41 protein-coding genes and 1 riboswitch (1 of these 42 cut by a window edge) are annotated in these 44,760 nt (G+C 57.5%); of the genes, 19 read left to right on the plus strand and 22 right to left on the minus strand.

All coding sequences use genetic code 11. The annotated features are described in order from the left end of the window. A protein-coding gene (gene rhaT, locus ABLU50_RS17095; RefSeq protein ID WP_004203667.1) for an L-rhamnose/proton symporter RhaT crosses the window boundary here: on the minus strand, positions 1-571 show its 5' portion. The gene continues 464 nt to the left of window position 1, outside the view; 571 of the gene's 1,035 nt are visible here — the first part of the coding sequence; its start codon is at positions 569-571; the stop codon falls past the left edge of the window. A 289-nt stretch (positions 572-860) separates the two neighbouring features. Between rhaT and sodA the strand changes: the two genes are divergently transcribed. Next, positions 861-1,481, plus strand: a complete 621-nt coding sequence (gene sodA, locus ABLU50_RS17100) for a superoxide dismutase [Mn] (protein WP_004203668.1) — start codon at positions 861-863, stop codon at positions 1,479-1,481. A 72-nt stretch (positions 1,482-1,553) separates the two neighbouring features. Next, positions 1,554-2,228 (plus strand): 6-hydroxyaminopurine reductase, encoded by a 675-nt coding sequence (gene yiiM / locus ABLU50_RS17105; protein ID WP_087832515.1) that lies wholly within the window; start codon positions 1,554-1,556, stop codon positions 2,226-2,228. A 63-nt stretch (positions 2,229-2,291) separates the two neighbouring features. On the opposite strand, the gene cpxA is transcribed toward yiiM, so the two are convergent. Beyond that, the gene (gene cpxA / locus ABLU50_RS17110) at positions 2,292-3,665 is read right to left on the minus strand and encodes an envelope stress sensor histidine kinase CpxA (RefSeq protein ID WP_087832514.1); all 1,374 of its coding nucleotides are present in this window, start codon (positions 3,663-3,665) and stop codon (positions 2,292-2,294) included. Continuing rightward, on the minus strand, positions 3,662-4,360 hold the full coding sequence (gene cpxR / locus ABLU50_RS17115) for an envelope stress response regulator transcription factor CpxR (RefSeq protein ID WP_004203671.1): 699 nt from the start codon (positions 4,358-4,360) through the stop codon (positions 3,662-3,664). The genes cpxA and cpxR overlap by 4 nt, the downstream gene beginning before the upstream one ends. Before the next feature lie 149 nt (positions 4,361-4,509). Between cpxR and cpxP the strand changes: the two genes are divergently transcribed. The 3 genes from cpxP to pfkA all read left to right on the plus strand — a co-directional run bounded on the left by cpxP (position 4,510) and on the right by pfkA (position 7,234). Then, positions 4,510-5,013, plus strand: a complete 504-nt coding sequence (gene cpxP / locus ABLU50_RS17120; protein WP_004203672.1) for a cell-envelope stress modulator CpxP — start codon at positions 4,510-4,512, stop codon at positions 5,011-5,013. Between the two features lie 159 nt (positions 5,014-5,172). Continuing rightward, positions 5,173-6,075, plus strand: coding sequence for a CDF family cation-efflux transporter FieF (gene fieF, locus ABLU50_RS17125; RefSeq protein ID WP_002882907.1), 903 nt, complete (start codon positions 5,173-5,175; stop codon positions 6,073-6,075). Positions 6,076-6,271: 196 nt separating this feature from the next. After that, entirely contained in the window at positions 6,272-7,234 is a 963-nt protein-coding gene (gene pfkA / locus ABLU50_RS17130; protein WP_002882911.1) for a 6-phosphofructokinase, read from the plus strand. Between the two features lie 61 nt (positions 7,235-7,295). On the opposite strand, the gene rraA is transcribed toward pfkA, so the two are convergent. From rraA to priA, 7 genes are all read right to left on the minus strand, one after another. Beyond that, positions 7,296-7,781: a ribonuclease E activity regulator RraA gene (gene rraA, locus ABLU50_RS17135; protein WP_002882913.1), complete on the minus strand. Its 486-nt coding sequence runs from the start codon at positions 7,779-7,781 to the stop codon at positions 7,296-7,298. A gap of 92 nt (positions 7,782-7,873) precedes the next feature. Beyond that, positions 7,874-8,794, minus strand: a complete 921-nt coding sequence (menA, locus tag ABLU50_RS17140; protein ID WP_004203673.1) for a 1,4-dihydroxy-2-naphthoate polyprenyltransferase — start codon at positions 8,792-8,794, stop codon at positions 7,874-7,876. Between the two features lie 69 nt (positions 8,795-8,863). Beyond that, entirely contained in the window at positions 8,864-10,198 is a 1,335-nt protein-coding gene (hslU, locus tag ABLU50_RS17145; protein ID WP_004203674.1) for an HslU--HslV peptidase ATPase subunit, read from the minus strand. 9 nt (positions 10,199-10,207) lie between these two features. Next, on the minus strand, positions 10,208-10,738 hold the full coding sequence (gene hslV, locus ABLU50_RS17150; RefSeq protein WP_002882918.1) for an ATP-dependent protease subunit HslV: 531 nt from the start codon (positions 10,736-10,738) through the stop codon (positions 10,208-10,210). Between the two features lie 91 nt (positions 10,739-10,829). Next, the gene (gene ftsN, locus ABLU50_RS17155) at positions 10,830-11,795 is read right to left on the minus strand and encodes a cell division protein FtsN (RefSeq protein WP_004203675.1); all 966 of its coding nucleotides are present in this window, start codon (positions 11,793-11,795) and stop codon (positions 10,830-10,832) included. Positions 11,796-11,888: 93 nt separating this feature from the next. Then, positions 11,889-12,917, minus strand: coding sequence for a DNA-binding transcriptional regulator CytR (gene cytR / locus ABLU50_RS17160; RefSeq protein ID WP_004203676.1), 1,029 nt, complete (start codon positions 12,915-12,917; stop codon positions 11,889-11,891). A 150-nt stretch (positions 12,918-13,067) separates the two neighbouring features. Next, complete coding sequence (gene priA, locus ABLU50_RS17165) at positions 13,068-15,263, minus strand: primosomal protein N' (RefSeq protein WP_087832513.1); 2,196 nt, start codon at positions 15,261-15,263, stop codon at positions 13,068-13,070. A 252-nt stretch (positions 15,264-15,515) separates the two neighbouring features. On the opposite strand from priA, the gene rpmE reads away from it, so the two are divergent. Beyond that, entirely contained in the window at positions 15,516-15,728 is a 213-nt protein-coding gene (rpmE, locus tag ABLU50_RS17170) for a 50S ribosomal protein L31 (RefSeq protein ID WP_002882922.1), read from the plus strand. A 101-nt stretch (positions 15,729-15,829) separates the two neighbouring features. On the opposite strand, the gene metJ is transcribed toward rpmE, so the two are convergent. Then, complete coding sequence (gene metJ, locus ABLU50_RS17175; protein WP_002882924.1) at positions 15,830-16,147, minus strand: met regulon transcriptional regulator MetJ; 318 nt, start codon at positions 16,145-16,147, stop codon at positions 15,830-15,832. A 267-nt stretch (positions 16,148-16,414) separates the two neighbouring features. On the opposite strand from metJ, the gene metB reads away from it, so the two are divergent. Further along, entirely contained in the window at positions 16,415-17,575 is a 1,161-nt protein-coding gene (metB, locus tag ABLU50_RS17180; protein WP_004203678.1) for a cystathionine gamma-synthase, read from the plus strand. Between the two features lie 2 nt (positions 17,576-17,577). After that, the gene (locus ABLU50_RS17185; protein ID WP_023291529.1) at positions 17,578-20,010 is read left to right on the plus strand and encodes a bifunctional aspartate kinase/homoserine dehydrogenase II; all 2,433 of its coding nucleotides are present in this window, start codon (positions 17,578-17,580) and stop codon (positions 20,008-20,010) included. 38 nt (positions 20,011-20,048) lie between these two features. On the opposite strand, the gene ABLU50_RS17190 is transcribed toward ABLU50_RS17185, so the two are convergent. Then, complete coding sequence (locus ABLU50_RS17190; protein ID WP_004203680.1) at positions 20,049-20,420, minus strand: carboxymuconolactone decarboxylase family protein; 372 nt, start codon at positions 20,418-20,420, stop codon at positions 20,049-20,051. 91 nt (positions 20,421-20,511) lie between these two features. Between ABLU50_RS17190 and ABLU50_RS17195 the strand changes: the two genes are divergently transcribed. Beyond that, the gene (locus ABLU50_RS17195) at positions 20,512-21,420 is read left to right on the plus strand and encodes a LysR family transcriptional regulator (RefSeq protein WP_087832512.1); all 909 of its coding nucleotides are present in this window, start codon (positions 20,512-20,514) and stop codon (positions 21,418-21,420) included. A gap of 2 nt (positions 21,421-21,422) precedes the next feature. Here the strand turns inward: ABLU50_RS17195 and ABLU50_RS17200 are convergent, their stop codons facing one another. The 3 genes from ABLU50_RS17200 to ABLU50_RS17210 form a co-directional block, all read right to left on the minus strand. Further along, positions 21,423-22,439 carry a substrate-binding domain-containing protein gene (locus tag ABLU50_RS17200; protein ID WP_023319431.1) on the minus strand — a complete coding sequence of 339 codons (1,017 nt, stop codon included), beginning with the start codon at positions 22,437-22,439 and terminating at the stop codon, positions 21,423-21,425. Positions 22,440-22,530: 91 nt separating this feature from the next. Then, positions 22,531-24,030, minus strand: a complete 1,500-nt coding sequence (locus ABLU50_RS17205) for a PTS transporter subunit EIIC (RefSeq protein WP_023319432.1) — start codon at positions 24,028-24,030, stop codon at positions 22,531-22,533. A gap of 108 nt (positions 24,031-24,138) precedes the next feature. Next, positions 24,139-24,312: a hypothetical protein gene (locus ABLU50_RS17210; RefSeq protein WP_017899816.1), complete on the minus strand. Its 174-nt coding sequence runs from the start codon at positions 24,310-24,312 to the stop codon at positions 24,139-24,141. Between the two features lie 74 nt (positions 24,313-24,386). On the opposite strand from ABLU50_RS17210, the gene metF reads away from it, so the two are divergent. Further along, positions 24,387-25,274 (plus strand): methylenetetrahydrofolate reductase, encoded by an 888-nt coding sequence (gene metF, locus ABLU50_RS17215; RefSeq protein WP_004203682.1) that lies wholly within the window; start codon positions 24,387-24,389, stop codon positions 25,272-25,274. Between the two features lie 93 nt (positions 25,275-25,367). Here metF and ABLU50_RS17220 read toward each other — a convergent pair whose 3' ends face one another. The 3 genes from ABLU50_RS17220 to ABLU50_RS17230 all read right to left on the minus strand — a co-directional run bounded on the left by ABLU50_RS17220 (position 25,368) and on the right by ABLU50_RS17230 (position 28,335). Then, positions 25,368-26,471 (minus strand): glycerol dehydrogenase, encoded by a 1,104-nt coding sequence (locus tag ABLU50_RS17220; RefSeq protein WP_004203683.1) that lies wholly within the window; start codon positions 26,469-26,471, stop codon positions 25,368-25,370. Positions 26,472-26,525: 54 nt separating this feature from the next. Next, positions 26,526-27,188: a fructose-6-phosphate aldolase gene (gene fsa / locus ABLU50_RS17225; RefSeq protein ID WP_004203684.1), complete on the minus strand. Its 663-nt coding sequence runs from the start codon at positions 27,186-27,188 to the stop codon at positions 26,526-26,528. Positions 27,189-27,393: 205 nt separating this feature from the next. After that, positions 27,394-28,335 carry an AraC family transcriptional regulator gene (locus tag ABLU50_RS17230; RefSeq protein WP_227523440.1) on the minus strand — a complete coding sequence of 314 codons (942 nt, stop codon included), beginning with the start codon at positions 28,333-28,335 and terminating at the stop codon, positions 27,394-27,396. Positions 28,336-28,404: 69 nt separating this feature from the next. Between ABLU50_RS17230 and zinT the strand changes: the two genes are divergently transcribed. Next, positions 28,405-29,055, plus strand: a complete 651-nt coding sequence (gene zinT, locus ABLU50_RS17235; protein WP_004203686.1) for a metal-binding protein ZinT — start codon at positions 28,405-28,407, stop codon at positions 29,053-29,055. 47 nt (positions 29,056-29,102) lie between these two features. On the opposite strand, the gene ppc is transcribed toward zinT, so the two are convergent. Together ppc and argE are read right to left on the minus strand one after the other, a co-directional pair. Beyond that, a complete protein-coding gene (gene ppc, locus ABLU50_RS17240; RefSeq protein WP_004203687.1) occupies positions 29,103-31,754 on the minus strand; it encodes a phosphoenolpyruvate carboxylase in 2,652 nt (883 codons plus the stop codon). A gap of 258 nt (positions 31,755-32,012) precedes the next feature. Beyond that, the gene (gene argE, locus ABLU50_RS17245; protein ID WP_004203688.1) at positions 32,013-33,164 is read right to left on the minus strand and encodes an acetylornithine deacetylase; all 1,152 of its coding nucleotides are present in this window, start codon (positions 33,162-33,164) and stop codon (positions 32,013-32,015) included. A 113-nt stretch (positions 33,165-33,277) separates the two neighbouring features. On the opposite strand from argE, the gene argC reads away from it, so the two are divergent. The 4 genes from argC (at position 33,278) to oxyR (ending at position 37,716) form a co-directional block, all read left to right on the plus strand. Further along, positions 33,278-34,282, plus strand: a complete 1,005-nt coding sequence (gene argC, locus ABLU50_RS17250; protein WP_004203689.1) for an N-acetyl-gamma-glutamyl-phosphate reductase — start codon at positions 33,278-33,280, stop codon at positions 34,280-34,282. 6 nt (positions 34,283-34,288) lie between these two features. Next, complete coding sequence (argB, locus tag ABLU50_RS17255) at positions 34,289-35,065, plus strand: acetylglutamate kinase (protein WP_085955164.1); 777 nt, start codon at positions 34,289-34,291, stop codon at positions 35,063-35,065. A 100-nt stretch (positions 35,066-35,165) separates the two neighbouring features. Next, positions 35,166-36,539 carry an argininosuccinate lyase gene (argH, locus tag ABLU50_RS17260; protein ID WP_004203690.1) on the plus strand — a complete coding sequence of 458 codons (1,374 nt, stop codon included), beginning with the start codon at positions 35,166-35,168 and terminating at the stop codon, positions 36,537-36,539. A gap of 259 nt (positions 36,540-36,798) precedes the next feature. After that, positions 36,799-37,716: a DNA-binding transcriptional regulator OxyR gene (gene oxyR, locus ABLU50_RS17265; protein WP_002883015.1), complete on the plus strand. Its 918-nt coding sequence runs from the start codon at positions 36,799-36,801 to the stop codon at positions 37,714-37,716. On the opposite strand, the gene sthA is transcribed toward oxyR, so the two are convergent. Continuing rightward, positions 37,699-39,099 (minus strand): Si-specific NAD(P)(+) transhydrogenase, encoded by a 1,401-nt coding sequence (sthA, locus tag ABLU50_RS17270; RefSeq protein WP_002883016.1) that lies wholly within the window; start codon positions 39,097-39,099, stop codon positions 37,699-37,701. The genes oxyR and sthA overlap by 18 nt on opposite strands. A gap of 196 nt (positions 39,100-39,295) precedes the next feature. Between sthA and fabR the strand changes: the two genes are divergently transcribed. Together fabR and ABLU50_RS17280 are read left to right on the plus strand one after the other, a co-directional pair. Then, the gene (fabR, locus tag ABLU50_RS17275; RefSeq protein ID WP_004151856.1) at positions 39,296-39,931 is read left to right on the plus strand and encodes an HTH-type transcriptional repressor FabR; all 636 of its coding nucleotides are present in this window, start codon (positions 39,296-39,298) and stop codon (positions 39,929-39,931) included. Between the two features lie 15 nt (positions 39,932-39,946). Continuing rightward, positions 39,947-40,306, plus strand: coding sequence for a YijD family membrane protein (locus ABLU50_RS17280; RefSeq protein ID WP_004203691.1), 360 nt, complete (start codon positions 39,947-39,949; stop codon positions 40,304-40,306). Positions 40,307-40,356: 50 nt separating this feature from the next. On the opposite strand, the gene trmA is transcribed toward ABLU50_RS17280, so the two are convergent. Continuing rightward, a complete protein-coding gene (trmA, locus tag ABLU50_RS17285) occupies positions 40,357-41,457 on the minus strand; it encodes a tRNA (uridine(54)-C5)-methyltransferase TrmA (RefSeq protein WP_004203692.1) in 1,101 nt (366 codons plus the stop codon). A gap of 114 nt (positions 41,458-41,571) precedes the next feature. Next, positions 41,572-41,759, plus strand: a riboswitch (cobalamin riboswitch). Positions 41,760-41,823: 64 nt separating this feature from the next. Between trmA and btuB the strand changes: the two genes are divergently transcribed. Next, a complete protein-coding gene (btuB, locus tag ABLU50_RS17290) occupies positions 41,824-43,662 on the plus strand; it encodes a TonB-dependent vitamin B12 receptor BtuB (RefSeq protein ID WP_023319435.1) in 1,839 nt (612 codons plus the stop codon). Continuing rightward, positions 43,607-44,458 carry a glutamate racemase gene (gene murI, locus ABLU50_RS17295; protein WP_004203695.1) on the plus strand — a complete coding sequence of 284 codons (852 nt, stop codon included), beginning with the start codon at positions 43,607-43,609 and terminating at the stop codon, positions 44,456-44,458. Before btuB ends, murI begins: the two co-directional genes overlap by 56 nt. Positions 44,459-44,760 lie beyond the last annotated feature (302 nt).

Genomic DNA, 44,760 nt, shown 5'->3' on the forward strand with positions numbered 1-44,760 from the left:
CGAACGACATCCCTGCCGAGAAGATACCGCACATCACCGCCAGCAGAAGCCCTCTCTTCAGATTGAACTCTTCGGCTTTGATGCCCATTTTGCGCTCTTTCAGCTGGCCCGCGCGGGTGACGATGCCAACGCCAACCACCGCCACCAGCACGCCGAGCAGCGTCATTTGACCGCCCTGGGTGTGCATCAGCACCGAAAACTGACCGTTAATAATCGGCGTCATCAGCGTACCGACAATCAGCGTGATGCCAATGGCGATGCCAATCCCCATCGACATGCCGAGATAGCGCATGGTCAGGCCATAGTTGATATTACCGATACCCCACATGGCGCCGAACAGAAAGACCGGCAGCAGCGTGGAGGCGTTAAAGGAGCGGTAGTAGGCCCAGAAATCGGGTAACAGCGTGGCGCTGATGGCCCAGGGCAGGATCAGCCAGGAGACGATCCCCCCGACCGACCACATGGTTTCCCACGACCAGTGTTTAACTTTCTTGAACGGGGCATAGAAACAGGCGGCACTGGCGGCCCCTATCAAATGCCAAAAAATACCCATCGTAATCGCGTGGTTCATTGATTTTATCCTCATCTTTTTTTATCGGAGACGGCGGCTTCCGATGCGATGAGTGTAAAAATTAGCCGCTTTGGCCGCCTTCAGGACGTTGCCACAGGATGGCGAACTCTGGCAACCATGGGCTTAATTAGTTGTTCTACATCACAAAACGGCGGGTATTTCTTCTGGTTATATCCATATGAAAAATACGGCATTGATAAGCATTTTCAATACCATTTAATTAACTATAATGGACAAACTGCTTACGCGGCGTTAACACTTGAGCCGCTCGACAATAATGGAGATGATTATGAGCTATACCCTGCCATCCCTGCCGTACGCTTACGATGCTCTGGAACCGCACTTCGACAAGCAGACGATGGAGATCCATCACACCAAACACCATCAGACCTACGTGAACAATGCCAACGCCGCGCTGGAAAGCCTGCCGGAGTTCGCTAACCTGTCCGCTGAAGAGCTGATCACCAAGCTGGATCAACTGCCGGCTGACAAAAAAACCGTACTGCGTAACAACGCCGGCGGCCACGCGAACCACAGCCTGTTCTGGAAAGGCCTGAAAACCGGTACCACCCTGCAGGGCGACCTGAAAGCGGCTATCGAGCGCGATTTCGGCTCTGTGGACAACTTCAAAGCGGAATTTGAAAAAGCCGCTGCTACCCGTTTCGGTTCCGGCTGGGCGTGGCTGGTCCTGAAAGGTGACAAACTGGCCGTTGTCTCCACCGCTAACCAGGATTCCCCGCTGATGGGCGAAGCCATTTCCGGCGCTTCCGGCTTCCCGATCCTGGGTCTGGACGTGTGGGAACACGCTTACTACCTGAAATTCCAGAACCGTCGCCCGGACTACATCAAAGCCTTCTGGGATGTGGTGAACTGGGACGAAGCTGCAGCGCGTTTTGCCGCCAAAAAATAAGGTTGCAATGTGCTAAGAGAGAAGCGAGTCTGATGGCTCGCTTTTTTTATATCGGTAGCAAGGAGAGCAGAGATGCATTATCCGGTGAATGTCTTTGTCGGCAAAATCAGGGACTACACGGGCAGTCGTCCCAGCGCGATCGGCAAAATCCAGGTTGACGGCGAGTTGCAGCTCGGCGATCTCGGTCTCGAAGGGGATGAGCAGGCGGAGAAGAAAATACACGGCGGGCCGGACCGCGCGCTGTGTCACTATCCGCGCGAACACTATGCCGACTGGATCCGTGAATTCCCCCAGCAGGCCGATCGGTTCTGCGCCCCGGCGTTCGGCGAAAACCTTTCCACCACCGGGCTCACCGAACAAAACGTCTACATTGGCGATATCTTTCACTGGGGCGAGGCGCTGATCCAGGTCACCCAGCCGCGCTCTCCGTGCTTCAAGCTCAACTTTCATTTTTCGATCAACGACATGGCTCAGCTGATGCAAAACAGCGGGAAGACCGGCTGGTTGTATCGGGTGATCGCCGGGGGGAAAGTCTCCAGCGATGCACCGCTCGAGCTGGTCTCTCGCCTGAGTGAGGTCAGCGTCCATGAGGCCGGGGCGATTGCCTGGCATATGCCGTTTGATGACGATCAGTACCACCGCTTATTGTCGGCCGCGGGCCTGTCGGTGAGCTGGAGCAGAACCATGCAGAAGCGCCGTTTAAGCGGCAAGATCGAAGATAATTCACGGAGATTATGGGGGAAATAATTCCCCCATATTGAGTATTTCCGGGGATGCTCCCGGCTTAGCGTAGCGCAAGCCGGGATAGCATCAGGTGCGCTTATACAGCGGCAGCCAGAGGGTTAAGCGCAGACCGCCCAGCGGGCTGTCGTCGGCCTTCACCCAGCCACGGTGCTGCTGAATAGCGGTTTCGACAATCGCCAGCCCCAGGCCGGTGCCGCCGGACTCGCGGTCGCGCGCCTCGTCGGTCCGGTAGAATGGCCGGAAAATCTGCTCGCGATCCTCCGGACTGACTCCCGGGCCGTCGTCATCGACGTTAACCGTAATCCCGTCTTTATCCACCGAGAAGCTGACGGAAATCTTCGTGTGCGAGTAGCGCAGGGCGTTGCGGACGATGTTCTCCAGCGCGCTTTCCAGCGCATTGGGGTTACCGTACAGCGGCCACGGGCCCGGAGGATACTCAACGGTGAAGGATTTACCCATCTGCTCGGCTTCAAACGCCGCGTTGTCCAGCACTTCGCTCCACAGCTGATTGGCTTTGACCGTCTCGCTCACCAGGGCGTTTTTCTCCTGATTGCGCGACATCACCAGCAGGTCGTTGATCATGCTGTCCAGCCGGTGCGCTTCAGTTTCGATGCGCTCCAGCTCCTTGCTCTCACCGCTGCGGCGGCGCAGCAGGGCGGTACCCAACTGCAGGCGCGTAAGCGGCGTGCGCAGCTCGTGCGAGATATCGGACAGTAGCCGTTGCTGGCTGGTCATCATCCGCTCCAGGGCCGTCACCATCTGGTTAAAGCTGGCGCCGGCGGCTAAAAACTCCTGCGGTCCAGCTTCCAGCTCTGGATGCTGCCGCAGGTTGCCCTGGGCGACCTCGTCGGCGGCATTTTTCAGCTTACGCGCTGGTTTCGCCAGGCTCCACGCCAGCCACAGCAGCAGCGGGGCGCTAACCAGCATTGTGACGATCAGCAGCAGCAGCGGCCGGTCAAACAGCAGGTTGATAAAGTCGGATTGTGAGGTGCTGGCGGGACGGATCAGATACAGCTGATAGTTATCCTCCCCATCCCTGACGGAGAACGGGCCCACCATTTCCAGGCGGCCATAGCGTTTTTTCTGCGGATGATCGGCGTTATCGGCCTGGCCGATAAAGTTGCGAATGATCTGCATCTCGTTGCGTTCTGCGCCGATCACGCGGCCTTCGCTGGTCACCAGCAGCAGGCGTTGCCCAGGAGGCGCCCATTTATCGATGGCGCGAAACAGACGACGCCACCACATCAGGTCGTTTGGCGGATCGTTGGCCAGCTCGGCCTCGACGTGCTGCTCGATCATGATGCCTTGACGCTGCTCGCTTTCCAGCAGCTCGGTCATCTGCCGGGAGTCCAGTTTGGGCAACATCAGCACCAGCATCAACACCAGCGCCAGCGTGAGCCAGAAGATGGCGAAGATGCGTGCAGTCAAACTTCCAATCATGAAGCGGAAACCATCAGATACCCGCGGCCACGCAGCGTTTTAAACCACGGATGGCCATCTTTGCGCTCCGGCAGCTTACGCCGCAGGTTGGAAATATGCATATCGATAGCGCGGTCGAACGGCGTCAGGCGCTTGCCTAACACTTCCTGGCTTAAATGTTCGCGCGACACCACCTGGCCGAGATGCTGCGCTAACAGATAGAGCAGGGTGAACTCGGTGCCGGTGAGCTCCAGCGTCTGGCCATCGAAATTGGCTTCCTGACGGCCCGGATTGAGGCTTAAGGCATCCACTTCCAGGGTCGGCGAACCGGCTTCGGTCGTCTGCTGCTGTTCGCTCCAGTGGGAACGGCGCAGAATCGCGCGTATACGCGCCACCAGTTCACGATCGTTGAACGGCTTAGGCAAATAGTCATCTGCGCCCAGCTCGAGGCCGAGAACGCGATCCAGCTCGCTCCCGCGCGCTGTTAGCATGATAACCGGTGTCTGGTGTGTCTGACGCAGCTCTTTCAGCGTATCGATACCGTTTTTCTTCGGCATCATTACGTCGAGCAGCAATAAATCAATGCTGTCGTCCAGAAGGGCCAGCGCCTGTTCCCCATCATGGGCCACCAGCACGTTAAAACCTTCCATATCGAGCAGCTCTTTTAACAGGGAGGTGAGCTCCCGGTCATCATCAACTAACAGGATTTTATTCATTGTTTAAATACCTCCGAGGCAGAAATTACGTCATCAAGGCCCGCTAATCCATGACTTTACGTTGTTTTACACCCCCTGACGCATGTTTGCAGCCTGAATCGTAGACTGTCTCTCGTTGAATCGCGACACAAACGTTTTGGGAGTATGTGATGCGCAATGTTATCGCTGCCGTCATGGCCTCAACGCTGGCGCTAAGTGCAATTAGCCAGGCCGCTGAAGTCGTTACCAGCGTTAACTGGCTCCCCGGAGACGAAGGGGGACAGCGCGGTAGCCAGAGCCATATGTTTGACGGCATAAGTTTAACCGAGCAGCAACGTCAGCAGTTACGGGATCTTATGCAACGGGCACGCCACGACAGGCTCCCCGTTAATGTTAGCGAAATGGAGACAATGCATCGCCTTGTCACCGCAGAAAATTTTGATGAAAACGCTGTGCGCGCTCAGGCAGAAAAGATGGCGCAGGAACAGGTTGCTCGCCAGGTCGAGATGGCGAAGGTCCGCAACCAGATGTACCACCTGCTTACGCCAGAGCAGCAAGCGGTTTTAAATGCTAAGCACCAGCAACGTATGGATCAGTTGCGTGAGGTTGCAAGGATGCAGAAAGGCTCAGCGATGATGCTTTCGAGTAGTAGCAACACCCTGCAACCCCAGTAACAAACCCTGTTTTCCTTGCCATAGACACCATCCCTGTCTTCCCCCCTCATGATGAGGGGGTTTTTTTTGCCCTTTTTTCGGCAAATCAACTTCTTCGCCTTTCCCGTGAGCGTCACAAGTTCAGGTTATACTAAGCGCAGTGCAGGAGAAGGAGCCTATATGAATCAATCTTATGGCCGGTTGGTCAGCCGCGCCGCTATCGCTGCGACAGCGATGGCCTCTGCGTTACTTTTGATCAAAATTTTTGCGTGGTGGTATACCGGTTCAGTCAGTATTCTGGCTGCGCTGGTGGATTCGCTGGTGGATATTGCCGCCTCGCTGACCAACCTGCTGGTGGTTCGCTATTCGCTGCAACCAGCTGATGAAGAACACACCTTTGGCCACGGCAAAGCGGAGTCGCTGGCGGCGCTGGCGCAAAGCATGTTTATCTCCGGCTCGGCGCTGTTCCTGTTTCTCACCGGTATTCAGCACCTGGTGCGTCCGGAGCCGCTGCAGGCCGCCGGCGTCGGGGTCGTTGTGACGCTGATCGCTCTCGTCAGCACGCTGGCGCTGGTGACTTTCCAGCGCTGGGTGGTGCGAAAAACCCAGAGCCAGGCGGTGCGGGCGGATATGCTTCATTATCAGTCTGATGTTATGATGAACGGCGCCATTCTGGTGGCGCTGGGCCTATCCTGGTACGGCTGGCATCGCGCCGATGCGTTGTTTGCCTTAGGAATTGGCATCTATATTTTATATAGCGCGCTGCGGATGGGCTATGAGGCGGTTCAGTCGTTACTCGACCGCGCTTTGCCTGACGAGGAGCGTCAGGACATTATCACCATCGTGACCGCATGGCCCGGCATCCGCGGGGCGCACGATCTACGAACGCGGCAGTCAGGGCCGACCCGCTTTATTCAGATTCATTTGGAAATGGAAGATAACCTCCCGCTGGTGCAAGCCCACGTGATTGCAGACCAGGTGGAGCAGGCGATTCTGCGCCGTTTCCCGGGATCCGATGTCATTATCCATCAGGATCCCAGTTCTGTGGTGCCAGCGGCGCAGCAGGGCTTTTTTGAGCGTTAGGTTATAGTCTGTAAATTCGATGTAAAAATGTGGGTCAGCTCGGCATTTTTTGTATAAATTACCGCCGTTTGGTCTGACCTGAATCAATTCAGCTTGAGGCGTTTGATATACTATTGTCATTAGCGTCGTGCACTCCTGGTGAGGGAGCGCTTCAGGCAACAGAATTATTTTTTGCTTCCTAAGTTCAGAGGTAGTCATGATTAAGAAAATCGGTGTGTTGACAAGTGGCGGTGATGCGCCGGGCATGAACGCAGCAATTCGTGGCGTTGTGCGCGCGGCATTAACGGAAGGTCTGGAAGTTTTTGGAATCTATGACGGTTACCTCGGCTTGTACGAAGACCGTATGGTTCAGCTCGACCGTTACAGCGTTTCCGACATGATCAACCGCGGCGGCACCTTCCTGGGCTCCGCTCGCTTCCCGGAATTCCGCGAAGAACACATCCGCGCTGTGGCTATCGAAAACATGAAGAAGCGTGGCCTGGACGCGCTGGTGGTTATCGGTGGTGACGGGTCCTACATGGGTGCGATGCGCCTGACCGAGATGGGCTTCCCGTGCATCGGCCTGCCGGGCACCATCGACAACGATATCAAAGGCACTGACTACACCATCGGCTTCTTCACCGCTCTGAGCACCGTGGTGGAAGCGATTGACCGTCTGCGCGACACCTCCTCTTCGCACCAGCGTATCTCCGTGGTGGAAGTGATGGGCCGTTACTGCGGCGACCTGACTCTGGCGGCGGCGATTGCTGGCGGCTGTGAGTTCATCATGGTGCCGGAAGTGGAATATACCCGCGACGATCTGGTGGCCGAAATCAAAGCCGGCATCGCGAAAGGGAAAAAACACGCTATCGTGGCGATCACCGAGCACATGTGCGACGTTGACGAGCTGGCCAGCTACATCGAGAAAGAGACCGGCCGTGAAACCCGCGCCACCGTCCTCGGCCACATTCAGCGCGGCGGTTCCCCGGTTCCTTACGACCGTATCCTGGCTTCCCGCATGGGCGCCTATGCGATTGAGCTGCTGCTGCAGGGCCATGGCGGCCGTTGCGTCGGCATCCAGAACGAGAAACTGGTGCACCACGACATCATCGATGCCATCGAGAACATGAAGCGTCCGTTCAAGAACGACTGGCTGGATTGCGCGAAGAAACTGTACTAAGTTACGCGCCGGATAAACAAAAGGCCTTCTCATGGAGAAGGCCTTTTTTATGGCGCAAGGTTTATTCGATATCCAGCGGGTCTTCCGACAGGATCATCCCGGTGTTATCGGCATACAGATGGTCGCCGCTGAAGAAGGTCACGCCGCCGAAATTGACGCGCACGTCGCTTTCGCCGATGCCTTCGCCAGCTGCGCCGACCGGAATGGCCGCCAGCGCCTGGATGCCGATATCCAGTTCCTCAAGGTCGTCAACCTGGCGCACCGCGCCATAGACCACCAACCCTTCCCATTCATTCTGTACGGCCAGACGCGCCAGGTCAGCGTCAATTAACGCGCGTCGTACTGAGCCGCCGCCGTCGATCAGGAGAATATGACCACGGCCATTCTGCTCGAGCAGATCGTAGAGCAACCCGTTATCCTCGAAACATTTTACCGTAATGATCTGTCCACCAAACGACGACCGTCCTCCAAAGTTAGAGAACAGCGGTTCCACGACGTTGACATCTTCCTGGTAGATGTCACAAAGCTCGGAAGTATCGTATTTCATAGGCTTAACGTTCAGTTGCTGCGAGAGTTTTTAGTATATCCCGCGAATCGCATTGTTGGCAAAATCATCAATTGTTAATTGATATTTGTCAGTTAAGCCGCCAGCTTACTGGCAATAATCCCGATAACAAACAGCAGGTTGGTCAGTAAAGCCCCTTTGACCGTCTTTTCGAGCATCGGCCGCATCGCCAGCGGATCGGATTCGCGCAGGACGTAACGCGCCTGTTTGACCAGCAGCGGCGTGGCGAGAATAAACAGCCAGCCCCAGGCTGAATGCAGCGCCAGCAGGTTAAACAGCGCCAGACACAGCAGGGCGCCGAGCAGCAGGCAGGCATGATAGCGGCGGGCATTCACCGGCCCCAGGCGCACGGCGAGGGTGTTCTTTCCGTTCTGCCGGTCGCTGTCGATATCACGCAGGTTATTGATGTTCAGCACGGCGGTCGCCAGCAGACCGCAGGCCGTTGCCGGCAGAAAGATGGCCGCTTCCACATTATGCGCTTGCAGATACCAGCTGCCGAGGACGCTCAGCCAGCCGAAGAAAACGAGTACCGAAATATCACCAAGGCCGATATAACCATACGGGCGGGTGCCCACCGTGTAGGTGATGGCGGCCACGATCGACAAGCCACCCAGCGCGAGGAAGCCGATGAAATCGCCGACGCTCTGCCAGGCGACGCACAGCAGCGCCAGACCAAACAGACAGATCAGCGCGACGGTGACAATCAGGGCGCGCTTCATCTGCTGGGGGGTAATCACCCCTTTCTGCATCCCGCGCAGCGGCCCGATGCGGTCCGGTTTATCGCTCCCCTTGACCGCGTCGCCGTAGTCATTGGCGAGGTTGGAAAGAATTTGCAGCAAGCCGGCGGTGATCAGCGCCAGCAGGGCGACCCAGGGATCAAAATGCCCCTGCTCCCAGGCAAGGACGGTGCCAACAATAATCGCGGCAAATGCCAGCGGTAACGTTTTAGGACGCAGGCTTTCCAGCCACGCCTGAGAACGGCTGATATCAGTCATAGTTATTCTAGCCAATAAAAATGGGGGCGATAGCCCCCATCAACAGTGATGAAAATGCATTGCACCGGATTATAGGATAAAACGGCTCAGATCTTCATCTGCCACCAGAACATCCAGGTGCTTACTCACATATTCGGCATCGATAGTGACGGTCTGGCCGTTCATCTCGCTGGCATCATAGGAGATATCTTCCACCAGGCGCTCCAGCACGGTGTGCAGACGGCGCGCGCCGATGTTCTCGGTGGTTTCGTTTACCTGCCATGCGGCCTGAGCGATACGCTTGATACCGTCTTCGGTGAATTCGATATTCACCCCTTCGGTCGCCATCAGCGCCTTGTACTGCACGGTGATGGAGGCGTTCGGTTCGGTCAGGATGCGCTCGAAGTCGTGGGTGGTCAGCGCCTTCAGCTCAACGCGGATCGGCAGACGCCCCTGCAGTTCCGGGATCAGATCGGACGGGCTGGCCACCTGGAACGCGCCGGAGGCGATGAACAGGATGTGGTCGGTCTTGACCATCCCGTGCTTAGTGGAGACGGTGCAGCCTTCCACCAGCGGCAGCAGGTCGCGCTGTACGCCTTCACGGGAGACGTCCGGGCCGGAGGTGTTGCCGCCGCGCTTACAGATTTTGTCGATTTCGTCGATAAAGACGATACCGTGCTGCTCTACAGCGTCGATGGCCTCCTGCTTCAGCTCTTCCGGATTGACCAGTTTGGCCGCTTCTTCTTCAATCAGCAGCTTCATCGCGTCTTTGATTTTCAGCTTACGCGGTTTCTGCTTCTGGCCGCCGAGGTTCTGGAACATGGACTGCAGCTGGCTGGTCATCTCTTCCATGCCCGGAGGGGACATGATTTCAACGCCCATCGGCGCCGCGGCGAGATCGATTTCAATCTCTTTATCGTCCAGCTGGCCTTCACGCAGTTTCTTACGGAACGCCTGGCGCGCCGCAGACGGTTCCTGCGACGGCTCAGTCTGGCCCCAGTTGTTCTTCGCCGGTGGGATCAGCACGTCAAGTACGCGCTCTTCAGCCAGCTCTTCCGCGCGGTAACGGTTCTTTTCGATGGACTGCATACGCACCATTTTGATCGCCGCATCGGTCAGATCGCGGATGATAGAATCCACTTCTTTACCGACATAGCCCACTTCGGTGAACTTCGTCGCTTCAACTTTAATAAACGGCGCGTTGGCCAGTTTCGCCAGACGACGAGCGATTTCGGTTTTACCGACGCCGGTTGGGCCGATCATCAGAATGTTTTTCGGCGTGACTTCATGACGCAGCTCTTCGTTAAGCTGCATCCGGCGCCAGCGGTTACGCAGGGCGATAGCAACAGAACGCTTGGCGGCGTCCTGGCCGATAATGTGTTTGTCCAGTTCGCTGACAATTTCGCGTGGGGTCATTTCAGACATGGGAGATCCTTACGCTTTAGAAGGTAATTCTTCGATGGTGTGGAAATGGTTGGTATAGATGCAGATATCACCTGCAATATCCAACGCTTTCTCGGCGATATCGCGCGCGCCCATATCGGTGTTTTCCAGCAGCGCGCGGGCCGCGGCCTGGGCGTAAGGACCGCCGGAGCCGATAGCAATCAAATCGTTTTCCGGCTGTACCACGTCACCGTTACCGGTGATGATAAGCGACGCGTTTTCGTCCGCGACGGCCAGCAGCGCTTCCAGCTTGCGCAACATCCGATCGGTTCGCCAGTCTTTAGCCAGCTCAACGGCGGCCTTCACCAGATGGCCCTGGTGCATTTCCAGTTTACGTTCAAACAGTTCGAACAGCGTGAAGGCGTCGGCGGTGCCACCAGCGAAACCGGCAATCACTTTGTCGTTGTACAGACGACGCACTTTTTTCACGTTGCCCTTCATTACGGTGTTGCCCAGCGTGGCCTGGCCATCACCGGCAATAACAACATGGCCGTTACGGCGAACACTTACAATTGTAGTCACGAGCAGACCCCTTGGTTGCAAAAGCGGAACAGGGGCCCCGCGCTGTCCGCGGGGCCGAATGCAATTATAGATGGGGGGGTTTTTGAGGGTTTCAACCCCTGGCGGCGAGACGAATGCAGTTCGCGTGTCCAGCCATCTTCAGGCGGGTGATCATCTCGTTGGCGCTTTCTTTGCCTTTCAGCGGGCCAATGACCACGCGGTTCCAGCCGTTGTTGGTGGTGATGTGCGAAGCAAACCCTTCGAAAGCCAGCTGAGCGCGGACGGTTTCGGCCTGCTCGGCGCCTTTAAAGGAGCCGCACTGGATCATCCAGCTACGATCGTCTTTCTTCTCGGCGGTGGTTTTCGGCGCTTCTTCCACCCGAGTTACCGGCGCCGCGGCCTGGGTACGCGGCTGCGTGGTATTGGTATGCGCTGGCGTCTGCAGCAGATCCTGGTACGGCTGCTGGTTTGACGCGGTCTGCTTCGGCTGTTGCTGCTGGACCGGCTTCGGCTGCTGAACGCGCGGCGGCTGCTGCACGGTCTGCGGCTGAGTTTGCGCCCACTGTTGCTGTTGCGCCTGCTGCTGTTGCTGCGCTAAACGCTGGCGCTGTAGCGTCTGCTGGCGCTGGGCCGGCGTTTGTTCGTTCCACGGCACTTCGGTCAGCTGAGTCGGCTGTTGACGCATATCGGCCTGCATCTGGGCCAGCAGCTGGCGCTGTTCGTCAGTCAGCTGCTCCGGTTTCATCACTTCGCCGCCGGCGGTCGGTTCGGTCGGCGCGCGAACGCCCGGCTGTCGGCTTTCCAGCTCTTTAATATAGCGCCAACGCTCTTCCGGTTTTGGCGGCAAGCCGTTGCCGGCGGCCTGGCGATTTTGCATCGCTTCCGCTTCTTCTTTCTTATGGTGCGTAATGAAATAGAGTCCACCGATAAAGGCCACCAGCACAGCCGCCGCGATCGCCACCATAGCCGGTGAAATTGCCGGAAGGCTGCTTTGCTTATTCCTTGAGCTTCGGGTAGTGCTCTTTTTGCGCCGCGAAGAAGCCGGTTGGCTGCGGCGTACATAATCTCGTTGTGCCACTATCGTTTCGCTGTCTTATATTCGTTCGTCAGCCCGCCATGTTACTTAAGCGGCGGGCCTTTGACCAGAAGAGCAGGCCCGAAAGCCTGATGGTTATCGTCTGATTTTTTGCGTACTGCCGCGAACTATCAGTTCGCAATCGAGCAGGCGCGAGCCGCTGTTCACGTTATGACCCTGCATTTGCTCAAGTAATAGCAGCATTCCTTCACGGCCGATATCAAAACGCGGCTGTGACACGGTGGTCAATGGCGGATCGCAAAATTCAGACAACGCGATGTTATCGAAGCCGACAATCGACAGGTCGTCCGGCACTTTCAGACCGCGGCGTTTCGCCAGCGATAAGGCGCCCAGCGCCATCACATCGCTATGGCAAAAGACCGCCGTGGGCGGTACCGGCTGCGACAGCAGCTGCTCCAGCGCATTGGCGCCAGCTTCGAAGGTAAAGTTGCCGCGAGCGATATAGTGCGGATCAACGGTGATACCGCTGCGGCGCAGCGCCTGCACGTAACCTTGCAGGCGATAATGGCACAGCGGCATATCTTCCGGGCCGGCGATGCAGCCGATACGCTGGTGTCCCAGCTCGTGAAGGTAGTTTACCGCGTTAAAGGCCGCCGTCAGGTTATCGATGTGGACGGTGGGCAGCTCCAGCTCCGGCGCGAACTCGTTCGACATGACCATCGGTGGCAAATTGCGCTGCTCTTCCACGCTGGCGTCAAACGGCAGGCGCGAGCTGAGCAGCACCATGCCGTCAATCTGCTTGGTGATGATAAGGTCGATAAAGGTTTTTTCTTTCTGATTCTGGTGGGCGCAATCGCCGATTAACACCAGATATCCATGCTCGGCGGCAGTGACTTCAATACCGCGGATCACTTCGCTAAAAAAGGGATCGCAGATATCCGGGACGATCACGAGGATCGTCCGCGATTCGTTGCGCTTCATATTGCGTCCGAGCGACTGCGGTAAATAGCCGACTTCCAGCGCCGCCTGCTCGACCCGGTTACGGGTGGCTTGCGACACCTTATCAGGGTTCATCAACGCTCGGGACACGGTTGCCGTGGAAACGTTTGCCTTTAAGGCGACGTCTTTCATGGTGGCGGCAACCACTTGTTTTTTGGGCTTCACCTGGTTTCTCCTCGCTGAATGGCGCTGGCATTTCCCTTGCGCGCTAACTGCTGCATCTTTTTTATCAGATAGTCGCGGCAGTGAGTTACAGAATTTTCATGAAAAACGTGATGCTTGTTGAATTTTTCGATCCGGCTCGCAAGAGAAGGCTTACCCTTCAATAGGATCGACATCCAGCACCCACTTCACTTTTTTCGCCTCCGGCAGCGTATTGATCAGCGCCAGCGTACCGCTGACGATATGCTGCAGGCGCACCCGCGAAGGATGCTGCAGCAATATCTGCCACCGCCAGCGGCCGCCGCGCTTCGGCGCCAGCGCCGGAACCGGACCGAGCACCCATAGCTTGTCGTCGGCCAGCGGACTGGCCTGCAGCAGATTGCGCAGCTGTTGTAAAAACAGCGGCGCCTGCTGGTTGTTATGGTCTTCCGCACGAATCAGCACATGGCTGGTCCACGGCGGTAGCTGCATTGTCTGCCGCTCTGCCAGCGCCTGTTCGGCGAAAGCGTCGTAGCCTTTATACAGCAGGGTCTGCAGCAGAGGGTGTTCCGGATGGTGGGTTTGCAGGATCACTTCGCCCTGTTTTCCTGCCCGCCCCGCTCGCCCCGAGATCTGGGTATAGAGCTGAGCGAAACGCTCGGCGGAGCGGAAATCCGCGGAAAACAGCGCCCCGTCGACGTCCAGCAGGGAGACGAGGGTGACGTCCGGGAAGTGGTGGCCTTTGGCCAGCATCTGGGTGCCAATTAAAATACGCGCCCCACCGCGATGGACGGCGGCGAGATGCTCTTCCAGCGCCCCTTTGCGGCTGGTGGTATCGCGGTCGATACGCGAGATAGGCACGTCAGGAAACAGCGGCGCCAGGGCCTGCTCCAGCTGTTCGGTGCCGATACCCACCGGCACCAGGTGCGTGGAGCCGCAGGAGGGGCACTGGCGCGGGATAGGGCGCTGACTGTCGCAATGGTGGCAGCGCAGATGGTGCTGCGCCTGGTGCAACGTATAGTAGCTGTCGCAGCGCGGACATTCCGCTATCCAGCCGCAGTCGTGGCACAGCAGCGCTGGCGCAAAGCCGCGGCGGTTAAGAAACAGGATCACCTGGTTATCCGCCTGCAGATGCTGACGCATACGGCCAATCAGCGCGGGAGACAGACCCGCCTGCAGCGGTTGCCCTTTGAGATCGAGCACGTGCTGCTGGGCAGGGCGCGCATTGCCCGCGCGTTTGCTTAAGGTTAACTGGCGGTATTTGCCCTGGCGGACGTTATGCAGGGTCTCCAGCGCCGGCGTCGCCGAGCCGAGAATTATCGGGATCTGTTCGCTGTGGGCGCGCCATACCGCCAGGTCGCGGGCATGGTAGCGCCAGCCCTCCTGCTGCTTGTAGGAGCTGTCATGCTCTTCGTCGATGACGATGACGCCGAGGTCTTTAAACGGGGTAAACAGCGAGGAGCGGGTGCCGATCACAATGGCCGCTTCGCCGTTTTTCGCCTTCAGCCAGGCCGAGAGACGTTCGCTGTCATTGAGCCCGGAGTGCAGGACTTCCACCGGCGCGTTAAAGCGTTGGCGAAAACGGGCGATGGTTTGCGGCGTCAGGCCGATCTCTGGCACCATCACCAGCGCCTGGCGCCCCTGCGCCAGCACATTCTCCAGCACGCTCAAATACACTTCCGTTTTCCCGGAGCCGGTAATACCCGCCAGCAGCCAGGCGGAGAAGCGATCGGCGGCGCTGTGGATCGCGCCGACGGCGGTGGCCTGCTCGGTATTAAGACGCAGGCGTTCGCCAGCCACCGAATACGCGCTGCGCCAGTCGGTGAGGGCGGGCGCTTCGCAGGCCAGCTCCGCCAGCCCTTTGCCGCGCAGCGCCTGCAGCGCCGCTTCATTAAATTCCAGTTCCCCGACCTGATGACGCCAGATTTTGCCCTGGCGCAGCGCCGCCAGCGCCTGCTGCTGCTTCGGCGAGCGCTTCAGACCGTTAAGGTCGACGGCCTGCCCCTGCTCGGTGGCGAACCAGTACCACAGCGGCGTAGCGCTGGCGGGTTTGCCCTGGCGCAGCAGAATGGGCAACGCATGGAACAGCACATCGCCGATCGGGTGATGGTAGTACTCAGCCGCCCACATCAGCAACCGCCAGACGGTACCGGAGAAGACCGGTTCGTCGTCCAGCGCTTCCGCGACCGGTTTTAGCTCGTCCAGCGGCAGCTCGCTGCGTTCGCTGACCGCCGCGACAATGCCGATCCGCTCCTGTTTGCCGAACGGCACCCGCACCCGACAGCCCGCTTTGACCGCCATGCCGTCAGGCAGCAGATAGTCAAAGGTGCGCGGTAGCGGAACGGGTAGGGCAACGTGGGCGACGGACATGTCATCTTCCTGACTTGAAATCTGGCGGGATAGTATACACATTACGATAAGGCGGCGCGGATCAGTTTGCATATGCTGGTCAAATTCTGTATGATTCGCCGCCTTTGATGCGCTTTATATCGCATTGAAGATTGACCATTACCGTGTGCTTCACGCTGTCAGCAGCGTAGAGGGCAACGGGAAATTACTAATATCGCGTGGTGTCTGGCGTTAGGGCTGGAAGAGCGACGCGGCCTTAACTGAGGTTCTCCCATGAAAAAAGGTATTCACCCAAATTACGACGAAATTACTGCTACCTGTTCTTGCGGTAATGTCATGAAAATCCGCTCCACTGTAGGTCATGACCTGAACCTCGACGTGTGCGGCAAATGCCACCCGTTCTTCACCGGCAAACAGCGTGATGTTGCTACCGGTGGCCGTGTTGACCGCTTCAACAAGCGCTTCAGCATCCCGGGCAGCAAGTAAGTTGCCAGAAGAAGCCGCCTCAGGGCGGCTTTTTTGTGTCTCTCGCCTGCCTGGGCGAGAAAGAAAAAGGGCGGAAGAGTGCTTCCGCCCTTTTTATTGTCTCAGTATTCCCACGTATCCGGGTCGATACCCAGTTCACGCATAATCGCTTTCGCCGCTTCCGGGATCTCATCGCTGCGCTCTTTACGCAGGTCTTCATCGTTAGGCAACGGTTGTCCAGTAAAGGCATGCAGGAACGCTTCGCACAGCAGCTCGCTGTTGGTCGCGTGACGCAGGTTATTCACCTGACGACGCGTACGTTCATCGGTGAGGATTTTTAACACCTTCAGAGGAATGGAAACCGTAATTTTCTTTACTTGCTCACTCTTCTTACCGTGCTCAGCGTATGGGCTGATATATTCGCCGCTCCATTCAGCCATGAGATACCTTAATCCTCTGTTTATTAGTGAAGGGCCAGAATATTCCGCCCGGGCTATAATTGCGCGTAGTTTACCGTAAGCGCAGGCTTTCTGACATGAGATAAGCCGCCGCCGACGTGCGCTAATGCATATAATTTTAACGGCTATTTGCACTTTGCTCAATCTATACGCAAAGAAGTTTAGATGTCCAGATGTATTGACGTCTATTGTGACAATGATTACTCTGGAGCCTGACTTTTCACCGATTCAGCCCAGGAACTTCCCAACATGACGCGTAAACAGGCCACCATCGCAGTGCGTAGCGGTTTAAATGACGACGAGCAGTACGGTTGCGTTGTCCCGCCGATCCACCTCTCCAGTACCTATAACTTCACCGACTTTAATGAACCTCGCGCTCACGACTACTCCCGCCGCGGCAACCCGACGCGTGATGTGGTGCAGCGTGCCTTAGCGGAGCTGGAGGGCGGCGCTGGCGCGGTGCTGACCAATACCGGTATGTCGGCGATCCTGCTGGTGACGACGGTGTTCCTTAAGCCTGGCGATCTGCTGGTGGCGCCGCATGACTGCTACGGCGGCAGCTACCGTCTGTTCGATAGCCTGGCGAAGCGCGGCTGCTATCGCGTTCAGTTCGTCGATCAAAACGATGAGCAGGCGCTGCGGGCGGCGTTGGCGGAAAAACCGAAGCTGGTGCTGGTCGAAAGCCCAAGTAATCCATTGCTGCGGGTAGTGGATATTGCGAAAATCTGTGGTCTGGCGCGCGAAGCCGGGGCGATCAGCGTGGTCGATAACACCTTCCTGAGTCCGGCGCTGCAAAACCCGCTGGCGCTGGGCGCCGATCTGGTGTTGCACTCCTGTACTAAATACCTTAATGGTCACTCTGATGTGGTGGCCGGGGTGGTGATTGCCAACGATCCGGCGACTGTCACCGAACTGGCATGGTGGGCGAATAATATTGGCGTCACCGGCAGCGCCTTCGACAGCTATCTGCTGTTGCGCGGGTTGCGGACGCTTTCTCCACGCATGGAAGTGGCGCAGCGTAATGCCCTGGCGATTGTCGAGTATCTGAAAACCCAGCCACTGGTGAAAAAGCTGTATCATCCGTCGCTGCCGGAAAACCAGGGGCATGAAATTGCGGCGCGTCAGCAAAAAGGTTTTGGCGCAATGTTAAGCTTCGAGCTGGACGGTGACGAGCAGACGCTGCGCCGTTTCCTGAGCGGGCTGTCGCTGTTTACACTGGCGGAATCGCTGGGGGGCGTTGAAAGCCTGATTTCCCATGCGGCAACGATGACGCATGCCGGCATGGCGCCTGAAGCGCGTGCCGCCGCCGGAATTTCAGAAACGCTCCTGCGCATTTCGACCGGTATTGAAGATGGTGAAGATTTAATTGCCGACCTGGAAAATGGCTTCCGGGCAGCAAACGAGGAATAAAGATGAGTGTGATTGCGCAGGCAGGGGCGAAGGGTCGTCAGCTGCACAAATTTGGTGGGAGTAGTTTAGCGGATGCGAAATGTTACCTGCGCGTCGCGGGGATCATGAAGGAGTATTCGCAGGCGGGGGACATGATGGTCGTCTCCGCCGCTGGCAGCACCACCAACCAGCTGATCAGCTGGCTTAAGCTTAGCCAGAGCGATCGCCTTGCTGCGCATCAGGTTCAGCAGTCGCTTCGCCGCTATCACACCGAGCTGATTGGCGGTCTGGTGGAGCCTGCGGCGGCGGATACGCTGATAGCCGCCTTTATCCACGACCTTGAGCGTCTGGCTGGTCTGCTGGACGGCGGGGTTTCCGAAGCGGTCTATGCGGAAGTGGTCGGCCATGGGGAAGTGTGGTCCGCGCGCCTGATGGCGGCGGTTCTCAACCAGCTGGGAATGGAAGCCGCCTGGCTTGACGCGCGCGCGTTCCTGCGCGCGGAACGCGCCGCGCAGCCGCAGGTGGATGAAGGATTATCCTATCCACTGCTGCAGCAGCTGATGGCGCAGCATCCTAACAAACGTCTGGTGGTGACCGGCTTTATCTCCCGCAACCAGGCCGGTGAAACCGTCCTGCTGGGCCGTAACGGGTCTGACTACTCCGCCACCCAGATCGGTGCGCTGGCGGGCGCTTCCCGCGTCACTATCTGGAGCGACGTCGCCGGGGTGTACAGCGCGGATCCGCGCAAGGTGAAAGACGCCTGTCTGCTGCCGCTGCTGCGTCTGGACGAAGCCAGCGAGTTAGCGCGTCTGGCCGCGCCGGTGCTCCATGCCCGCACGCTACAGCCGGTTTCCGCCAGCGATATCGATCTGCAGTTACGCTGTAGCTATACGCCGGAACAGGGTTCCACGCGCATTGAGCGCGTACTGGCCTCCGGTACTGGCGCCCGGATTGTTACCAGCCATGACGACGTCTGCCTGGTGGAGTTCCAGGTGCCGGCCGGTCACGATTTCAAACTGGCGCATAAAGAGCTGGACGCCCTGCTCAAACGCGCCCAGCTGCGCCCGTTAGCCGTTGGCGTCCATGCCGACCGCAAGCTGCTGCAGTTTTGCTATACCTCCGAGGTGGCCGACAGCGCGCTGAAGCTGCTCGATGAAGCGGGTCTGCCGGGCGAGCTGCGTCTGCGTCAGAAGCTGGCGCTGGTGGCGATGGTGGGCGCTGGCGTCACCCGTAACCCCCTGCACTGCCACCGTTTCTGGCAGCAGCTGAAAGGGCAGCCAGTGGAGTTCACCTGGCAGTCGGAAGAAGGAATCAGCCTGGTGGCCGTGCTGCGCGCCGGGCCGACGGAAAGCCTGATCCAGGGGCTGCACCAGTCCTTGTTTCGTGCCGAAAAGCGTATTGGCCTGATGCTGTTCGGCAAAGGAAACATCGGTTCCCGCTGGCTGGAGCTGTTCGCCCGTGAACAAACCACGCTCTCGGCGCGCACCGGCTTTGAGTTTGTTCTCGCCGGCGTGGTCGACAGTAAACGCAGTCTGCTGAACTATGACGGGCTGGACGCCAGCCGGGCGCTAGCTTTCTTCAACGATGAAGCGGTGGAGCAGGATGAAGAGTCGCTGTTCCTGTGGATGCGCGCGCACCCGTACGATGATTTAGTGGTGCTGGACGTCACCGCCAGCGAACAGCTGGCCGACCAGTATCTTGATTTCGCCAGCCATGGCTTCCACGTGATCAGCGCCAACAAGCTGGCGGGGGCCAGCAGCAGCGATAAGTATCGCCAGATCCACGACGCGTTTGAGAAGACGGGGCGCCACTGGCTGTATAACGCCACCGTGGGCGCCGGCTTGCCGGTGAACCATACGGTGCGCGACCTGATCGACAGCGGCGATACCATCCTCGGCCTGAGCGGTATCTTCTCGGGAACGCTCTCCTGGCTATTCCTGCAGTTCGATGGCACCGTGCCGTTCACCGACCTGGTGGATCAGGCGTGGCAGCAGGGGCTGACCGAGCCGGATCCGCGCGTCGATCTGTCCGGTAAAGATGTGATGCGCAAGCTGGTGATCCTCGCGCGGGAAGCGGGCTATGACATCGAACCGGATCAAGTGCGCGTGGAATCACTGGTCCCGGCGCACTGTGAAGAGGGTTCGGTTGATCACTTCTTTGAGAATGGCGAAGAGCTGAACGAGCAGATGCTGCAGCGCCTGGAGGCGGCCCGCGAGATGGGGCTGGTGCTCCGCTACGTGGCGCGCTTTGATGCCAACGGCAAAGCTCGCGTCGGCGTGGAAGCGGTACGCGAAGAGCACCCGCTGGCGGCGCTGCTGCCGTGCGATAATGTGTTTGCTATCGAAAGCCGCTGGTATCGTGATAATCCGTTGGTGATCCGCGGGCCCGGCGCCGGGCGTGACGTGACCGCCGGGGCGATCCAGTCGGATATTAACCGTCTGGCGCAGCTGCTGTAATCCCGAGAAAAAGACCAGGCCAGGCCTGGTCTTTTTTGTTAGTGCGCCGCAAAAACCGCTTTAGCGGCAAACAGGCCGTTTAGCGCCGCCGGGAATCCGGCGTAGACCGCCATCTGCATGATCACTTCCGTAATTTCCTCTTGCGTCAGACCAACATTTAATCCCGCGGCAATATGCACTTTCAGCTGCGGCTCGGCGTTACCCAGCGCGGTGAGCGCGGCGATGGTGGCGATTTCCCGGCTGCGCAAATCAAGTCCTGGCCGGGCGTAAATATCGCCGAAGGGGAACTCAATCAGATAGCGGGCGAAGTCGGGGGCGATATCCCGCAGGCTGTCGACGACGGCTTCCCCGCCGTGACCGTCCACGCGCTGAAGCATTTCCTGACCGGTGATATAACGTTCGCTGGACATCGTTTTTTCCTCTCTGTGATGAAGCGTTGAGAGGAAGGGTAGGGAAGTTTGCCGGACTTGAGTAATACCCTTTTCGTGATACCTTTTCAGTATGACAACTTCGCGATTGCATTCTCTCGATATCCGCCTGCTGCGCGCCTTTGCGGTGGTGGCGGAGGAAAATAACATCAGCCGGGCGGCGCAGCGGTTATTTATCTCGCAGCCGCCGCTGAGTCGCCATATGCGCCATCTGGAAGCGCAGCTGGGGGTGACGCTGTTTCAGCGCCATAGCAAAGGCCTGATCCTTACCGACGCGGGCAGAGAGGTGCTGGCAATGATTCGGCCCATGCTGGCGCTCCAGGAACGCACGCTGGCGGCATTGAGTGAGCTCTCCGTTCACTCACCGCCGTCTCTGCGTCTGGGCGTGACGACCGCCTTCGAACAAGGCATTTTCGCCGCTGTTGAATTTGCGCTGAGCGAACATACCCGCGCGTTGCATATCACCCGCCACGCTTCACCGGCGCTGGCTCAGCAGGTGCGCAAAGGCAAACTCGATGCGGCGCTGGTTGCGCTGCCGCTCAATACTGAAGGGCTGCACCTGCACTCATTGCCGTATCAGGAGCCGCTCATCGCGGCAGTGCCAGCCTCCTGGCCGGAAGCCGCCACACCAGCGTTAACGCTAAGCGCGCTCAATCACCGGCCGTTGTTCTGGTTTAAACGTGAGCGTAACCCCGATTTCTTTGACTACACGCGACGCATTTTCGACCGGGCTGGCTATACCCCCGCTTATGTGGAAGAGCCTGCCGAACATGATGTGCTGCTGGCGAGAATTGCGCGTGGGGAAGGCATGATCCTCCTGCCGGCGTCCTTTTCCGCAATCCAGCGTCAGGGGGTGGTGTTCTGTCCTGTCGCTGAAGGCGACAGCATGCCGTTAAGCCTTGGGGTGATCTATGCGCCTCACCAGGCAGAATCCGTGCAGCAATGGCTCTCACTGCTGGATGAGCACCTGACGACTGGCTAGCCTCAGGCTGACTCTCGAGCCACCAGCTGTCCGGAAAGGGTAATGCGCTGGGTCGGCAGGGCAGGTTCTTTGATTTTGCGGATAATGAGCGAGGCTACCTGACGTCCTGTCTCTTCGCTGGCGGAAGAGACATAAGTGAAGGATGGCGAGGTCAAATTCACGTGCATCATGTCTTCAAAACCCACCAGCGCCACCTGCTGAGTGAGAAAGACATCTTTTCCCACCGTGCGTCCAACCTGATGAATGCCGCTGAGGCAGCCAATCATTGCATCCGGTGAGTGGCACAGCAGGGCGGTAATGGCATTATTTTTTTCCAGCAACTGGCGGGTAGCGATACTGGCAGCCTGCGTATTGTCGCTGCAGGCAGGAGCAAATTCCTCCCGTACGGTCATGCCGTTTTTCTCCAGCGTACTGTATAAGCCAAGCAGCCGCTGCTGACGAATCAGGTCATTATCCTGTCCGCCAATATAGGCGATGTAGCGATGGCCGCGTTCAATCAAATAGCGGGCGGCGATACTGGCGGCCTGGCGATTATCGCGGACCACCTGGTCATGATGGCCGGAGAGCGGCGTTTGCGAGACGGCGACCAGCGGCAGAGGACATGCTTGTAACGCCGCAGGCAGCGCATTGCTGGTGGTATCGGCATCCAGATATATCACGCCGGCGACGCCCTGCTGTTTAAACGACAGCAGGCAGCGGGCCAGATAGTCATGATCGTCGCGCGGCTGGCCGAGGATCACCATATAGCCTTGCTTCTCCAGCTCCTGGACGATATTCGCCATCACTTTAATGGAAAAACTGTCGTTGAAGTCGCGCAGGATCAGGCCGATCAAATTGGTGGTATTGGCGCGAAGGTTAGCGGCGGCGACGTTATGTACATAGCCAAGTTCCTGGATGGCCGCGTTGACTTTTTCGATGGTGGCGTCGGAGATCTTCCCTTTCTGGCGTAATACCAGCGACACCGTCGAAACGGAGACGCCGGCCAGTTTCGCCACATCTATAATGCTGACTTTCTTCAAAATCGCTCCATGACAACGCGTGTATTACCGTCAGATCGCAGACATAGGCTTACCCACGGTAAGCCTACTTCCACACCATAACACCTTCTTGTTATTTGCCAATCATCCCCGACATGGTTTGCGCGATAAATTGCGCCCTGGCGCCAAAAATAATCTGGATGCCGTTATCGCCGACGAAGACCACCCCGCGTGCGCCGATGCCGTTGAGGCCATCTTTATCAACCGCATCGCGCTCAGCCACTTCCAGGCGCAAGCGGGTGATACAAGCCCCGACGGAATCGATATTTTGTGAACCACCGAGAAGATTGACGATCTCCGTTGCCAGCTCCGCGTCGGTTTTATCATCGGCGGTGACAGTGATATCGGTACGGCCTGGTGTTTTCACATCAAAGCGACGGATAACGAACCGGAAGGTGAAATAATAAATCAGCCCCATCGGCACGCCAACGATAACCGCGTTGAGGAAGTGGGTTTGATAGCCGTTCAGCGACGGCAGAATACCGAAGGAGATATAGTCAATTAGCCCCGCCGAGAAGGATTTAGCGATATGCGCATGCAGCAGATACATTGTCATGTACGAGAGCCCCGCCATGATGGCGTTGAAGACGTACAGGATCGGCGCCACGAAGATAAAGGTAAATTCTACGGGTTCGGTAATGCCGGTCAGGAAGCAGGTCAGCGCGGCAGAGAAGAGAATACCGGCCGCGATTTTTTTATTCTTAGTATGCGCTTCGTGATACATCGCCAGACAGGCAGCTGGAAGCGCGAACAGCATAAGCGGGAATTCCCCCTGCATAAACTTCCCAGCGTTTTGGTAGCTATCGGAGCTAAAAGATTTCACCCCTTCTTCCAGCATTTTAAACCAGATGGTCTGGTCGCCGTGGATCACCTGGCCTGCCTGAGTGGTGTAATCGCCGAAAGAGTACCAGAAGGAGGGATACCATATGTGGTGCAGTCCCAGTGGGATCAGCGCCCGTTCAACGAGGCCGAAAATAAAGGTCGATGCGGCCTGGTTGTCGCCGTTTACCACCATCGACAGTGAGTCAATACCGGCCTGGATATGTTGCCAGACATAAGGCAACAGCAGGCCGAGGATAAATGAGAGAAATGCCGTGGCGATCGCCACGAAACGCTTACCCGAGAAGAAGCCAAGGAACTCAGGCAACTGCATCGCATGGAAGCGGTTATAACACCACGCCGCGAGAATACCGCAGATGAGACCGCCAAAAACCCCCATCTGCAGCGTCGGGATGCCGACGACCATGGCATATTTTCCGCCCTGAGAGGCCATCTCCGGCGTAATGCCGAGCACAGTGCTAATGGTGATATTAGTGATGAAGACGGAGACGGCTGCCGACAGCGCAGCGATACCCGATTCTGATGCCAGCCCCACGGCTGAACCAATTGCGAACAGCATTGGCAGGTTATCAAAAATGATACCGCCGGCGTTCATCATCAAGGGCATATGGAATTTATCCCCGAAGGCCAACAGTAAGCCGGCGGCCGGGAGGAGCGAAATCGGCAGCATCAAGGCGCGGCCGATCATCGACAGTTTTGATAATGATTTTATGAACCCTGACCACAGACTCATGGTGATATCCCCGAATAGATTTTATAAGCATTATTGCGTAAGTAGAACGTTCTAGTAGAACGTTCTACTTACTCTGAACCAAGCGATAAGCGGCTGCAATAACAATCGCTATGGCCAACATGGGGAGATGCTGGTTTTTTGAACTGCTTCAAATTTCATCGGATCGAATTCTTCCTGCGCGGCATCCATTCTGGCCGGAAGATGAATTTTTTTCATATTGGCCGCCTTTTCCTCACTCTTTACGCAGATTTTTCTATTGACGCCCGCGCGCTTTTCCGTCATTTTTACATCTGGACGTCTAAACGTATAGAAGTTCGCAATACAACAGCCATTACATGCGATTGATGAGGTAAGGTATGAGCTTTTTTCACGCCAATCAGCGGGAAGCCCTGAATCAGAGCCTGGCGGAAGTCCAGGGCCAGATTAATGTGTCCTTTGAATTCTTTCCGCCGCGCACCAGTGAAATGGAGCAAACCCTGTGGAAATCCATCGATCGCCTGAGCAGTCTGAAACCGAAGTTTGTCTCGGTGACCTATGGCGCGAACTCCGGCGAGCGCGATCGCACCCACAGCATCATCAAGGGCATTAAAGAGCGAACCGGTCTGGAAGCGGCGCCGCACCTGACCTGTATCGATGCGACTCGCGATGAGCTGCGCACTATCGCCCAGGATTACTGGAACAACGGCATCCGCCATATCGTCGCGCTGCGCGGCGACCTGCCGCCGGGCAGCGGTAAACCGGAGATGTATGCCGCCGATCTGGTCAGCCTGCTGAAAGAGGTGGGGGATTTCGATATCTCTGTCGCCGCGTATCCGGAAGTGCATCCGGAAGCGAAAAGCGCGCAGGCGGATTTACTCAACCTGAAACGCAAAGTCGAGGCAGGCGCCAACCGCGCGATCACCCAGTTCTTCTTCGATGTGGAAAGCTACCTGCGTTTTCGCGATCGCTGCGTCTCAGCGGGCATCGACGTGGAAATTATTCCGGGTATCCTGCCGGTATCCAACTTTAAACAGGCGAAAAAGTTTGCGGATATGACCAACGTTCGTATCCCGGTGTGGATGTCGAAAATGTTCGAAGGTCTGGATAACGATGCCGAAACCCGTCAGCTGGTGGGGGCTAACATCGCTATGGACATGGTGAAGATTTTAAGTCGGGAAGGGGTAAAAGATTTCCACTTCTACACCCTGAACCGCGCCGAAATGAGCTACGCCATCTGCCATACGCTGGGCGTGCGTCCGGCCTGAGTGCTTGCCGTTTCCGCCGCCAGTGGGCGACACGTCCGGCAGATAAACATAAAAAACACCCGGCTGACGCCGGGTGTTTTGTTTTGCTCTGGATTATTCCCATTCCTGCAGGAAGCGCTGGCCATATTGGTCGGCGACCAGCAGCGCGGCGTAGACCTGGTCGGAGTTAACCCCGCCCGGCATATTGTGAATGGTTTCGCCTTCAGCGCAGGCGGCTTCCGCCACCAGGCGCATCTTGGTCGGAATGTCGCCTTTGATATCCAGCTGCGCCAGGGTGATCGGCAGCCCAACGCTGTGACATAGCGCGGCGACGGTCTCGATCTCTTCCACCGGCGCGTTTTCCAGCACCAGCTGCGTCAGGGTGCCGAACGCCACTTTTTCACCGTGATAATAGTGGTGAGCGTCAGGGATGGCCGTCATGCCGTTATGAATCGCGTGGGCTGCCGCCAGGCCACCGCTTTCAAAACCGACGCCGCTCAGATAGGTGTTGGCTTCCACCACCCGCTCCAGCGCCGGAGTGACCACGTGCTGTTCAGCGGCCAGCATCGCTTTTTCACCCTCTTCGAGTAAGGTGTTGTAGCACAGCTCGGCCAGCGCCAGCGCCGCCTGGGTGCATTTCCCGCCCGCCATGGTGGTGGCGCCGCTGCGTGAGCAGGCGCGGGCTTCGAACCAGGTGGCCAGCGCATCGCCAATTCCGGCTGCCAGCAGGCGAGCCGGCGCGCCGGCAACGATCTGCGTATCGACAATGACCATGTTAGGGTTGTGCGGTAGCATCAGATAGCTGTCGAACTCCCCTTCGTCGGTGTAAATCACCGACAGCGCGCTGCACGGCGCATCGGTGGAGGCGATGGTGGGGGCGATCGCCACCGGCACCTTCATAAAATGGGCCAGCGCTTTCGCGGTATCCAGGGTTTTACCACCGCCGATCCCCAGCACGGCGGTGCATTTCGCACTGCCGGCGATATCGCGCAGGCGATTGATTTCATTATGCGAACATTCACCGCCAAACGGCGCGATTTCCGCCGCCAGGCCGGCATCGGCCAGGCTTTTGCGTAGCATCTCTTCCGCGAATCCCAGCACGAATTTATCGCCAACGACCAGCCAGCGTTCGGCCAGCGGTTTCAGATAGTCGCCAAGGCGCTTGATGGCGCCTGCGCCCTGAATGTATTTGCCTGGTGATTGAATAATGCGATCCATTACGATTCCTCCTCGATGACCGTGATGCCGCCCGCAGGCGGCGCGCGGGTCCGGTTACAGGTTCAGCGTGCCAAAGGCGTTATTCCAGTCCTGTTCAAACTTCTCTATGGCTGACTCTACCGCAGGGGTGCCGAGCATTTGTTGCGCTACATCTAGTGGAAGGGTGATGGCTTCGCAGCCAGCCAGCAGGCAATCCAGTGCCTGACGGGGCGTTTTGAAGCTCGCCGCCAGCACTTTGCTTTCGGGCGCATGCATTTCCAGCAGGGATTGCAGCTCCTGCACCATGCGGATGCCGTCCCCGCCCTGAGCGTCGACGCGGTTAACGTAAGGCGCGACGTACTTTGCGCCGGCCAGCGCGGCCAGCAGACCCTGTGAGGCGCTGTAGACGGCGGTGCCAAGGGTTGGGATGCCTTCCTTCTTCAGCAGCTTGATAGCGGCGAGGCCTTCGGCGGTGACCGGGATTTTGACCACGATGCCCGGCACGGCGTTGCTCAGGCGTTTGGCTTCTGCCACCATGCCCTGCGCATCGCGGCTCATGGTCTGCGCAAACAGAATCCCTTCCGGGCCAACGGCTTTTTGCAAGCGCGGCAGTACATCCCAGACCGGTGTTTTTCCGGCGGCGATAATGCTCGGGTTGGTGGTCACCCCGGCCAGCGGGTAGATGCGGGCCAGGCGTTCCACTTCGGCGACGTTGGCGGTATCCAGATAGAGTTCCATAGTGTTTTCCTCAATGCTTAATTCGGTGCTGTCGTTGAGGTAAGCATACGGCTTTCGTTTGAAGGATCGCCAGATGACAAATTTGCCAAAAACTGGATAAATGTACGCATCGCGATTAAGGATGATTTAGATCACATTTATCGACGCTGCCTGGGATGAGAGGAAACTATAGCGCGCACAAAAGTCAGGTTTAACACACAAAAATCTAGTTTTTTGCCGGGGATGATTTTTCTGTCAGCTGGCTATGGTACTGGCGGCGGTATTCAGACGGCGAGCGTTCCGTGGTTTTGCGGAACAGGCGGCAGAAGTAGTTACTGTCGGCGAAGCCGCAGGCATGGGCGATGTCTTTCACTTTCATATCGTGGCCCTTCAGCAGCATACGGGCCTGTTCGAGACGAATGTGGTTCAGATATTCATTGAAGCCCATTGGCCCACATTTCTGGAACAGATGAGAAAGATAGTTAGGAGAGAGATAGAACGCCTGGGCGACCGATTCCCGGCTCAGCGGCTCCGGGTAATGGACCTCGATGTACTGACGGATTGCCTCGAACAGCGCCTGGCTGCGCGAGGAGGTTTGCGCCTGGCTGCCGAGAAGATCATGGCAGTGGCTGAGCAGGCTGATGACGATGCTGCGGGCGGTTTGCTGCTCCTGCGGCTGCATCCGGATCTCGTTGAGCGCCTGCAGCAGAAAGGAACCGACGCGCGGCCCGCGACGCAGCGCCTGTAGTTTTTCAACAACGGCGATCGTCTTGCCATTCCAGTGCTGCAGCGAGCACTCCAGCTGCTGCTTAGCGAACAGGATGCTTAACAGCAGGCAGGGCGCCTGCCACTGTGGGCAGTTCCAGCTATCGCCAGGAATATAGAGCACGTCATGGGTCTCCAGGGGCGGGGCGTTATCGCCGAGCGCCTGGTCGCGCAATTGCCCATCGAGGAGGATATTCAGACGGGGAAAATCAACCTGCACCACCGGTTCAGCAGGCGAGCGCGTCTCGCCGGCGAAATAAACCTGGCCGAGGCTGGTCTGCTTTTTTAGCAATGCATCAATAAGTTGATTGATATCGTTGTCCATCATTGTTCCGCCCCGCGCATCACCCTTTTCATCATACCGGACATTATTCCAGCGGTAAAAGCGCCAGCCTGTCGCTATTGCTTCTCACTTAAGATATGTTATATCGTAACAATTTGTCGCCATTGATAACAAACTCAGGAGAGAGTAATGACCAGAAAGATCCCCCTGCTGGCCTTGGGACTCGGCATGGCGCTCGCCAGCGCCCAGGCGTTCGCCCACGGCAACCATAGCCATGGGCCGGCGCTAACCGAAGTGGAGCGTCAGGCCAGCGAAGGCATTTTTGCGGATAAAGATGTGCAGGACCGCGCGCTGAGCGACTGGGAGGGCGTCTGGCAGTCGGTGAACCCATATCTGCTCAACGGCGATCTCGATCCGGTGCTGGAGCAGAAGGCGAAAAAGCCCGGCGGCAAGAGCGTGGAGGAGTATCGCGCCTATTATAAGAAGGGCTACGCCACCGATGTGGAACAGATTGGCATTGAAGATGACGTGATTGAGTTCCACGTCGGCGAGACCGTCAACAGCTGCAAATACCGCTATTCAGGCTACAAAATTTTGCATTACGCCTCCGGTAAGAAGGGCGTACGTTATCTGTTCGAGTGCCAGCAGGGCGATGCCAACGCGCCAAAATATGTCCAGTTCAGCGACCATATCATTGGTCCGCGTAAATCGCAGCATTTCCATATTTTCATGGGCAATGAATCACAGGAAGCGTTGTTGAAAGAGATGGATAACTGGCCGACCTATTATCCGTATGCGCTGCATAAAGAACAGATCGTTGATGAGATGTTGCACCACTAAAACGGGTGAAAAATCCCCCGGCCGGGCGGCCGGGGGAAAGACATTGATTAGCCGGTGTTACGCATACCGGCGGCGACGCCGGCGATGGTGACCATCAGCGCTTGTTCAACGCGCGGATCCGGGTCTTTGCCCTCTTCTTCAGCCTGGCGTGAACGGTGCAGCAGTTCCGCCTGCAGGACGTTCAGCGGGTCGGTATAGATATTACGCAGCTGGATAGACTCGGCGATCCACGGCAGGTCAGCCATCAGATGGGAGTCGTTGGCGATGGCCAGCACGACGTTGATATCGGCAGCCAGCAGCTTGCGCAGCTCGGTACCCAGCGCCCACAGCTCCGGTTTCACCAGGCGCTGATCGTAATACTCCGCCAGCCACAGGTCGGCCTTCGAGTAAACCATCTCCAGCATGCCGAGGCGGGTGGAGAAGAACGGCCAGTCGCGACACATCGCTTCCAGTTCACTCTGTTTTCCGCCTTCGACTACCTTCTGCAGCGCAGCGCCAGCGCCCAGCCAGGCCGGAAGCATCAGGCGGTTCTGGGTCCAGGCGAAGATCCACGGAATGGCGCGCAGCGACTCGACGCCGCCGGTCGGGCGACGTTTTGCCGGGCGCGAACCCAGCGGCAGTTTGCCCAGCTCCTGCTCCGGAGTGGCGGAGCGGAAGTAAGGCACGAAATCTTTGTTTTCACGCACATAGCCGCGATACATCTTGCACGACACGTCGGACAGCTCGGCCATGATGTCGCGCCACTGCGGTTTGGGTTCCGGCGGCGGCAGCAGGTTGGCTTCGAGGATCGCGCTGGTATAGAGCGACAGGCTGCTGATGGTGACTTCCGGCAGGCCGTACTTAAAGCGGATCATCTCACCCTGCTCGGTAACGCGCAGGCCGCCTTTCAGGCTTCCCGGCGGCTGTGAGAGGAGCGCGGCGTGGGCCGGCGCGCCGCCGCGGCCAATGGAGCCACCGCGACCGTGGAACAGCGTCAGTTCGATCCCGGCTTTCTCACAGGTTTTGATCAACGCATCCTGCGCCTGGTACTGCGCCCAGGAGGCGGCCATCACCCCTGCGTCTTTCGCGGAATCAGAGTAGCCGATCATGACCATCTGTTTGCCCTGGATAAAGCCGCGGTACCAGTCGATATTCAGCAACTGGGTCATGACGTCGTTGGCGTTGTTCAGGTCGTCCAGCGTTTCGAACAGCGGAGCCACCGGCAGGGCGAAGCCAATCCCGGCCTCTTTCAGCAGCAGGTGAACCGCCAGCACGTCGGATGGCGTTTTGGCCATCGAGATCACGTAGGCGGCGATCGATCCGCGCGGCGCCTCGGCGATCACTCTGCAGGTGTCGAGAACTTCGCGGGTCTCTTCGCTCGGCTCCCACTGGCGCGGCAGCAGCGGACGTTTGGAATTCAGTTCGCGGATCAGGAAAGCCTGTTTGTCGGCTTCTGACCAGCTTTCGTAATCGCCGATCCCGAGGTAACGGGTCATTTCACCCAGCGCTTCGGTGTGGCGGGTGCTTTCCTGGCGAATATCAATACGCACCAGCGGTACGCCGAAAGACTTCACGCGGCGTAGGGTGTCGAGCAGCTCGCCGTTGGCGATAATGCCCATGCCGCAGGCCTGCAGCGATTTATAACAGGCGTACAGCGGCTCCCACAGCTGCTCGTTCTGCGTGATCAGTCCCGCCGGTTTCGGCAGCTTCTGGCCTTTCAGACGCGCTTCCAGCCAGGCCTGGGTTTCCATCAGCTGAGCGCGCAGTTTTTTCATCAGGTAACGGTACGGTTCCTGAGCGCCCTCGGCGCCGGCCAGGGCACGCAATTCGTCGGTACACTCCACCATCGACAGCTCGGAGATCAGCACCTGCACATCTTTAAGGAATAGATCGGTCGCTTTCCAGCGGCTGAGCAGCAGCACGTGGCGAGTGATGTCGGCGGTCACGTTCGGGTTGCCGTCGCGGTCGCCGCCCATCCACGAGGTGAAACGCACCGGGACGAAGTCCACCGGCAGCTGATAGCCAAGGTTGGCTTCCAGCTGTTCGTTCAGCTCGCGCAGGTAGTTAGGCACCCCCTCCCACAGGCTGTTTTCCACCACCGCGAAGCCCCATTTGGCTTCATCGACCGGGGAAGGACGGTGCTTACGGATTTCATCGGTATGCCAGGACTGGGCGATCAGCTGGCGCAGACGGCGCATCAGCTGGTGGTGCTCGTAGTCCGCGATATCTTTGTTATCCAGCTGCTTGAGGCAGTTGTTCACTTCCACCATTTTATGGATCAGCGTCCGGCGGGTGATCTCGGTCGGGTGGGCGGTTAACACCAGCTCCAGGGACAGAGATTCCACCGCTTTTTTGATGGTCTCCTCGTTGAGATTGGGTTGGTCTTTGAGCTTTCTCAGGGTACGCGCAATGACTTCCGGATTGCTGGCCGCTTCGCCATTCGGCGAAATGCTGTGGTACTGCTCAGCGGTGTTAGCCAGATTCAGGAACTGGCTGAAGGCACGGGCTACCGGCAGCAGTTCGTCGTTAGACAAATTCTGCAGCGTGGTCAGCAGCTCCTGGCGGTTAGCTTCGTTGCCGGCGCGTGAAGATTTGGACAACTTACGGATAGTTTCGACACGATCAAGAATATTTTCTCCCAGTGCATCCTTGATGGTATCGCCCAGCACCTTGCCGAGCATACTGACATTACTACGCAATGCGGAATATTGTTCGTTCATGTTACCCCAGACACCCCATCTCATTTTATTTTGTTATATCCGCTGCGCTGGAACGTGAGCAACGGATAAGCAACCCGTCTTTTATAAAGCCACGTAAATACCCCCACGTCAATTACTGCGAAATCGCTTCAGCAAACGAGTAAATACCCGTAATTTGCGAAATTTAACTCAGGGGGCGCTGGATAAGCATCGCTTATGGAAATGTGACGATCGTCACCGTTCCGCCCCGGGAGAACGGGACGGAAAAAGAGGGCGATTTTAGTGCCAGCAGAAGTGGTGGACCACCTGGCTAATCAGCTCCCGCGTCGGCTTGATAAAGCGCGTCTCCAGAAACTCGTCAGGCTGATGGGCCTGGTTGATCGAGCCCGGGCCGAGAACCAGCGTTGGGCACAGTGTCTGGATAAACGGCGCTTCGGTACAGTAGTTCACCACGTCGGTCTGGGCGCCAAGCAGTTTCTCAACCACCTGCACCAGCTTATGGTCTGGTGGGCACTCATAGCCGGGGATCGGCGGATGCAGCTCCGAGACCGTCAGGCGGCCTGGCCAGCGTTCGCTGACCGGGGCCAGCGCCTCGCCCAGCAGACCATTAAGGTCGTTGAGGGTCATCCCCGGCAGCGGGCGGATGTCCATATGCAGTTCACAGCAGGCGCAGATACGGTTTGAGGCATCGCCGCCATGGATGGCGCCGAGGTTGAGGGTTGGGTAAGGGACCGTGAACGCCTCGAAGTGGTAGCGCTCTTTTAGCAGATCGCGCAGCTGCATAATTCGACCAATGGCGTCGTGCATCAGCTCGATCGCGTTGACCCCGCGCGCCGGATCGCTGGAGTGGCCGGACTGGCCCTGAATACGGATCGCGTTGGACATATGTCCTTTATGGGCGCGGATTGGCTGCAGGGAGGTGGGCTCGCCGATGATGGCGCAGTCCGGGCGCAGCTGGGTGGTTTCGGCAAAATAGCGCGCGCCAGCCATGCTGGTCTCTTCGTCGGCGGTGGCCAGAATATACAGCGGTTTTTTCAGCGTGGTGACGTCGACATCGCGCAGGGCGTCGAGAATAAAGGCGAAAAAGCCTTTCATATCGGCCGTGCCGAGGCCGTAGAGCTTGTTATCGTGTTCGGTGAGGGTGAACGGGTCGCGCGTCCAGCGGCCATCATCGAACGGCACGGTATCGGTATGCCCTGCGAGCAGCAGGCCGCCGGCGCCGTGTCCGGTGCTGGCCAGCAGATTGAATTTATGGCGCGTATCCGGCACTGGCTGTACCTCGACGTTGAAGCCGAGATCGCGGAACCAGCCGGCCAGCAAATTGATTAAAGACTCATTGCTTTGATCGAGAGCCTCTTCGGTCGCGCTGATGGACGGTGTGGCGATCAACGCGCGGTAGATCTCGATAAAGGGCGGTAAATTGTTTTTCATTGTTGACACACCTTGGGTCGTGATAGTATCAATATTCATGCATTTATTGTGAATAAAAATACAATATCGTTGAGCGTAAGAAAACCCATCGAATGTAAGGAGATGCGCTTCCAATGTTAAATACGCTGATTGTGGGTGCCAGTGGTTATGCCGGCGCAGAGCTGGTGACCTATATCAATCGTCATCCGCATATGAACATAACCGCTTTGACGGTCTCCGCGCAAAGCAATGATGCGGGAAAATTAATTTCCGACCTGCATCCGCAGCTTAAAGGCATTGTCGATATGCCGCTGCAGCCGATGTCCGATATCAGCGAATTCAGCGCTGGCGTGGACGTGGTGTTTCTCGCCACCGCGCACGAAGTGAGTCACGATCTGGCGCCGCAGTTCCTTGCCGCCGGCTGCGTGGTGTTCGATCTCTCCGGTGCCTTCCGCGTTAACGATGGGGCGTTCTACGAAAAATATTATGGTTTCACTCATCAGCATCCCGACCTGCTCAAACAGGCGGTGTATGGTCTGGCGGAGTGGAGCGCGGATGCGCTTAAAGAAGCGCAGTTAATCGCGGTGCCTGGCTGCTACCCAACGGCGGCGCAGCTGTCGCTGAAGCCGCTGATCGATGCCGGTTTGCTGGATCTCAACCAGTGGCCAGTGATCAACGCCACCAGCGGGGTGAGCGGCGCGGGACGCAAAGCCGCGATCGGCAACAGCTTCTGTGAAGTCAGCCTGCAGCCGTACGGCATATTTAACCATCGTCATCAGCCGGAGATTGCCAGCCACCTCGGAGCGAAAGTGATTTTTACCCCGCACCTGGGTAATTTTAAACGCGGTATTCTGGAAACCATTACCTGCCGCCTGAAGCCGGGCGTTGGCCATGCGCAGATCGCGGCGGTTTACCAGCAGGCTTACGCCGATAAACCGCTGGTACGTTTATATGATAAAGGCGTGCCCGCAGTGAAAAGCGTCGAAGGTCTGCCATTCTGTGATATCGGTTTTGCCGTGCAGGACGATCATCTCATCGTCGTCGCGGCAGAAGATAATCTGCTGAAAGGCGCCGCAGCGCAGGCGGTGCAGTGCGCGAATATTCGTTTCGGCTTCGCTGAGACGCAGTCTCTTATTTAAGGTGTGATGATGAACCCATTAATTATCAAACTCGGCGGCGTATTACTCGATAGCGAAGAAGCGCTGGAGCGTCTGTTTACCGCGCTGGTCAATTACCGTGAAGCGCACCAGCGTCCGCTGATTATCGTCCACGGCGGCGGCTGCGTGGTGGATGAGCTGATGAAGCAGCTCAATCTGCCGGTGCAGAAGAAAAATGGTCTGCGGGTGACGCCGGCTGAGCAAATCGACATCATCACCGGCGCGCTGGCGGGAACCGCTAACAAGACGCTGCTGGCGTGGGCGAAAAAGCACGGTCTGGCCTCTGTCGGCCTGTTCCTCGGCGATGGCGATAGCGTGAAGGTGACGCAGCTGGATGCTGAGCTGGGCCATGTCGGGCTGGCGCAGCCGGGCTCTCCGACGCTGATCAACACCCTGCTGGCGGGCGGTTACCTGCCGGTGGTGAGCTCTATCGGCGTGACTGACGAGGGCCAGCTGATGAACGTCAATGCTGACCAGGCGGCGACGGCGTTGGCGGCTACCCTGGGGGCGGATCTGATTCTGCTGTCTGACGTCAGCGGTATCCTCGACGGTAAAGGGCAGCGCATTGCCGAGATGACCGCCGAGAAAGCGGAGCAACTGATCGAGCAGGGGATTATCACCGACGGTATGATTGTCAAAGTGAATGCGGCCCTCGACGCCGCGCGCGCTCTGGGCCGTCCGGTGGACATCGCCTCCTGGCGTCACGCCGAGCAGCTGCCGGCGTTGTTTAACGGCACGCCTATCGGCACACGTATTCTGGCTTAAGATTTCATGCCCGGCGGCGCGTTGTCTGCCGGGCTTACAAGACCGTAGGCCGGGGAGGCACAACGCCACCGGCGGAACTAACGAATAAAGGAAGCATGTTATGGCACTTTGGGGCGGGCGTTTTACACAGGCAGCAGATCAACGGTTTAAACAGTTCAATGACTCGTTGCGCTTCGACTATCGTCTGGCGGAGCAGGATATCGTTGGCTCTGTCGCCTGGTCGAAAGCGCTGGTAACGGTCGGCGTTCTGAGTGCCGCTGAACAGCAGCAACTGGAAGAAGCGCTGAACGTGCTACTGGAAGAGGTGCGCGCCAATCCGCAGCAAATCCTCGCCAGCGATGCCGAAGATATTCACAGCTGGGTGGAAGGCAAACTGATCGACAAAGTGGGCCAGTTGGGCAAGAAACTGCATACCGGCCGCAGCCGTAACGACCAGGTCGCTACCGATCTTAAACTGTGGTGCAAAGATACTGTTGTCGAACTGCTGTCGGCTAACCGCCAACTGCAGAGCGCGCTGGTGGAGACGGCCCAGCAGAACCAGGACGCGGTGATGCCGGGGTACACCCACCTGCAGCGCGCCCAACCGGTGACGTTCGCGCACTGGTGTCTGGCTTATGTCGAAATGCTGGCGCGCGACGAAAGCCGCCTGCAGGACGCACTGAAGCGCCTCGACGTTAGCCCGCTAGGCTGCGGCGCGCTGGCGGGAACGGCGTATGAGATCGACCGTGAACAGCTGGCCGGCTGGCTGGGCTTTGCCTCCGCCACCCGCAACAGCCTCGACAGCGTGTCCGACCGTGACCATGTTTTGGAGCTGCTTTCCGATGCCTCTATCGGCATGGTGCATCTGTCGCGCTTTGCGGAAGATCTGATTTTCTTTAACTCCGGCGAGGCGAATTTCGTCGAGCTTTCCGACCGCGTAACCTCAGGCTCCTCGCTGATGCCGCAGAAGAAAAACCCGGACGCCCTGGAGCTTATCCGTGGCAAATGCGGTCGCGTGCAGGGCGCGCTGACCGGCATGATGATGACCCTGAAAGGGCTGCCGCTGGCCTACAACAAAGATATGCAGGAAGATAAAGAAGGGCTTTTCGACGCCCTGGATACCTGGCTCGACTGCCTGCATATGGCGACCCTGGTGCTGGATGGCATCCAGGTAAAACGTCCGCGCTGTGCGGAAGCGGCGCAGCAGGGCTATGCCAACGCCACGGAGCTGGCGGATTATCTGGTGGCGAAAGGCGTACCGTTCCGCGAGGCGCACCATATTGTCGGTGAAGCGGTGGTGGAAGCCATTGCGCAAGGGAAACCGCTGGAAGCGCTGGCCCTGGCCGATCTGCAGAAATTCAGCCCGGTGATTGCGGACGATGTTTATCCGATCCTGTCGCTGCAGTCCTGCCTGGATAAACGCGCGGCAAAAGGCGGCGTCTCGCCGCAGCAGGTGGCGCAGGCTATCGGCGAGGCGAAGGCCCGTCTGAGCTAATCCTTAGATATCTGCCCCCCCTGACCCGGCCGAGCCCAGCGACGCCGGGTTTTTTATGCAAAAAAAAAGCGGACGCAAGGTCCGCAAAAGTTCACGTTGGCTTTAGTTGTTCGGGTAGAGAAACAGTGTGACGGGCCAGTGGTTTTCAGAGGTTCACCGTCTTTATGGGTGTATTATTGAACAGAAAACTTGATAGGGATAATCGTTCGTTGCTATGCTATCTATCGCCATGGACTATCGTGGCGATGGAGGATGAATAATGAATATTCGCGATCTTGAATACCTGGTAGCGCTCGCCGAACACCGCCACTTCCGGCGGGCGGCTGACTCATGCCATGTGAGCCAACCGACGCTCAGCGGACAGATCCGCAAGCTGGAGGATGAGCTTGGCGTCATGCTGCTGGAGCGCACCAGCCGTAAGGTTCTGTTTACCCAGGCGGGGCTGTTGCTGGTGGATCAGGCGCGTACCGTGTTACGCGAAGTAAAAGTGCTCAAGGAGATGGCAAGCCAACAAGGGGAAACCATGTCCGGGCCGCTGCATATCGGCCTGATCCCGACAATTGGCCCGTACCTGCTGCCGCACATCATTCCGATGCTGCATCAGACCTTCCCGAAGCTGGAAATGTATCTGCACGAAGCGCAGACCCATCAGCTGCTGGCTCAGCTCGACAGCGGTAAGCTCGACTGCGCCATTCTGGCGCTGGTCAAAGAGAGCGAGGCCTTTATCGAGGTGCCGCTGTTCGATGAGCCGATGATGCTGGCTATCTATGAGGATCATCCGTGGGCAAACCGCGACCGGGTGCCGATGTCGGATCTGGCCGGTGAAAAGCTGCTGATGCTGGAGGATGGGCACTGCCTGCGCGATCAGGCGATGGGCTTCTGCTTTGAAGCGGGGGCGGATGAGGATACCCACTTCCGCGCGACCAGCCTGGAAACGCTGCGCAATATGGTAGCGGCAGGCAGCGGTATTACCCTGCTGCCTGCGCTGGCGGTGCCGCAGGAAAGAAAACGCGATGGCGTGGTCTACCTGCCGTGCATTAAGCCAGAGCCAAGACGCACCATCGGTCTGGTTTACCGTCCGGGCTCACCGCTGCGCAGCCGCTACGAACATCTGGCGGAGGCCATCCGCGGCACGATGGATGGCCATTTCGACAAGGCGTTAAAACAGGCGGTTTAAGCCGTTCAGCGCGGCAACCCGGTACGCTTCCGCCATGGTCGGGTAGTTAAAGGTGGTGTTGACGAAGTACTCAATGGTGTTACCACCACCTTTCTGCTCCATGATCGCCTGGCCGATGTGAATGATTTCGGCTGCGCGTTCGCCAAAGCAGTGAATGCCAAGGATCTCCTTGGTCTCCCGATGGAACAGGATCTTCAGGGTTCCCACGCTCATGCCAACGATTTGCGCCCGCGCCAGGTGTTTAAACTGAGCGCGACCCACCTCATACGGCACTTTCATCGCCGTCAGCTGCTGCTCGGTTTTCCCGACGGAGCTGATTTCCGGAATGGTGTAGATCCCGGTCGGGATATCTTCAATCAGATGCGCTGAGGCTTCGCCTTTCACCAGCGCCTGGGCGGCAATGCGTCCCTGATCGTACGCCGCGGAGGCGAGGCTCGGATAGCCGATGACATCCCCAACCGCATAGATGTGCGGAAGGGCGGTCTGATACATGCTGTTGACCTTCAGCTGACCGCGGCTGTCGGTCTGCAGACCGATGTTTTCCAGCGCCAGAGTGTCGGTATTGCCGGTGCGGCCGTTGGCGTACAGCAGGCAATCGGCTTTCAGTTTTTTGCCGGACTTCAGGTGCATGATCACCCCGTCATCCACCCCCTCAATTTTCTCATACTCCTCGTTGTGGCGAATGACCACGCCGCTGTTCCAGAAGTGATAAGAGAGCGAATCTGACATCTCCTGATCGAGGAAGGCCAGCAGACGATCGCGGGTGTTGATCAGATCGACCTTCACCTCCATGCCGCGGAAGATCGACGCATATTCACAACCGATTACCCCGGCGCCGTAAATGATCACATGGCGCGGCTCATGCTGCAGGCTGAGAATCGAATCGCTGTCATAGATGCGCGGGTGGTGGAAATCGACATCCGCCGGATGGTAGGGGCGAGATCCGCAGGCGATAACGAATTTCTCCGCGGTCACCGTCTCAACCGTGCCGTCATGACACTCCAGCGCCAGAGTATGCTCATCAACGAAGTGGGCATTGCCCTGCAGAATTTCACAGTGGTTGCGCTCATAGAATCCCTGGCGCATATGAGTCTGCTGGTTGATGACGCTGTCGGCATGGTTAAGGATGTCGGCGAAAGAAGAGCGAAGAAGGCGGGAGTGGTCGCTGTAGAGGGGGTTTTGATTAAACTCGATAATACGGCTGACGGCATGGCGGAGGGCTTTCGACGGGATGGTGCCCCAGTGGGTGCAACCGCCGCCGACATTATGGTAGCGCTCGATGACGGCAACGCGTGCTCCCTGTTTCACCAGTCCCATGGCGGCGCCTTCGCCGCCAGGACCGGAACCAATCACTATTGCATCATAATCCCAAGAGTGTGACATGGCATTACTCACCTGTTTTATACATAAAATAAACACGATGATAACATTCGCTGCGCTTTAACCCAATTATCGTTGTGCTTTTTTGCGGCATAAAAGCAGAAACGGCTCGTAAACAATCATTCACAATCCAGGGCAAACCGATTAGTTTTAATCTCTGGTATAGTGCCAGCAGGGCTATTGGAAGGATTCATACATCGTGATGGGCGTAAGAGCACAACAAAAAGAAAAAACCCGCCGTTCGCTGGTGGAAGCGGCATTCAGCCAACTTAGCGCTGAGCGGAGTTTCGCCAGCCTGAGTTTGCGTGAAGTGGCGCGGGAAGCAGGGATCGCGCCGACGTCCTTTTATCGTCATTTTCGCGATGTCGATGAGTTAGGCCTGACGATGGTCGATGAGAGCGGACTGATGCTGCGCCAGCTGATGCGCCAGGCGCGCCAGCGGATTGCCAAAGGCGGCAGCGTGATCCGCACCTCGGTCTCGACCTTTATGGAGTTTATCGGTAACAACCCGAACGCCTTCCGCCTGCTGCTGCGCGAGCGCTCGGGAACTTCTGCGGCGTTTCGCGCCGCCGTCGCACGCGAGATCCAGCACTTTATTGCGGAACTCGCCGACTATTTAGAACTCGAAAACCATATGCCGCGCGCCTTTACCGAAGCGCAGGCTGAAGCTATGGTCACCATCGTTTTTAGCGCTGGCGCGGAAGCGCTGGATGTCGGCCCTGAACAGCGCCGACAGCTGGAAGAACGGTTGGTACTGCAGCTCAGAATGATCTCGAAAGGCGCGTATTACTGGTATCGCCGTGAACAAGAAAAAATGTCACATCATTCCGAATAACGTGAAGGACGAGCAATGAAACACTCAGTTCAAGATAAAGGTACGCTGCTGCTGGCGCTGATTGCCGGGTTATCTATTAATGGCGCCTTTGCGGCGCTGTTCAGTTCGATAGTTCCGTTTTCCGTCTTCCCCATCTTATCCCTGCTGCTGACGGTCTACTGTCTGCATCAGCGCTATCAGAATCGCAGTATGCCCGTTGGGCTACCGGGCCTGGCCGCCGCTTTTTTTATTCTCGGGGTGCTGTTGTACAGCACCGTCGTGCGTGCGGAGTACCCGGATATCGGCTCTAACTTCTTCCCGGCCGTTCTGTCCGTCGCGATGGTCTTCTGGATCGGCTACAAGATGCGTAACCGCAAAAATACGGCAGCCGAATAAGCCGCTAGTGATAAAAAACCGGCAATATGACGTTGCCGGTTTTTTTTGGCCTATTTCCGGGTCAGCAGCACGCCGCACTCCATGTGATGGGTATACGGGAACTGGTCGAACAGCGCCAGCCGGGTAACATTATGCGTCTGGCTTAGCGTTTCCAGATTGCGGCACAGCGTTTCCGGGTTGCACGAAATGTACAGAATGCGCGGATAGGCCTGCACCATTTTTTCCGTTTCACTGTCCAGCCCGCTACGCGGCGGATCGACGAAAATGGTCTCGCACTGATAGCTTTGCAGATCGATACCCTGCAGCCGGTTAAACTCACGCACGCCGTTCATCGCCTGAGTAAACTCTTCAGCCGCCATGCGGATAATCTGCACGTTGTCGATATGGTTGGCGGCGATGTTGTACTGCGCCGCCGCCACCGACGGTTTGGCGATTTCGGTGGCCAGGACGCGATCGAAATTACGCGCCAGCGCCAGCGAGAAGTTACCGTTGCCGCAGTACAATTCCAGCAGGTCGCCGGTCGCTCCTTTGGTGACATCCAGCGCCCACTCCAGCATTTGAATGTTCATTGCCGCGTTCGGTTGGGTAAAGCTGTTTTCCACCTGACGGTAGATCATCTCCCGACCGCCAACCGGCAGACGTTCATCTATATAATCCTGATCGAGCTCGATTTTAGTTTTGGTCGCCCGACCAATGAGATGCACATTGAGCCCCTGGGCTCGCAGGGCGTCACGCAGCGCCTCCGCTTGCTCACGCCAGGCATCGTCCAGCTTTTTATGATACAGCAGCGAGACGACCGCCTGATTGCTGAGGGTGGTCAGATAGTCAATCTGGAACAGCTTATGGCGCAGGACGGGATTGTTGCGCACGCCCTCCAGCATGGCGGTCATCAGCTGATTGATCAGCGCGCTGGCGGCCGGAAAGCTGTCAACGCGAATCCGCGACCGGGTCTGCTGATCGAAAATAATATGGTACAGGTCGTCGCCATCGTGCCACAGACGGAACTCGGCGCGCATACGGTAGTGGCTGACCGGCGAACGAAACACTTCCGGAACCGGCGCGGCAAAAGGCGCCATCATGGTTTGCAAACGGACGACTTTTTCTGCCAGCTGCGCTTCGTATTGTTCGGTAGGAAGGTGTTCGGGGGTCATGATGTATCCTGAATAAAATAAGTACGCGGGGATTGTAGGGAAAGCGCCGGGGATGTCCAGCCTCGAATGCCGCGGGAAATATAATTAGCAGTCTGGACATCTATATGATTCTGATTGTAGCATTCGCCTACCGGTCCTGTGAGTTAAAAGGGAACCCAGTGGAAATCTGGGGCTGACGCGCAGCGGTAAGGAAGGTGAGAAATGAGCGCACTCGGTGCAGACACTGCGGTTAGCCGTGGGAAGTCATTATTTCTTGAAACAGCCTCCAAGCCCGAAGACCTGCCGGAATACGTCGCACTGGGTTTTATCGTCGCGAGCAACTGATAAAACCTGCGGCATCCTTTTTCTGTTTCGGATGCTTTTACAATGATTAAAAAAGCTTCGCTGATGACGGCCTTATCCGTCACGGCATTTTCCGGCTGGGCGCAGGATAGCAATTCAGATACGTTGGTGGTGACAGCAAACCGTTTTCAACAGCCGGTCAATACCGTGCTGGCGCCGACCGATATAGTGACGCGTGATGACATCGATCGCTGGCAGTCCAAAGATTTAAACGATGTCATGCGTCGTCTTCCCGGGGTCGATATTGCCCGCAATGGCGGCATGGGGCAGAGCGCTTCGCTGTATGTTCGGGGGACGGAGGCTCGCCACGTGCTGGTGCTGATCGATGGTGTGCCGATGGCGCGTCCGGGGATCTCCAACGGCGTGGATATCAGTCAGATCCCTATCTCTTTAGTCCAGCGGGTGGAATATATCCGCGGCCCGCGCTCCGCGGTGTACGGCTCCGGAGCGATCGGCGGGGTGGTGAACATTATCACCATGACCGACGCTGAGCGTTCGCAGATCAACGCCGGCGCGGGAACGAACGGCTATCAGTCCTATGATGGCGCCTTCAACAAGCGGTTTGGCGATACGCTGGTTACCGCTGCCGGCGCCTATCAGACCACCAAAGGGTTTAACGTCCAGCCGAACTCCTCTTATAGCGGCGACAGCGATCGCGACGGCTACCGCAATAAAATGCTGTGGGGCGGGGTACAGCATCAGTTCGATGATAACTTCTCGGGATTCTTCCGCGGCTATGGTTATTCCGCCAATGCTGACTATGACCAGGGTAACTGGGGCTACGCAGGTGGAAACGATGAAGATCAGTCCTATACCCAATCCTGGGATACCGGTCTGCACTACCACTCCGGAATTTACTCCTCCCAGCTGATTGCGAACTATCAGCGTATTAAAGATTACAACTACAGCAGCGACGCTGGCCGCTATGCCGCGGGCACCACCCTGGATGATATGGAACAGCGCTATATCCAGTGGGGAAATAATGTTGTGGTGGGCCATGGCGCGGTGAGCGGCGGCGTAGACTGGAAACAGGAGAAGCTGAAATCCAGCGGAACGACCAATACCGACGTGTATAAGCGCGATACCACCGGTCTTTATCTGACGGGCCAGCAGCAGATTGACAGCGTGACGCTGGAAGCTTCCGGCCGTGAGGATCATGACGAGCAGTTTGGCTGGCACGGTACCTGGCAGACGGCGGCTGGCTGGGAATTTATCGACGGTTATCGGACAACGCTCTCGTACGGCACAGGATTCCTCGCCCCCTCCCTCGGGCAGCAGTACGGCGCAGAACGCTTTGGCATCGCCTCTAACCCGAACCTGAAGCCAGAGGAGTCGAAGCAGTGGGAAGCGGGCCTTGAAGGGTTAACGGGGCCGGTCGACTGGCGTCTCTCCGCGTATCGCTATGAGATTCAAAACCTCATCGATTACGACAACAACGCCTATTACAACGTCAAGTCGGCGACGATCAAGGGGCTGGAGTGGACGGGAAATGTCACCACAGGGCCGGTGGAGCACCATCTGACGCTGCAGTATGTTGACCCTCGCGATGATGAAACTAACAAGATCCTCTATCGCCGGGCGAAGCAGCAGGTGAAATACGAGCTGAACGGCCAGGTCTACGATCTGGGGTGGGATGTGACGTATCACTACATCGGCAAGCGCTACGATTATGATTACGACAATTCGCGTACCGTCAATATGGGTGGGTTGAGCCTCTGGGATGTCGGTTTATCGTATCCCGTCACCTCACACCTGACAGTTCGTGGTAAAATAGCCAACCTGTTCGATAAAGATTACGAGACAGTTTATGGCTACCAATCTGCAGGACGGGAATACACCTTGTCTGGCAGCTACACCTTCTGATCCACGTCCCACCGTGCTGGTGTTTGATTCCGGCGTCGGTGGGTTGTCGGTTTATAATGAGATTCGGCAGCTGCTGCCGAATCTGCATTACATCTATGCTTTCGATAACGTTGCCTTCCCCTATGGCGAGAAGAGCGAGGAGTTTATCGTTGAGCGCGTTGTGGAAATCGTCACCGCTGTCCAGCAGCGTTATCCCCTGGCGCTGGCGGTGATCGCCTGCAATACCGCCAGTACCGTCTCCCTGCCTGCCCTGCGTGAAAAGTTCGCCTTCCCCGTTGTTGGCGTGGTGCCGGCGATCAAGCCCGCCGCCCGCTTAACGGCGAACGGCATTGTTGGTCTGCTGGCGACGCGCGGTACCGTAAAGCGTCCTTATACCCGTGAGCTGATCGACCGCTTTGCCAATGAATGTCGGATTGAGATGCTGGGGTCGGCGGAGCTGGTGGAGCTGGCGGAAGCGAAGCTGCACGGCGAGCCTGTGCCGTTAGAAGAGCTGCGCCGTATCCTGCGCCCATGGCTGCGGATGCAGGAGCCGCCGGATACGGTGGTGCTGGGCTGCACCCATTTTCCTCTTTTACAGGAGGAGCTGCAGTGCGTTCTGCCGGAAGGCACGCGGCTGATTGATTCCGGCGCGGCGATTGCCCGTCGCACCGCCTGGCTGTTAGAGCATGAAGCGCCGGATGCGAAGTCCAGCGACGAGAATAAAGCATTCTGCATGGCGTTGACGGCAGAAACGGAACAACTTTTACCCGTTTTGCATCGCTATGGCTTCTCGACGCTGGAAAAATTACCGCTTTAACGGCGTTTTGCACAAAAAAGAGACGGTTGAATAATTTTTTGAAAACAGGGCTTGTCAACGTCTCAGAACTCCCTATAATGCGCCTCCACTGACACGGAACAACGGCAAGCGAGCCGCCGGGTCAGCAGGGTTTCGGCGATGAAGTTCAGCGCTGAAAACCGACAGAGAAAAGCAAAATAAGGGCTTGACTCTGAATGAGGAAAACGTATTATACGGGACCTCGCAACGGTGAGCTGAAAGCCGCGTTGCAACTGCTCTTTAACAATTTATCAGACAATCTGTGTGGGCACTCAAAGTGACAT

It is taken from the genome of Klebsiella sp. GG_Kp173, from assembly GCF_040062415.1.
In the GTDB taxonomy this organism is placed as follows: Bacteria; Pseudomonadota; Gammaproteobacteria; order Enterobacterales; family Enterobacteriaceae; genus Klebsiella; species Klebsiella quasipneumoniae.

Coding starts and splice junctions, on each gene's coding strand:
- oxyR (WP_002883015.1), top strand. CDS start 36,799: ATGAATATTCGCGATCTTGAATACCTGGTAGCGCTCGCCGAACACCGC.
- murI (WP_004203695.1), top strand. CDS start 43,607: ATGGCTACCAATCTGCAGGACGGGAATACACCTTGTCTGGCAGCTACA.
- cpxP (WP_004203672.1), top strand. CDS start 4,510: ATGCGCAATGTTATCGCTGCCGTCATGGCCTCAACGCTGGCGCTAAGT.
- yiiM (WP_087832515.1), top strand. CDS start 1,554: ATGCATTATCCGGTGAATGTCTTTGTCGGCAAAATCAGGGACTACACG.
- priA (WP_087832513.1), bottom strand. CDS start 15,263: ATGTCCGTCGCCCACGTTGCCCTACCCGTTCCGCTACCGCGCACCTTT.
- zinT (WP_004203686.1), top strand. CDS start 28,405: ATGACCAGAAAGATCCCCCTGCTGGCCTTGGGACTCGGCATGGCGCTC.
- argB (WP_085955164.1), top strand. CDS start 34,289: ATGATGAACCCATTAATTATCAAACTCGGCGGCGTATTACTCGATAGC.
- ABLU50_RS17220 (WP_004203683.1), bottom strand. CDS start 26,471: ATGGATCGCATTATTCAATCACCAGGCAAATACATTCAGGGCGCAGGC.
- argC (WP_004203689.1), top strand. CDS start 33,278: ATGTTAAATACGCTGATTGTGGGTGCCAGTGGTTATGCCGGCGCAGAG.
- sodA (WP_004203668.1), top strand. CDS start 861: ATGAGCTATACCCTGCCATCCCTGCCGTACGCTTACGATGCTCTGGAA.
- trmA (WP_004203692.1), bottom strand. CDS start 41,457: ATGACCCCCGAACACCTTCCTACCGAACAATACGAAGCGCAGCTGGCA.
- sthA (WP_002883016.1), bottom strand. CDS start 39,099: ATGTCACACTCTTGGGATTATGATGCAATAGTGATTGGTTCCGGTCCT.
- ABLU50_RS17185 (WP_023291529.1), top strand. CDS start 17,578: ATGAGTGTGATTGCGCAGGCAGGGGCGAAGGGTCGTCAGCTGCACAAA.
- ABLU50_RS17190 (WP_004203680.1), bottom strand. CDS start 20,420: ATGTCCAGCGAACGTTATATCACCGGTCAGGAAATGCTTCAGCGCGTG.
- hslU (WP_004203674.1), bottom strand. CDS start 10,198: ATGTCTGAAATGACCCCACGCGAAATTGTCAGCGAACTGGACAAACAC.
- metB (WP_004203678.1), top strand. CDS start 16,415: ATGACGCGTAAACAGGCCACCATCGCAGTGCGTAGCGGTTTAAATGAC.
- ABLU50_RS17210 (WP_017899816.1), bottom strand. CDS start 24,312: ATGACGGAAAAGCGCGCGGGCGTCAATAGAAAAATCTGCGTAAAGAGT.
- rraA (WP_002882913.1), bottom strand. CDS start 7,781: ATGAAATACGATACTTCCGAGCTTTGTGACATCTACCAGGAAGATGTC.
- pfkA (WP_002882911.1), top strand. CDS start 6,272: ATGATTAAGAAAATCGGTGTGTTGACAAGTGGCGGTGATGCGCCGGGC.
- fsa (WP_004203684.1), bottom strand. CDS start 27,188: ATGGAACTCTATCTGGATACCGCCAACGTCGCCGAAGTGGAACGCCTG.
- menA (WP_004203673.1), bottom strand. CDS start 8,794: ATGACTGATATCAGCCGTTCTCAGGCGTGGCTGGAAAGCCTGCGTCCT.
- ABLU50_RS17195 (WP_087832512.1), top strand. CDS start 20,512: ATGACAACTTCGCGATTGCATTCTCTCGATATCCGCCTGCTGCGCGCC.
- rpmE (WP_002882922.1), top strand. CDS start 15,516: ATGAAAAAAGGTATTCACCCAAATTACGACGAAATTACTGCTACCTGT.
- btuB (WP_023319435.1), top strand. CDS start 41,824: ATGATTAAAAAAGCTTCGCTGATGACGGCCTTATCCGTCACGGCATTT.
- fieF (WP_002882907.1), top strand. CDS start 5,173: ATGAATCAATCTTATGGCCGGTTGGTCAGCCGCGCCGCTATCGCTGCG.
- argE (WP_004203688.1), bottom strand. CDS start 33,164: ATGAAAAACAATTTACCGCCCTTTATCGAGATCTACCGCGCGTTGATC.
- cpxA (WP_087832514.1), bottom strand. CDS start 3,665: ATGATTGGAAGTTTGACTGCACGCATCTTCGCCATCTTCTGGCTCACG.
- argH (WP_004203690.1), top strand. CDS start 35,166: ATGGCACTTTGGGGCGGGCGTTTTACACAGGCAGCAGATCAACGGTTT.
- ABLU50_RS17280 (WP_004203691.1), top strand. CDS start 39,947: ATGAAACACTCAGTTCAAGATAAAGGTACGCTGCTGCTGGCGCTGATT.
- ABLU50_RS17205 (WP_023319432.1), bottom strand. CDS start 24,030: ATGAGTCTGTGGTCAGGGTTCATAAAATCATTATCAAAACTGTCGATG.
- metF (WP_004203682.1), top strand. CDS start 24,387: ATGAGCTTTTTTCACGCCAATCAGCGGGAAGCCCTGAATCAGAGCCTG.
- cpxR (WP_004203671.1), bottom strand. CDS start 4,360: ATGAATAAAATCCTGTTAGTTGATGATGACCGGGAGCTCACCTCCCTG.
- metJ (WP_002882924.1), bottom strand. CDS start 16,147: ATGGCTGAATGGAGCGGCGAATATATCAGCCCATACGCTGAGCACGGT.
- ppc (WP_004203687.1), bottom strand. CDS start 31,754: ATGAACGAACAATATTCCGCATTGCGTAGTAATGTCAGTATGCTCGGC.